This window comes from Sharpea porci (assembly GCF_009695655.1).
Lineage (GTDB): Bacteria > Bacillota_I > Bacilli_A > Erysipelotrichales > Coprobacillaceae > Sharpea > Sharpea porci.
Window position 1 is genome coordinate 57672 of record NZ_VUNM01000003.1, and the last position, 49425, is coordinate 107096.

General features: G+C 36.8%; 53 protein-coding genes, 1 tRNA gene and 2 riboswitches (1 of these 56 cut by a window edge). Of the genes, 30 read left to right on the top strand and 24 right to left on the bottom strand.

What is annotated here, in order from left to right; genetic code table 11:
* Both preA and FYJ79_RS02810 read right to left on the bottom strand, forming a co-directional pair.
* Positions 1–826, bottom strand: partial view of an NAD-dependent dihydropyrimidine dehydrogenase subunit PreA gene (gene preA / locus FYJ79_RS02805; protein ID WP_154514448.1) — the 5' portion only. It extends 434 nt beyond the left edge of the window; only the first 826 of its 1260 coding nucleotides appear in the window; the start codon lies at positions 824–826; the stop codon falls past the left edge of the window.
* A complete protein-coding gene (locus FYJ79_RS02810) occupies positions 819–2048 on the bottom strand; it encodes an FAD-dependent oxidoreductase (protein ID WP_229771294.1) in 1230 nt (409 codons plus the stop codon). The genes preA and FYJ79_RS02810 overlap by 8 nt, the downstream gene beginning before the upstream one ends.
* A 284-nt stretch (positions 2049–2332) precedes the next feature.
* Here FYJ79_RS02810 and FYJ79_RS02815 point away from each other — a divergent pair, with 284 nt between their 5' ends.
* The 3 genes from FYJ79_RS02815 (at position 2333) to mscL (ending at position 4633) form a co-directional block, all read left to right on the top strand.
* Complete coding sequence (locus tag FYJ79_RS02815) at positions 2333–3130, top strand: hypothetical protein (protein ID WP_154514449.1); 798 nt, start codon at positions 2333–2335, stop codon at positions 3128–3130.
* 206 nt (positions 3131–3336) lie between these two features.
* The gene (locus tag FYJ79_RS02820) at positions 3337–4119 is read left to right on the top strand and encodes a ZIP family metal transporter (protein ID WP_154514450.1); all 783 of its coding nucleotides are present in this window, start codon (positions 3337–3339) and stop codon (positions 4117–4119) included.
* A 118-nt stretch (positions 4120–4237) separates the two neighbouring features.
* On the top strand, positions 4238–4633 hold the full coding sequence (mscL, locus tag FYJ79_RS02825) for a large conductance mechanosensitive channel protein MscL (RefSeq protein WP_154514451.1): 396 nt from the start codon (positions 4238–4240) through the stop codon (positions 4631–4633).
* 31 nt (positions 4634–4664) lie between these two features.
* On the opposite strand, the gene FYJ79_RS02830 is transcribed toward mscL, so the two are convergent.
* The gene (locus FYJ79_RS02830; protein ID WP_154514452.1) at positions 4665–4868 is read right to left on the bottom strand and encodes a hypothetical protein; all 204 of its coding nucleotides are present in this window, start codon (positions 4866–4868) and stop codon (positions 4665–4667) included.
* A 100-nt stretch (positions 4869–4968) separates the two neighbouring features.
* Between FYJ79_RS02830 and FYJ79_RS02835 the strand changes: the two genes are divergently transcribed.
* Both FYJ79_RS02835 and FYJ79_RS02840 read left to right on the top strand, forming a co-directional pair.
* A tRNA-Thr gene (locus FYJ79_RS02835) sits at positions 4969–5045 on the top strand.
* 75 nt (positions 5046–5120) lie between these two features.
* On the top strand, positions 5121–5366 hold the full coding sequence (locus FYJ79_RS02840; protein ID WP_154514453.1) for a hypothetical protein: 246 nt from the start codon (positions 5121–5123) through the stop codon (positions 5364–5366).
* On the opposite strand, the gene FYJ79_RS02845 is transcribed toward FYJ79_RS02840, so the two are convergent.
* Positions 5367–5735, bottom strand: coding sequence for a helix-turn-helix domain-containing protein (locus FYJ79_RS02845; protein ID WP_154514454.1), 369 nt, complete (start codon positions 5733–5735; stop codon positions 5367–5369). It lies immediately after the preceding gene.
* Between the two features lie 103 nt (positions 5736–5838).
* Complete coding sequence (locus FYJ79_RS02850) at positions 5839–6966, bottom strand: O-antigen ligase family protein (RefSeq protein ID WP_229771295.1); 1128 nt, start codon at positions 6964–6966, stop codon at positions 5839–5841.
* 158 nt (positions 6967–7124) lie between these two features.
* Between FYJ79_RS02850 and FYJ79_RS02855 the strand changes: the two genes are divergently transcribed.
* Together FYJ79_RS02855 and FYJ79_RS02860 are read left to right on the top strand one after the other, a co-directional pair.
* Positions 7125–8060 (top strand): TRM11 family SAM-dependent methyltransferase, encoded by a 936-nt coding sequence (locus tag FYJ79_RS02855; protein WP_154514456.1) that lies wholly within the window; start codon positions 7125–7127, stop codon positions 8058–8060.
* Positions 8057–8923, top strand: coding sequence for a diacylglycerol/lipid kinase family protein (locus FYJ79_RS02860; RefSeq protein ID WP_195836996.1), 867 nt, complete (start codon positions 8057–8059; stop codon positions 8921–8923). Before FYJ79_RS02855 ends, FYJ79_RS02860 begins: the two co-directional genes overlap by 4 nt.
* On the opposite strand, the gene FYJ79_RS02865 is transcribed toward FYJ79_RS02860, so the two are convergent.
* Entirely contained in the window at positions 8880–9752 is an 873-nt protein-coding gene (locus FYJ79_RS02865; protein ID WP_154514458.1) for a LysR family transcriptional regulator, read from the bottom strand. The two genes, FYJ79_RS02860 and FYJ79_RS02865, sit on opposite strands and share 44 nt — an antisense overlap.
* Positions 9753–9843: 91 nt before the next feature.
* Here FYJ79_RS02865 and FYJ79_RS02870 point away from each other — a divergent pair, with 91 nt between their 5' ends.
* Together FYJ79_RS02870 and FYJ79_RS02875 are read left to right on the top strand one after the other, a co-directional pair.
* Positions 9844–11556, top strand: a complete 1713-nt coding sequence (locus FYJ79_RS02870) for an ABC transporter ATP-binding protein (RefSeq protein ID WP_154514459.1) — start codon at positions 9844–9846, stop codon at positions 11554–11556.
* A complete protein-coding gene (locus FYJ79_RS02875; RefSeq protein ID WP_154514460.1) occupies positions 11546–13291 on the top strand; it encodes an ABC transporter ATP-binding protein in 1746 nt (581 codons plus the stop codon). Before FYJ79_RS02870 ends, FYJ79_RS02875 begins: the two co-directional genes overlap by 11 nt.
* 50 nt (positions 13292–13341) lie before the next feature.
* Here FYJ79_RS02875 and FYJ79_RS02880 read toward each other — a convergent pair whose 3' ends face one another.
* The 3 genes from FYJ79_RS02880 to FYJ79_RS02890 all read right to left on the bottom strand — a co-directional run bounded on the left by FYJ79_RS02880 (position 13342) and on the right by FYJ79_RS02890 (position 20339).
* On the bottom strand, positions 13342–14076 hold the full coding sequence (locus FYJ79_RS02880; protein WP_154514461.1) for an alpha/beta fold hydrolase: 735 nt from the start codon (positions 14074–14076) through the stop codon (positions 13342–13344).
* 73 nt (positions 14077–14149) lie between these two features.
* Positions 14150–17719, bottom strand: coding sequence for a UvrD-helicase domain-containing protein (locus tag FYJ79_RS02885; protein ID WP_154514462.1), 3570 nt, complete (start codon positions 17717–17719; stop codon positions 14150–14152).
* The gene (locus FYJ79_RS02890) at positions 17712–20339 is read right to left on the bottom strand and encodes a PD-(D/E)XK nuclease family protein (RefSeq protein ID WP_154514463.1); all 2628 of its coding nucleotides are present in this window, start codon (positions 20337–20339) and stop codon (positions 17712–17714) included. The genes FYJ79_RS02885 and FYJ79_RS02890 overlap by 8 nt, the downstream gene beginning before the upstream one ends.
* Positions 20340–20560: 221 nt before the next feature.
* Between FYJ79_RS02890 and FYJ79_RS02895 the strand changes: the two genes are divergently transcribed.
* Positions 20561–20989 carry a flavodoxin gene (locus tag FYJ79_RS02895; protein WP_154514464.1) on the top strand — a complete coding sequence of 143 codons (429 nt, stop codon included), beginning with the start codon at positions 20561–20563 and terminating at the stop codon, positions 20987–20989.
* 26 nt (positions 20990–21015) lie between these two features.
* On the opposite strand, the gene asnA is transcribed toward FYJ79_RS02895, so the two are convergent.
* Entirely contained in the window at positions 21016–22029 is a 1014-nt protein-coding gene (asnA, locus tag FYJ79_RS02900; RefSeq protein WP_154514465.1) for an aspartate--ammonia ligase, read from the bottom strand.
* A 188-nt stretch (positions 22030–22217) separates the two neighbouring features.
* Between asnA and thrC the strand changes: the two genes are divergently transcribed.
* From thrC to FYJ79_RS02940, 8 genes are all read left to right on the top strand, one after another.
* Positions 22218–23702 (top strand): threonine synthase, encoded by a 1485-nt coding sequence (gene thrC, locus FYJ79_RS02905; RefSeq protein ID WP_154514466.1) that lies wholly within the window; start codon positions 22218–22220, stop codon positions 23700–23702.
* Position 23703: 1 nt separating this feature from the next.
* Positions 23704–24597: a homoserine kinase gene (thrB, locus tag FYJ79_RS02910; RefSeq protein ID WP_154514467.1), complete on the top strand. Its 894-nt coding sequence runs from the start codon at positions 23704–23706 to the stop codon at positions 24595–24597.
* A gap of 55 nt (positions 24598–24652) precedes the next feature.
* Positions 24653–25069 carry an aminoacyl-tRNA hydrolase gene (gene pth2 / locus FYJ79_RS02915; protein ID WP_195836997.1) on the top strand — a complete coding sequence of 139 codons (417 nt, stop codon included), beginning with the start codon at positions 24653–24655 and terminating at the stop codon, positions 25067–25069.
* A 1-nt stretch (position 25070) separates the two neighbouring features.
* Entirely contained in the window at positions 25071–25829 is a 759-nt protein-coding gene (locus FYJ79_RS02920) for a histidinol-phosphatase (RefSeq protein ID WP_154514469.1), read from the top strand.
* A gap of 46 nt (positions 25830–25875) precedes the next feature.
* On the top strand, positions 25876–26121 hold the full coding sequence (locus FYJ79_RS02925) for a hypothetical protein (protein ID WP_154514470.1): 246 nt from the start codon (positions 25876–25878) through the stop codon (positions 26119–26121).
* Positions 26122–26133: 12 nt separating this feature from the next.
* A complete protein-coding gene (locus FYJ79_RS02930; RefSeq protein WP_154514471.1) occupies positions 26134–27363 on the top strand; it encodes a hypothetical protein in 1230 nt (409 codons plus the stop codon).
* Positions 27360–28229, top strand: coding sequence for an alpha/beta hydrolase (locus FYJ79_RS02935; protein WP_154514472.1), 870 nt, complete (start codon positions 27360–27362; stop codon positions 28227–28229). Before FYJ79_RS02930 ends, FYJ79_RS02935 begins: the two co-directional genes overlap by 4 nt.
* A 24-nt stretch (positions 28230–28253) precedes the next feature.
* Positions 28254–28300: riboswitch (PreQ1 riboswitch) on the top strand.
* 90 nt (positions 28301–28390) lie between these two features.
* Positions 28391–28882, top strand: a complete 492-nt coding sequence (locus FYJ79_RS02940) for a QueT transporter family protein (RefSeq protein WP_154514473.1) — start codon at positions 28391–28393, stop codon at positions 28880–28882.
* 107 nt (positions 28883–28989) lie between these two features.
* On the opposite strand, the gene FYJ79_RS02945 is transcribed toward FYJ79_RS02940, so the two are convergent.
* From FYJ79_RS02945 to FYJ79_RS02955, 3 genes are all read right to left on the bottom strand, one after another.
* On the bottom strand, positions 28990–29418 hold the full coding sequence (locus tag FYJ79_RS02945; protein WP_154514474.1) for a DUF5684 domain-containing protein: 429 nt from the start codon (positions 29416–29418) through the stop codon (positions 28990–28992).
* Between the two features lies 1 nt (position 29419).
* Complete coding sequence (locus tag FYJ79_RS02950; RefSeq protein WP_229771296.1) at positions 29420–31168, bottom strand: aminopeptidase P family protein; 1749 nt, start codon at positions 31166–31168, stop codon at positions 29420–29422.
* Positions 31169–31236: 68 nt separating this feature from the next.
* Entirely contained in the window at positions 31237–32568 is a 1332-nt protein-coding gene (locus tag FYJ79_RS02955) for an MATE family efflux transporter (RefSeq protein ID WP_154514475.1), read from the bottom strand.
* A gap of 129 nt (positions 32569–32697) precedes the next feature.
* Here FYJ79_RS02955 and FYJ79_RS02960 point away from each other — a divergent pair, with 129 nt between their 5' ends.
* The 4 genes from FYJ79_RS02960 (at position 32698) to FYJ79_RS02975 (ending at position 35034) form a co-directional block, all read left to right on the top strand.
* Complete coding sequence (locus FYJ79_RS02960) at positions 32698–33156, top strand: Lrp/AsnC family transcriptional regulator (protein WP_154514476.1); 459 nt, start codon at positions 32698–32700, stop codon at positions 33154–33156.
* 75 nt (positions 33157–33231) lie between these two features.
* The gene (locus FYJ79_RS02965; RefSeq protein ID WP_154514477.1) at positions 33232–33831 is read left to right on the top strand and encodes a PTS sugar transporter subunit IIB; all 600 of its coding nucleotides are present in this window, start codon (positions 33232–33234) and stop codon (positions 33829–33831) included.
* A gap of 1 nt (position 33832) precedes the next feature.
* Positions 33833–34411, top strand: a complete 579-nt coding sequence (locus tag FYJ79_RS02970; protein WP_154514478.1) for a maltose acetyltransferase domain-containing protein — start codon at positions 33833–33835, stop codon at positions 34409–34411.
* A complete protein-coding gene (locus FYJ79_RS02975) occupies positions 34408–35034 on the top strand; it encodes a phosphatase PAP2 family protein (protein WP_154514479.1) in 627 nt (208 codons plus the stop codon). Before FYJ79_RS02970 ends, FYJ79_RS02975 begins: the two co-directional genes overlap by 4 nt.
* 19 nt (positions 35035–35053) lie before the next feature.
* On the opposite strand, the gene FYJ79_RS02980 is transcribed toward FYJ79_RS02975, so the two are convergent.
* Complete coding sequence (locus tag FYJ79_RS02980) at positions 35054–35785, bottom strand: carbohydrate deacetylase (protein ID WP_154514480.1); 732 nt, start codon at positions 35783–35785, stop codon at positions 35054–35056.
* A 96-nt stretch (positions 35786–35881) separates the two neighbouring features.
* Here FYJ79_RS02980 and FYJ79_RS02985 point away from each other — a divergent pair, with 96 nt between their 5' ends.
* From FYJ79_RS02985 to FYJ79_RS03005, 5 genes are read left to right on the top strand one after another with little or no spacing between them, the layout of a single operon-like run.
* Entirely contained in the window at positions 35882–36478 is a 597-nt protein-coding gene (locus FYJ79_RS02985) for an XTP/dITP diphosphatase (RefSeq protein ID WP_154514481.1), read from the top strand.
* A complete protein-coding gene (locus tag FYJ79_RS02990) occupies positions 36478–37002 on the top strand; it encodes a tRNA (cytidine(34)-2'-O)-methyltransferase (RefSeq protein WP_154514482.1) in 525 nt (174 codons plus the stop codon). Before FYJ79_RS02985 ends, FYJ79_RS02990 begins: the two co-directional genes overlap by 1 nt.
* A 34-nt stretch (positions 37003–37036) precedes the next feature.
* Positions 37037–37708, top strand: coding sequence for a TIGR01906 family membrane protein (locus tag FYJ79_RS02995; RefSeq protein WP_154514483.1), 672 nt, complete (start codon positions 37037–37039; stop codon positions 37706–37708).
* Between the two features lie 18 nt (positions 37709–37726).
* Positions 37727–38596: a shikimate dehydrogenase gene (gene aroE / locus FYJ79_RS03000; protein WP_154514484.1), complete on the top strand. Its 870-nt coding sequence runs from the start codon at positions 37727–37729 to the stop codon at positions 38594–38596.
* Between the two features lie 9 nt (positions 38597–38605).
* Complete coding sequence (locus tag FYJ79_RS03005) at positions 38606–39307, top strand: TIGR00266 family protein (RefSeq protein WP_154514485.1); 702 nt, start codon at positions 38606–38608, stop codon at positions 39305–39307.
* 355 nt (positions 39308–39662) lie between these two features.
* Here the strand turns inward: FYJ79_RS03005 and FYJ79_RS12810 are convergent, their stop codons facing one another.
* The 6 genes from FYJ79_RS12810 to FYJ79_RS03035 all read right to left on the bottom strand — a co-directional run bounded on the left by FYJ79_RS12810 (position 39663) and on the right by FYJ79_RS03035 (position 42896).
* The gene (locus FYJ79_RS12810) at positions 39663–39860 is read right to left on the bottom strand and encodes a DUF3169 family protein (RefSeq protein ID WP_154514486.1); all 198 of its coding nucleotides are present in this window, start codon (positions 39858–39860) and stop codon (positions 39663–39665) included.
* Positions 39861–39900: 40 nt separating this feature from the next.
* A complete protein-coding gene (locus tag FYJ79_RS03015) occupies positions 39901–40503 on the bottom strand; it encodes an HAD family hydrolase (RefSeq protein ID WP_195836998.1) in 603 nt (200 codons plus the stop codon).
* A 38-nt stretch (positions 40504–40541) separates the two neighbouring features.
* Positions 40542–41141 carry an HAD family hydrolase gene (locus FYJ79_RS03020; protein ID WP_154514488.1) on the bottom strand — a complete coding sequence of 200 codons (600 nt, stop codon included), beginning with the start codon at positions 41139–41141 and terminating at the stop codon, positions 40542–40544.
* Position 41142: 1 nt separating this feature from the next.
* Positions 41143–41661 carry a folate family ECF transporter S component gene (locus tag FYJ79_RS03025; protein WP_154514489.1) on the bottom strand — a complete coding sequence of 173 codons (519 nt, stop codon included), beginning with the start codon at positions 41659–41661 and terminating at the stop codon, positions 41143–41145.
* Between the two features lie 60 nt (positions 41662–41721).
* A riboswitch (THF riboswitch) is annotated at positions 41722–41819 on the bottom strand.
* A gap of 75 nt (positions 41820–41894) precedes the next feature.
* Complete coding sequence (gene rbr / locus FYJ79_RS03030; RefSeq protein WP_154514490.1) at positions 41895–42479, bottom strand: rubrerythrin; 585 nt, start codon at positions 42477–42479, stop codon at positions 41895–41897.
* Between the two features lie 15 nt (positions 42480–42494).
* Positions 42495–42896 carry a Fur family transcriptional regulator gene (locus FYJ79_RS03035; protein WP_154514491.1) on the bottom strand — a complete coding sequence of 134 codons (402 nt, stop codon included), beginning with the start codon at positions 42894–42896 and terminating at the stop codon, positions 42495–42497.
* Between the two features lie 157 nt (positions 42897–43053).
* On the opposite strand from FYJ79_RS03035, the gene hflX reads away from it, so the two are divergent.
* Positions 43054–44277 (top strand): GTPase HflX, encoded by a 1224-nt coding sequence (gene hflX, locus FYJ79_RS03040; RefSeq protein WP_154514492.1) that lies wholly within the window; start codon positions 43054–43056, stop codon positions 44275–44277.
* On the opposite strand, the gene FYJ79_RS03045 is transcribed toward hflX, so the two are convergent.
* On the bottom strand, positions 44274–44876 hold the full coding sequence (locus tag FYJ79_RS03045) for a hypothetical protein (protein ID WP_154514493.1): 603 nt from the start codon (positions 44874–44876) through the stop codon (positions 44274–44276). The two genes, hflX and FYJ79_RS03045, sit on opposite strands and share 4 nt — an antisense overlap.
* Positions 44877–45025: 149 nt before the next feature.
* Here FYJ79_RS03045 and FYJ79_RS03050 point away from each other — a divergent pair, with 149 nt between their 5' ends.
* The gene (locus FYJ79_RS03050; RefSeq protein ID WP_154514494.1) at positions 45026–45841 is read left to right on the top strand and encodes a metallophosphoesterase; all 816 of its coding nucleotides are present in this window, start codon (positions 45026–45028) and stop codon (positions 45839–45841) included.
* A gap of 45 nt (positions 45842–45886) precedes the next feature.
* On the opposite strand, the gene groL is transcribed toward FYJ79_RS03050, so the two are convergent.
* A complete protein-coding gene (gene groL / locus FYJ79_RS03055; protein WP_154514495.1) occupies positions 45887–47506 on the bottom strand; it encodes a chaperonin GroEL in 1620 nt (539 codons plus the stop codon).
* Positions 47507–47517: 11 nt separating this feature from the next.
* Complete coding sequence (locus FYJ79_RS03060) at positions 47518–47778, bottom strand: co-chaperone GroES (protein ID WP_154514496.1); 261 nt, start codon at positions 47776–47778, stop codon at positions 47518–47520.
* A 154-nt stretch (positions 47779–47932) separates the two neighbouring features.
* On the opposite strand from FYJ79_RS03060, the gene FYJ79_RS03065 reads away from it, so the two are divergent.
* Positions 47933–48853 carry a 3-hydroxyacyl-CoA dehydrogenase family protein gene (locus FYJ79_RS03065; protein WP_195836999.1) on the top strand — a complete coding sequence of 307 codons (921 nt, stop codon included), beginning with the start codon at positions 47933–47935 and terminating at the stop codon, positions 48851–48853.
* Between the two features lie 140 nt (positions 48854–48993).
* Here the strand turns inward: FYJ79_RS03065 and FYJ79_RS03070 are convergent, their stop codons facing one another.
* Positions 48994–49206 (bottom strand): HipA N-terminal domain-containing protein, encoded by a 213-nt coding sequence (locus tag FYJ79_RS03070; RefSeq protein WP_326803177.1) that lies wholly within the window; start codon positions 49204–49206, stop codon positions 48994–48996.
* Positions 49207–49425 lie beyond the last annotated feature (219 nt).

Consider the following 49425-nt stretch of genomic DNA (forward strand, 5'->3'; position numbering starts at 1 on the left):
CTCCACATAGAATAAATTCAGCTGCATCTTCCCATGTTTCAATACCACCAATACCTGAAATTGGTAAATCAGGAATACCATCTCTTAGTTGTTGGATAAAGCGTAAGGCAACAGGCTTGACGGCTTTACCAGAATAACCAGAGATAGAAGATTTGCCATTGATGATAGGCATGGCTGTTTTTCTTTCTAAGTCAATATCGGTAATAGATTTAATGGTATTAATGGCACTAATGGCATCCGCACCGGCTTCCTTGCATGCCTTTGCGCAAGGAACCATATCAGTAATGTTAGGTGTCATTTTAGCAATTAATGGCAATGAAGAACCACGCTTACATGCACGTACATATTTTGCACATAGTTCAGGATTTGTCCCAACATCACTGCCCATGGCATGACTTGTCATTTGAGGACAGGAGAAGTTTGTTTCAATCATATCTGCCCCAGCTTCAGTGACCAATCTAGCGAGCTCTTCCCAGTCCTGTTCATTTGTCCCCATGATGGATGCAATCAGAACTTGATCAGGAAATTCTTCTTTCAGTCTCTTGATATCAGCCAGATTCTCTTCTAATGGATGTTCAGCAATCTGTTCCATGTTTTTAAAGCCTACAAAATCCGTACTCTCTTTATTTAAGATATCAAAGCGAGGTGATACCTCATCAACGACAAAGCTCTTAGGACCAATAGTCTTAAAAACAATACCACCCCATCCTGTTTCATAAGCTTTCTTACACATTTCATAACAGTTACCTACTGGTGAAGAAGAAAGGCAGAATGGATTTTCAAAATGTACACCACAAAAATCAATCGATAAATCTTTCTTAATCATGATTCTTACCTCCAAGATAATGATCAATAGCACATGCCGCTTCTTTACCCTTCTTAACTGCCCAGACTACAGTCTTATCACCTTTGGTGATATCTCCAGCGACAAAGACATTCTCATCGACATGATAATCATTTTCTTTGACTTCATTATTTTCCATTGGTAAACCCAATGTCATCTCTGGCTTCTGACCAACAGCTAAGATAATCTGATCAGCAGTCAATGTATAGGTTGCATCAATATGTCTAGCCTTGAATGTCACAACATTCCCATTTACAGCATCAGGGACATAGCCATCAATAATTGTAACACCAGCTTCTCTTGCCCCCGCAAGTTCCTTTTCACTAGCGAGGAATTCAGATAACTCTTCATAGACAACATCTGTTACATGTTCACAACCAAGTTTTTTCAATGTCGTTACAACATCCATGGCAACATCACCACCACCAATAACGAGAATATTATTCTTAACATCATGTGATCCCTGATCAGCCTTCACATTATGTAAGAAGTCAATGGCACTTATGACATAAGGATTCTTTTCAAACATAGGCAGGCTCTTCGCTTTAGAATAACCAATAGCTACAAGAACTGCATCAAATTTATGTTTCAGGTCTTCAAGAGCTAAATCCTTTCCAATTTCTGTATTATAGTGGAATATAGCACCTAAGTTTTCTAGACGATGAATATTATCATCAACAATCGCATTAGGAAGACGATATTCAGGAATACCTGTTCGTAAATAGCCTCCTGCTAAACCTTCTTTTTCATAGAAATCAACTTGATAGCCCATAGTGAGAAGTCTTAAGCCAGCTTCTAGAGCAGCTGGTCCACTTCCAACAATACCGACTTTCTTGCCATTAGGTGTTCCTTTTTCAAGAATATGCATATGACTTGCTTTTTCAAAATCCGTCACAAACTTCTGAATACCAGCAATATCAATAGGGCGATCAATACCACTGCGTGAACAACCTAACTGGCAATATTTCTCAGTTGGGCAGACACGTGCGCATATATCTCCTAGACCATTATTCTCCCTGATGATTTCAGCCGCTCCTTTATAATTCTTAAAGCGCACAGAACGAATAAAGCGTGCTGGATCTGTGTTTGCGGGACAAGCCTTGGAACAAGGTGCATCAAAACAAAGCAAACAACGTGATGCTTCTTCGTTCACTGTTAAAGCGTTGAAAGATGTACCGCATTCTTTCATATAGCTCTCTTTCATAATATACCTCCTCGAATATGTAAACGATTTCATATATATTATTATAGGCCTGAATTGTGTTTTTGAAAAGACTATATTTAGGATATTAAGAACGCAATATCTTTATATAAACCAATATTTCTATAAAACACAAAATAAGTATTTCACAAGTTGAATAAATACAAATATTCAACTTGTTTATATCAAACTTTTTTCATTGCTTAAGTCTACATAAACCATTCCAACAATCTTTATTTCTTTTATGACTACAAATATGTTAAACTGTGGCAAAGGAGCTAACTTATATGAGAATTCGTCAATATATTAAAAGACAAAAAGAATTAATTAAAGAACATAAGGGAACATATAAACTCTATAAAATACTAAGATTTCTAGTCATTGTAACAGCAGTACTTGCCTTTATTAGAGGAAGCTATGAAAGTGTTGCTTTATGTATATTGTCTTTATTGTTGTTTTTATTACCATCCATTTTTGAAGAAACATTAAGAGTTGATATACCAGGATTATTTCAGGGCATTATTTATCTTTTTATCTTTGCGGCAGAGATATTAGGAGAAGTGAATCACTACTATACAGCTATTCCAGGTTGGGACACGATGCTGCATACCATCAATGGTTTCTTGTGTGCCGCAATTGGCTTTTCTCTTGTCTATATTCTTAATCGTAATTCAAAAAATATAAACTTGTCTCCTTTCTATCTTATTCTTGTCTCTTTCTGTTTCTCGATGACTATTGGGGTTTTATGGGAATTTATTGAATTTACGGCTGATCAGTTATTTTATCTGGATATGCAGAAAGACTTTATTATCAAAAACATTGGTTCAGTAACATTGGATCCAACCCATTCCCAAATACCTTATCAAGTCAAAGATATCATCAAGACAGTAATTTATACAAAGAGTGGTACACAGGTTGTTATTCCTCATGGTTATCTTGATATTGGTCTTCTTGATACAATGAAGGATTTACTAGTGAATTTTCTTGGTGCTATTGTCTTTAGTATTATTGGCTATTTGTATCTTAAGGGAGAGGGCAAACATCATCATTTCCTCAAAGGTCTTATCGTCAAACCAAAACCATAATCTCACATAATAAGATGATAATTCTAACAACTTCTTTGTTTATTCTATAAGTGTAGTCAAGAAAACTTCATAAACTTTCCTTACAATTCCCAAAGACTACTTAAGCTCTAGATCACTTCCCAATCTAGGGCATTTTTTTATTTCTCTATCATCTTCGTTGACTATTGCAAGAAGGCATGATAACGTGTGGAAAAGGAAGGAAAATTATGAATAAGAATATATTAATTGGGTTGCTTATTCCTTTTGTAGGAACGACTTTAGGGAGTGCTATGGTCTTCCTTATGAAGAAGGAAATGAATCAGCTCTTACAAAAAATACTATTGGGATTTGCCGGGGGTGTCATGATGGCAGCTTCAGTCTGGAGTCTCTTGATTCCATCTATGGATATGTCAAGTAAGATGGGAAAACTTGCCTTTATACCTGCTTTAATTGGTTTAATGCTAGGAATCTTCTTCTTACTAGCTATTGATGCCTTGACACCACATCTCCATATTAATGAAACAGAACCTGAAGGCTTACATGCCCATCTCAAGAAAACAACAATGATGGTATTGGCTGTTACCATCCACAATATTCCAGAAGGAATGGCTGTTGGTGTTGTTTTAGCAGGTAGTGCTGCTAATAATGCGACAATTACTCTTGCGGGAGCGTTGGCATTATCGATTGGTATTGCCATTCAGAACTTCCCCGAAGGCGCAATTATCTCCATGCCATTAGCTGCTGAAGGTAGCAGTAAGAAAAAGGCTTTTCTCATGGGGACACTTTCTGGTATTGTTGAACCTATTGCGGGGCTGATTACAATTTTATTATCAAGTATTATGATTCCTATTCTCCCATATTTATTATCATTTGCGGCAGGAGCTATGATTTATGTCATTGTTGAAGAAATGATTCCTGAAGCAAGCGTGGGAAAACACTCAAATATCGCAACAATTGGTTTTGCAGTTGGTTTTGCAGTCATGATGGTACTTGATGTTGCCCTTAGTTAAAGCAATCTATATTTTATAGGTTGTTTTTTCTTTCTCAGGAAGTAAAGAAAAACGAATTTGAAGTATTGTATAGTCCTGATATCAACATGTATAATGATGACATTGGGGGAAAGATAATATGAAGAATTTATGGAATGAATTTAAAGAATTCGCATTTACTGGTAATGTCATTGATATGGCAGTCGGTGTTATTCTAGGTGGTGCCTTAAAGGATGTTGTTACAGCATTAGTAAATATGTTTATGGGCGTTGTTTCAGCTATCATCAAGATTCCTGCATCACTCGATAAAGCAACAGCACAGGTAGGTCCTGTTCATATTGCTTATGGAGCATTTGTTTCATCATTCATTAACTTCTTGCTTTTAGCTTTATGTGTCTTTGTGATTGTAAAGGCGCTTAATACAGCTAAGAGTCGTTTCAAGAAGGAAGAAGCTGCTGAAGAAGTAGCACCGGCAAAGAGCGATGAAGTTGTATTGCTTGAAGAAATTAGAGATTTACTGAAAAAGAATGCCTAAAAAAGCCTCATCATATAGATGAGGTTTTGTATTATAGATCAGAATTCTTGAGTTCTTCATTCTCGTATGTTGAACGTTTACTGTGGTCATCCGCAAGTTCATCAGATTCTACTTTGACAACCTTCTCTTTCTCATCGCTTGTTTCAACAGTCTGGAAAAGGTTCATATTCATTGACCATTCTTCTAATTCTTTTTCTAAATCATCAGTATCTTTTGCCTTATATTTAATAGCCATAATATTCCACTCCTTGTATTTCCATTATAATAATCGTAATACTGACTTGTCAATTTACACTATACTTTCACACATTTCATGATATAATAACAAAGGACTTGCCGGAGTAGCTCCAATTGGTAGAGCAACTGACTCGTAACCAGTAGGTCGTGGGTTCGAATCCCATCTCCGGCACCATTCCTTTTAATACCTAAGATGTATAATGGCATAACCTATACATCTTTTTTTATTCTGAATTTTGATATAAAAGATATGAATCCTGATGTCTATCAAGCCTATACAGGTGTGACAATAGAACATATGAAAGATAATTTACTTAAGCTATCTCGTCTCGTTCCAAAAGAAAGATTACATATTCGTATTCCCCATATCACTCACTATAATGATAAATATTATATGGCTTATTCCAAGATGTGGGTTGAGGATCATTTGGGCGTAAAACCTGAATTGTTTGAGTATTTGGAATTACCGTACAATGAAGATGAAAAAAGAGTCTGATTATTCAGGCTCATTTTTGTTAGGAGTTGGTTGTAGGCTTTTGATAAGAAGAATTATTTTTAGAATAGATTTTTTATCTACTGGATCAGTAAATGTGGAAAGCTCTTGTATGATTTCTCTGTCTATAAATTCTAGATCATCAGCTGTTGGAAGAACCTGTTCATCAAAGAATTCCGCTAATGACATACAAAAAGCTTGGGCAATGTGTGTAATGACATGAAATGTTGGATTCTTTGTATTGCGTTCTATATCACCTAAATAAGCTGTCGTAACACCCACCTTTGTCGCTAATTTCTCTTGACTCCAGCCTCTGTTTTCACGTAGTGTCTTAACACGACTACCCAAATTATAGTTTACATTTTTAGACATGACTATAGTTTACTTCACATCTATTTATTCTTCAATTCACTATAGTTTGTATAAAAAGACAAACTATAGTATGTATTGTTATAATAAAAAATAGCTATTAAAGCTATTTTTTATACATATCAATATCTTCTCGATAAATATCAAAGCTACTAATGACCATAAAGAGTGTGAAGCTTGTTTGGATAAAGAAAATGGTATAATCGAGTAAACCATGAATATATGTCATAACGATTAAGCCAATAATCAAGGCTACAAGAGTATCATTTTTATGGAGTTTATAGGTAATATAGGTTCTCTTAATACAGCTGATGAAATAAGGCAATATTGTAAGAATACCAACAATCCCAAAGGAGAGAGGTGGGTCGAGGAAGATATTATGGGCATGCTGGGTATTGTGCCCGTTATATTGCTTCCAGACATGCATATAGGTTAATGGGCCTTCTCCAAAGAGGGGATGATCTTTAATAGAAGCAATCGCAGCACGCCATATTTTCTGTCTTACGCCTAGATATTTTGTGATATTGCTTGCTCGTGGAATATAGTTCTTATGGGTGAAGAGAAAGCCTGCTGAAGCAACACCGCCAGCTACAATAAGGCCAAAAAGCTTATAGAAATGCGCAAACAACAACATAATCGCAAGCCCTGCCAACATTGCTGGCCAAGATGTACGACAGCCTGAAAGTACTAAGGTGAAGAGGTTAATGAGAATAATAATACAGTAACCACCCATCTTCTTGTAGTTGAGATGTTCTTCTTGAAATAATCTTAATATCTTATAGAAAGCAATACCTACCCAGAATTCAATCATCATAGCATAATAATTCGCATTAAAATAGAATGAATCCACTCTATTCTTTGGGGTATTAAAGATAATAAGTTCAAAACCATCAATATTAAAGCGATGAAGAATAATGAAGTATTGAATAATAGCGACCAGGGCAGCGACAACAGACAATACAAGTACTGTATCCATAAAGAATTCAAAACTCTCAGCACTAATATGTTGGCGGTAATAAACCGTGAAGCTGCCAAGCATTAAAATCCCAAGAGTGACAAGAATCCCGAGATAGTTCTGATAAAAGAGTGAAACAATAGCTAGTAGAGCGCAAAAGATTAAAATAAAGCGACTTGCTTTTGTCTTTTTGTATGCTTCTACAAGTTCACCTCTTTTTAATAATATAATGAGTTCAATAGCGTGAATAATAAGCGTTATATAAAAAGGTAAAAACAAAGCGACAAAGGCTACAAAGAGGAAGAGCTGTGGTGTATCCAGTTTCTCTTTGAGCCTGTTTATATAGTGGTTAATAATAACACCTCCTAGGTTTCGAGAATATTTTACTATTTATCAATATTCATGACAATGACTTCTAAAAAAGATATACTGAGTACATGAACTATTTATATGTAATAAATTATTTTGAACCTGATGAAGAGAATATCTGTCAGGAAGAATTTCAAGTCTTTTTTCAACAACCTTTCACATCTCGTTATCACTTCTCACAACTTGATATTCCTTTTACGCGTTCGGTCTTTATTAAAGATCGTCTTACTATCCTTGCATCTAATTCTTCTTTAACCATGCTTTTAAAAGAAGTAGAGAAGTTAGAGCTGTATTCTGATTGTTTTAAGGTTATCTATTATAAAAATGCTTTGACACATTTAGACTATCGTACTTCCTTAAGCTATTGTTCTAGGCTCTCTGAGGTTATTGGTGGGGATACTGATCTCGTTCATCCTCAGGATATCTTTGCTTTGACTTATATTGAAGGTGTTTACTATTTTGGGAAACTTGAAAAGAATAATAGCTGGCATAAGTATGAACATAAGCCCTATTCCTATTCCCATTCTTTATCGATTAAAGCTGCACGCTGTGCTATTAATCTTGGCAATGGAACACATGATGACTTAAAGATCATTGATCCATGTTGTGGTGTTGGGACGGTTGTCTTAGAAGGTTTAGCCATGGGGCTAGATATAAGGGGTAGTGATATTAACCGTGATGTAAGCTATAAGGGACGGTTAAATATAGAACATTTTGGCTATGATCCATTGCTTATTACAAGACGTGATATTCATGATATTACTGAATATTATGATCTTGCGATTATTGATGTACCCTATGGTGTTTATTCCCACATCTCTCAAGAACAACAGCTTGATTTAATCAATGAAGCTTGTCATATTGCATCTAATTGTGTGGCGATTACACATGTTGAATATGATGAAGCGTTTAAGGCCATGCATTTAAGCTACCAACATAAATGTTATTTGAGAAAAGGGAACTTTTATCGCTATTTCTATGTACTAGAAAGGGAAGATATATGAAACATGTATTTTTATTAAAATCAGAAGGCACAACCCATTCCTTTTTGCCTACGATTCATCAAATCATGAAAGGCTATGATTATGATATTCATATTTCTCAATATCCCAATCATGTCTTGAAGATTATGAAGAATTATCCGACACCTGTACGTGTCTATGTTGTAGGTGGGGATGGGTTTATGAATCAGGTTGTTCAGGCACTTGTGCATACTAAACATGAAATGGTTGTTATTCCCTATGGTACTGGTAATGACTTTTCGCGTTATATCAATAATGGGGTGAGAAAGCCAGAAGACGTATTAAGAGACTCTTTACAATGGAAGGCCCAAAGAATTGATACTGTGAAAATGAATGATATCTATTATGTGAATTCTGGCTGTTTTGGCATTGATGCTGCCATTGCGAATCATGTCCATGATGTTGTCAATGTGCCATTCGTCCCAGAATCTAAGAGCTATATTCTTTCAATCATAAGAAATATTAAGACCTATGATTTCAACTATGTCACAATTAAAAGCGAAAATCATATTTTATATGAAGGTAGAGTGACATTATGTGCAATCAATAACGGGCATTATTATGGTGGTGGTTTTGAAATCACCCCACAAGCCTCACTGACTGATGGTTATCTTGATATGGTGATTTTAGAGAAAATTCATAAATTCAATGCCCCCTATTATATTCGCCATATACTGACAAGAACACTTTCTCAAATCAAAAAGACCCACACCTATAAGGTGCAGGCCTGTGATGTCTATTGTCATTGTTCAGGCAATTTTGATGGTGAAGAGATCTTGAGTGACCATTATCACTTTGAAATTAATGCGGGCTCTTTAAGCCTTGTGTGCCAAAGAGTTTTATAAATTCTTTAGCTCGTTGAGATATTTCATCATCTTTACGCATAGCGATGGAGACAGCTGTATAAAGGGCTTCATCTTTAAGCTCTACAGCTTTTAAATTCATATTTTCAATGAGTGGTAGAGCTGTCTTAGGAATAATCGCAACCTGGGAAAGAACATGACTCCAGAAGATGGATGTACGGCAATCATCAGCCTGTATATGAATATTGGGATTAAAAGAAAGAGTGTTGATGGCATATTCAGTGATGACGGGGTGGTATCTGCGATGGACGATTAAAGGATAATCTTTATAGTCAATGAGATGATTTTTATTTTCATCAATGATTTCTCGAGGACCAATGGCTACCATTGGTTCTTTTTCAAAGAAATAGGCTTTGATATTTAATCCATCGAAAGGTGTTCTAATAAAACCAATATCAATGTCATGGGCAATAAGATTATCGATGATTTCTCTTGTCGTACCTTCTTTAATACGAAGATGGAGAGTGGGATTCGCTTTGATATAATTGACAACAGCGTTTTCATGAAGCAAAGGACTGTTGGAAGACGTTACACCAATACGCAATGTCTCCTTAGAAACATTCTTCATTTCATGGATTGTCAGTTCTTCAAGCGCAAGCATCTGACAAGCACGACGATAGAATAAACGCCCCGCACTGGTAAGTGTGATATGACGACGTCCACGGATCAATAAGCCCGTACCAAGTTCTTCTTCCAGGCTTTTTAGCTGCATGGAAAGAGGTGGCTGAGCCATATGTAATTTAATAGCGGCTTTAGAGATTGTTCCTTCATCTACAATGGTTTTAAAGTAGAGCATCTGTTTAATATCCATAAGCATATCTCCTACATATAATATAAATATCTAACATATATTTGTAATATAATACTAAAAAAATTATAATTTGACAAGAAGGAGAAGGAAAATGTTTTGGAAAAAGTATTTTAAGCCCTATAAATGGCAAGGCATTCTCGGCTTTTTCTTTAAGCTTGTTGAAGCCTTTTTTGAGTTAATGGTGCCAGTTGTAGTCGCTAAGATTATTGATCAAGGTATTGCGAAAGGCAATACGACATATATTATTCATATGGGAATTGTGATGTTTGTTTTAGCTTTAGCTGGTTATGGATCAGCTATCATCTGTCAATATTATGCCTCGTTGACATCCCAAGGCATGGGGACGTTAATGCGTAGAGATATGTTTGAAGCTATTAATAACTATGATTATGAAGATTTGGATACTTTAGGTACACCTACACTCATTACAAGAATCACTAATGATGTCAATCAGCTTCAATTAGCGATTGCGATGACGATTCGCTTACTGTCACGTTCACCATTTATCATTATTGGTTCACTTGTGATGGCCTTTATTCTCAACTGGCAGGTAGGCTTAGTTTTCTTAGTCATCTCACCACTGATTGCCTTCGCTATTTATTTTGTCATGAGTCACACACAGCCTATCTATCATCGTATTAATAAGTTAATGGATAAGATCAGCTTAATCACAAGAGAAAACTTATCCGGTGTACGTGTTATTCGTGCATTCAATAAACAAGATAATGAAAAGAAGCGTTTTTTCGAAACGACAAAAGCGCAAAAAGATGAACAAGTGCATGCGGGCTATTTATCATCACTGATGAATCCAGCCACAACAATCATCGTTAATACAGGTATTATTCTTATTCTCTATGTCAGTGCAATTAAAGTCAACTTAGGAACATTGACACAGGGAGAAGTTATCGCCTTAATTAACTATATGAACGCAATCATGCTTTCAATGTATGCCTTTGCGAATGTCATTCTTATTTATGTCAAGGCAACAGCAGCTTCGCAGCGTGTTCAAGAAGTTTTAAATCTTAAGCCAAGTATGGTTGAAGGAAGTCAAGATATGCCTGATAGCTATAACCACTTCATTACATTTGACGATGTAAGCTTCAGCTATAAAGAAGGTCATGCTCTTGAACATCTATCATTTACGATCAATGAAGGAGAAACAGTGGGGATTATTGGCGGTACTGGTTCAGGCAAGAGTACGCTCGTTAACTTAATTCCTCGTTTCTATGATGCCACAGAAGGTCGTATTCTCATTAAGGATCAGTCTATCAAAGATTACCAATATGATACATTGCGACATATGATTGGTATTGTTCCCCAGTCAGCAACACTCTTTAGTGGGACAATTAAAGAGAACTTGCTTTGGGGCAATAGCAGTGCAAGTGATGAAGATCTAAATCTTGCCATTAACATCTCCCAGTCAAAGGAATTTATCGACAAGTTACCTGATGACTTAAAAACAAAGATAGAAGCAGGTGGAAAGAATGTCTCTGGTGGACAGCGTCAGCGTCTTACAATTGCAAGAGCTCTTGTCAGAAAGCCAGAAATTCTCATTCTTGATGACTCAGCAAGTGCTCTTGATTTTGCGACAGATGCTAAACTTCGTCGTGATATCAAGAAAATGCATACGACTTCAATCATCGTTTCTCAACGTGTCTCTGCCATCATGAATTCGGACAAGATTCTTGTCCTAGATCATGGTAAGCTTGCAGCAATGGGTACACATGATGAACTCTTAAAGACATGTACGCTCTATCAAGAAATTGTGAAATCACAGATGGAAGGAGAGAACAATGAAAAATAAAAATACGCTTGCACGCTTAATGCGCTTTATCTCTCCCTATAAATCCTATCTTATTTTTGCCTTAATCTTCTCCGCTGTTAATATTGTTTTTACTTTGATGACTCCAGTACTTATTGGTCGTGCAATTGATACTATGATTGGTAAAGGGAAAGTTCATTTCTCTTATCTCTCTATTCGTATTGTACAGATCATTATTACTGTTATTCTAGCTGCTATCACTAACTATCTTGTTGGTCGTTTCTCTTCTAAGATGACATTTGAAATCACAAAGGATTTACGTGATCAGTTATTTGCGAAATACCATGCCTTACCACTTAAATATATTGATTCTCATCCTCATGGTGATCTCATGAGTCGTATGATTGCGGATATAGATTTAATTTCTGATGGCTTGCTGCAGGGCTTTACAAATCTCTTTGCCGGGGTAGCGACAATTATTGGGACAATTGGTTTCATGTTGGCCATTAATGTCAAGATTGCCTTAATCGTCATTGTATTAACACCTATTTCTTTAATCGTATCAAGTCAGATTGCGACAAGAGTCTACAAATACTTTCAGGAACAGCTCGCTATTCGTGGAGAGCTTTCCGGTTATGTTGAAGAAATGATTGGTAATCAGAAGGTCGTTAAAGCTTTTTCACATGAGGAAGTCAATAAAGCAGACTTTGATGAAATCAATCAGCGCTTATTTGTCAGTGGTGTCAAGAGTCAGTTCTTAGGCGCACTCGTCAATCCTTCAACACGTTTTGTGAATGCCATTGTCTATGGGGCTGTGACCATCTTTGGAGCTTTTACAGTGTTAAATGGTGGTATTACAGTTGGGGCACTTTCTTCGTTCTTAACTTATGCTTCTCAGTATACAAAGCCATTCAATGATATCTCCAATGTCTTTACTGAACTTGAGACAGCCTTAGCTTGTGCTGATCGTGTCTTTAAGATCATTGATGAAGAGGAGATTGTTGAACCTAGAAATGCTAAGACAATTGAACATCCCCAAGGTGATATTAAGATTGATTCAGTTCAATTCTCCTATGTACCTGAAAAACCACTTATTGATGACTTTAATCTAGATGTCAAGGCGGGCCAGACAATCGCAATTGTTGGTCCAACAGGATGTGGTAAAACAACATTGATTAATTTATTGATGAGGTTTTATGATCCATTAAAGGGAACAATTACTATTGATGGCGTCAATATCCAACATATGAATCGTCATTATATGCGTTCACTCTATGGCATGGTTTTACAGGATACATGGTTATTCAAGGGGACAATTAAGGACAATATTGCATATGGATCATCAAATCCAACAGATGATCAAATCATTCAGGCAGCGAAGAATGCCCATGCGCATAAATTCATTATGCAGCTTAAAGATGGCTATAATGCTTTGCTTCAGGAAGAAGGCAGCAACCTCTCCCAAGGCCAGCGTCAGTTATTATGTATTGCCCGTATTATGTTAGCTGATCCACCAATGTTGATATTGGATGAAGCAACATCCTCAATCGATACAAGAACTGAACGTCAGATTCAGTCAGCCTTTGATGAAATGATGAAAGGTAGAACAACCTTTATTGTTGCCCATCGTCTTTCAACCATTGAAAAAGCAGATAAGATTATAGTCATGAATGATGGTCATATTCTTGAGCAGGGTACACATAAGGAATTACTAGCTAAGCAAGGCTTCTACCACAAGCTCTACTATTCTCAATTTGATACTTCTACAAACAGTTAGCCTCATGCTAGCTGTTTTTTTGGTGAAAAGAAAAGACTGGATGACCAGTCTTAGTTTCTAAATAAGCGTTTTAATAGACGAACATAGTGATGAGGATGCTGCAAGGAGAACTGCCCATGCGTCATACCTAGAATCTGATACATTTGGCTATAAGGAATGGTCTCATTAATATAACGTGCTGACATGCGTGTATTATGAGGCTCTTTTTCACCAAAGATAATTAATGTTCGAGCTGAAGTGTTCTTTAAAGTAGGAGGTAAAGTGAATTTGTATTCTTCTTCAATAAAATGTTCAAAAGAAATACTAGAAATACTCTTAAGTGTTTCATGATAACGTGTATTGAGTTCTTTAGGAAGACCTGTGGCAGCGGCCTGGCGAGAAGAAAACCAACGATATTTAGTGAGATTGGATATCGACAAGGCCACCTTAGGAGCTAGGGAGGAAAGACCCTTTGTAGGATAGAGATCGACACTCTCAATAATCGCATAATCAGCAATATTGGAATTCTTGCTGAGGACTTCAAGGACGATCTTGGACCCAAAAGCTAACCCACCTAGGGCGTAGACATGCCCATCACATTTGTTATGAATGAACATCATAATCTTATTGGCTTCATCTTCAATTGACTGAAATTCTTCATCAATACCATCAAGTATCGGTAAGACAACATGGTATTCTTTTGCTAGTTCGTCCTTAATATCCGTATATGCCCAATAAGATAATCCAATATCATGCACCAACATAATCGTTGGTAACTTTGGGTTGCCATACTCTACAAATCTCATATTCTCACATCTTCCTTTTCAACTATCCTATTTACAATTTTACAAAAAGTAAGGGAAATAAGCAATGATTTCCCTATACTTCAATCATTTGATTTGTTTCTAAATAGTATACATAGCCTTTTACTGGCTTATGGAATTGTTTTGTCAGTATTTCTTTGTAGGTTTCTAGCTGAATACGATGTTTATCTTGTAATTTCTTGTAGGAATTGGTAGATGTGATGTGGTCTGTCTTGTAGTCAAGCACATAGACATCATCGTCATGGATGAAGACAATATCAAAGATACCATTGATGACTTGTTCGCCATTGAAGTAGCGAAAAGGCTTTTCCTTGAAGAATGTACTTTCGGCAATAAGCTGATAGACTGCACTGTTTCTAAAGTCATCAAGATGGGGCTGATATTGACATATAAGCTGATATTCTTCATCTGTAAACATTCCTTCATCTTGTAGACGATTAATAAGAGAAGTAAAGTCTGTTTGATCGAATGGACAATAATAAAGGACATTATGAACAAGTGTACCAAGACTTAAGGCTTCTTCACGTTTTGATGATTGATTTTCAAGATGTTCAAAGCCTTCTTCATCAGCTAATGCTTGTAATGTTGTTACGGCAATGGAACGTTCTTTGTCCTGATAAGGATAGACATAGTTGTAATAATCTTGAACTTTATGATATTGGTCTATGGCATCAAGGGCGTGCTTTTGAGGCATTGTGCTTGTGATATCGGCTAAGCTTTGTATTTCAAGATGGAAACGTGCTAGGGCTGTTTCTTCATTATTGAGCTTTGAGAAGCCTGTACGTCTTAAATCAAGATTTGGTGTAATAGAAGGAATGAAGTGCTTGAGATCATTCTCGACATCAGGATGACGCATTAAAGCCATCATGATCCAGTCAAAGAAACAATTCACTTTTCTAAGATGGTTGTTGAAGATGACGGTGTTGTTGGAAGGACGATTCGGGTCGCTCTCGTTAGCTTGTACTTTGGCGGCAAGATCAATGAGGCGCTTTTCATCATCAATAATACCAGTCATAATCAATTTCTTTTCAGCACGCGTTAAGGCGACATAGAGAATACGCATCTCTTCATCAACAGCTTCTTTATGAATGGCTTTTCCAATGAGATTACGATAGGGATTTTCATATTCCACAAGAACATTCCCAAATTCATCTGTCTCTCTGAATTGACGATATTTAGAAGCAATACCATTAGCCTGATCCATCAAGATATAAGATGTTTCATCAGTAGTATTAAATTTATGCTGCATATTAGAAAGGAAAACCACTTTAAACTGCAAACCTTTTGATTTATGAATTGTCATAAATTCAACGGCATTGCTTTCATCACTAGCAATTTTACCTGGTGACTTCTGGACACCTGAATCGACAAAGTCCACAAAGTCCTCAAGATAGCGATATTCATTGCTTGAACGAGCGAGTTCTACCAATGTATCAATATTACTAGAGCGTTGTTCACCATTAATAAGTGAAGAAACAAAGTCCTGATAACGACTTGCTTCTAGAATCGCAATGAGGGTTTCGTAAGGTGATGAAGTAAGGGCAATTTTCCGCAAATTTTCAAAAGTATCGATAAAGAGAACACTCTTATAAGTTCCTGCTTTCTTCACATCTTCATAGAGACTTTCAGGCTGTTCACTTTGATCACGTAAGGCAAGAAGCTCATTTTCATCAAAGTGGGAAAAGACAAAGTTATTATGGAGTACACTTGTCATGGCAATATCATCATAGGGATTAATAAGTGCTTTCAGGAGGGCAATAAGAGAAAGAGCTTCATTTGAATCAAAGAGACCTTTGGAAAGTGTAATGTTGGCAGGAATGCCATAATTTTCAAAGATTTTTTTGTAGGTAATGAAGTCAGTTGTATTACGCATTAAGATGGCAAAGTCTTTGAATGCATAACCATCTTCTTCATGCATCTTGATAATCTTAGAAGCAATCATGTGGGCTTCTAGCTCAGATTTAGTATAGTCCTTTGTTTTCTCGCTAAAGCCAATCATGACTTCGCTATCATAATCATGAATAAGGCTTAATTCTTCTAAGCTTCTCTTTTTAACGACATAATCATATCTTAATAAGGCATTAGGGTCATTGAAGTACTCAAGACCACCAATTTCATTATCCATAATACAATCAAAAATATAATTAATACTATCAAGAACAGCCTTCTCACTACGATAATTATGTTTTAAATCAATACGGATAAACTGATCTTGATCAGTAGCTAATTCATAAGGAACATAACTATCAAACTTTTCTTTAAAGATTCTTGGATCGGCCTGACGGAAACGATAGATGGATTGTTTCATATCACCTACCATGAACATTGGTACAACCTGTAAGCCTTTATGATCATGAGCTTGTCCCGCAAGCTTTAAGACAAGATTTTCTTGTATCTGGTTTGTATCCTGATATTCATCAAGCATGATTTCCTTAAGGGAGGCATTGATGGTTTGAAGGACAGGAAGATCGTCTGAGAGCAGTTTTGTGGCATATTCTTCTAAGTCGTGGAAGTCAAGCTGATTGAGGCGTTTCTTTTCTTCACGGTAAGCGAACTGGAAGGATTCGAGCAGGCCACCATTTCCAAGCAAGAATTGAATATCTTGGAAGCTTAAATTTAAGAGCTCTTCAAATTCATGCAAGTCTTCAATCCAGATAAGTTCCTTCAATCCATTAATAGGAGCCATAACAGCTTTCTTTAAATTTTCAAAACGTTTACGTCTTTGATCATCCTTCTCTATTCCCATCTCCTTCCATGCCATATTGACAGAAGAAGCAGGTTTGTCTTTAAGCAGGGAACAGAATGTATCATAAGTCAATGGATGTTTAAAGGCATCTACATGACTCATAAGATATGTACTGAGTGACTCAGCAATCGATACTTTCTTTTCGTTGCCAGTAAAGAAGGATTCAAAGTTCTCTTTTGAACAATAGTTTTCTAGCGTATTGTAGTTAGATAAAGCATCTTCAAAGGCATCCTTGTAGCTTCTTACTAGTAAGCTAAAGATGGGGGAAGATGAGAAATCATCAATGTGATAGTATGTCTGATAGAATTCTTGTAAAGTTTCTTGGAAATTGACATAGGAGCCAGTAGATGAATTGTAGTTGATGAGTGTCTTTTTGAGGTCATCAAAGTTATTTTTTAAGTTATGACGACGACAATAATCCTGGAATTGAGGATTGACAACCCACTTATGGAAACATTGATCAAGCACCGTACTTTGAATAAGTTCAGGTGAAGCATTGACTTCAAATCCTGGCATCACACCAACAAGATAGCCATATTTCTCTAAGAGTACTTTACAGAATGAGTCAAAGGTTGTCATATAGGACTGAGGAAGCTTGAGGAGCTGGCGTTCGATATGGGCTTTTGTCTCTTGGTCAATAGATGGATCAGCTAAGTCTTCATGAAGCTGCAAGCTTAAACGCTGTTTCATTTCTTTACCAGCTGCATCTGTAAAAGTGAGGACAAGAAAGTTATCTATTTCATAACGATCACCCTCAATCAAACGACGCATTCTCTCAACCAGAATCCTTGTCTTACCTGAGCCAGCTGGCGCACTGACAAGAATGGTCTTGCCCCTTGTCATAATGGCTTGTTCTTGTTCTTTATTGAAGCTACTCATTGTCGTTGCCCTCCTTTAAAGTGTTGAGATATTTACTTTTGATGAGCTTGTTTTCATTATAGAAGACATCAAAGAGACAAACACTCTTATAATCACAGAATGTACATGGGTAGATGGCTGCATTTTTATTGTCGGATTGGGTTGGGAAAATAGGAATATTACCTGCTCTCAGCTTTTCATAGAGGTCGGTAATATAGTCAGTAATACAGGCCATAAGAAAATCTAATTTCTCCTTTGAAATGATATGACTATGGGAATCAGGCTCACCATTCGTCTTGAGCTTGACAGGAATGGATGTGATATCACAAGCATTTGTGACTGTATACTTCTCATCATCAATGACATAGCCTTTCATTGTAAACTGGGCATGATATTTATCGAGGTCGAATTTTGAATGAAGGGTATATTTTTTATCAATCGCATGTGTCAGAATACGGCGTTTCATCGAATAATAAAGTATTGCGCCAGGATCTAAGTTTGTCTCTTTCTTCAACAAATCAAGATAGACAAGCATCTGGATATTAAAGCCCTGTGCTGCAAAGTCCAAATTAAGATCCTTATCCCCACTCTTATAATCAATAATACGCATATAATGATCAAAACAATCCACACGATCAATAATCCCTCCCACAGGAATATCTCCAAACATCCCTTGTACTGGCTGCTCATATCCAGTCACAGTAAAAGAATCATGATCCAACTGATTTCTTACAACCCGCACATTCACTTTCATATCTTCAACCAAGTGATCAATAAAGAATTTATTGATCATATTCGCCTGATATTTCTTTTCAAGATGATCATGAATATAATCAAAAGCATGTTCATGAACATGTTCAGGATCATCCAGACATTTCTCCATAATATAATGAGCTAATGAACCTAATTCCGTAGGCTTAAGACTATCATCAATCGTAGGATAAATACGTAAACCATATTTTAAGTAATACTGGAAGGGACACTTGTTGTAGGTTTCAATACGACTCACACTCATCCCTTTACCAAGACGATCACGATAGACTTCATCAATGATCACCGCATTATTCTTAGAAGCAATATAGTTATCAATGGCTTCGTTAATAGGATGATCAGGCAGTCTTGAACCTCTTAAATAGAGCTGTTCATGATGAATCATCATAGAAATTGATGGTTCAGTCAGTTCATAAAGATCTTCAAAACGACTCATCAGGGTTGACTTCATAACTTCCTTACCATCCATATCGGCATTACTGTAGGAAAGGGTGAGAGAAGACAAAGGATTATGAAGAGTGCGAATAATCTGCATATAAATCAGTCCCTGGCGTTCAATTAGAGAAAGGGGATGAACGGTCATATGGCTGAAGTCTTCTTCAAGAAGAATACCTTCATCACTAATAACCTCTGGTACACTGCCTTCATTTAAGCCAAGAATATAGAGATGCTTAGGAGTTGCACTTAGGGCATGATGAAAATCGGTGACGATAATGGCATCATGTGTTGGTTCACTCACCTGATGACTGCTTAAAATATGGACAAGGAAGTAGAAGTATTCATAGGGCGTGATGGAATCATCGCTATTGAATTGTTCTAGTAAAGCTTTGTAGTCATTATTGAGATCAAGCTTGTTAAGGGCTTGACTGATATCATGGAATGTCTGTAGCTGCATAGTAGGGAGGGCATTTTTGATTTTGATGAACGAAGGATCATAGTAGAAGAGTGTTGTATCTTCGATTGTATGACTATAGTGCCATTGATCAAAGATTGTCTTTAAATAATCCTGATACAAATCATCTTTGGTAATGATCATAAAATCAGAAAAATGGGCTTTCTCCTTCACAATCTTTTCTTTGATATCAGCTGTGACTTTGAGAATTTCCTGGCGATAATTTCCACCCCTGATGACATGAGCTTCACCAATCTTGTCAACAGGAACAATATCAAAAAGATGCTTGGCAATTCCATCTTGATCAGTATGATGATTGATATGAGGTCCTTCATAGAAGTGATGAAGAACGCATTCTAGACGCTCTTCGCCATCACAGCTTAAAAGCATTGTGACATTTGTATAAGCATCAAGCTTTGTAAAAAGAGCACGTTGACTGAGGCTGACATAGTCATCACCAATGACATAGATATCCTCATTGATACTTTCATCGATATAATCAAGAACAACCTCATCTAAAGAAAAATAAGTATTATCAATATGTAGTAAATGATCAATCGTCTTAAGCTCAGCAAGCTTTTCACGAGTAAGATCATTATCAACATCTTCATAAGGGATTTTGTTTTCATGCAAGAGCTTTAAAGCTTTTATGATTTCATCAATTAAGCTATAGGGATTGGTTGAAAGTTTGAAAAATTGAAAGGTGTTTGTGAGTAGGATATGTCTAATGTTGTAGACTAGTGTTGGGGTATTGTATATCTTTGTATTAAAGATATGTTTTTTGACTAGTAAGTCTCTTTCAAAGTTAATGAGTGACTTGATTTCAATATTAAAGAGAACATCAGTATGTTGGAAAAAGATGTCTTCGACATATTCAGGATGTTCTGTAATGATGATAGTGGGTGTTGATGTAGTGGCAATCTCTTTGGCAAGTGTATCAAGCTTGTGATAGAGATCAAAGCCTTCAATAATCTGCATAGCTATTCCTCCTAGACCCTATTCTAGCAGTTTTTAAAAGTGCTTGCATAAAAAAGGGGCGATATAATCCCTATATAGGGATTATATTTAAAAAGTTAAAAAAGTTTATAAAAACCATATTAGTCTAAAATGAACTGAGTCATCAACAAGGTAGAACTCATTGTCAGATATTGGTAGAATGTGCTTAGAAATCTATGAAACTATAAAAGAAGGTGAAGAAGATGAATGAGAAGATTGCGATTGCGTATTTTTCCCATACTGGAAATACAAAACAGGCTGCTAAGAAATTACAGAGAGAAGTAGGCGGAGACTTGATAGAAATAAGGAAGCGTCGACCTTATCGATCAAGTGAAAAAGTGATGATTGTAAGAGCTATCTTGGATCGACTTTCAGGTAGCTTGCCAGCCCTAAGTGAAATACCGCATATTAAAGATTATGACAAAGTCTATCTTGGTTTTCCTATCTGGTGTGGGCGTTGTCCTCAGATTATCATTAGCTTTGCGAAGCTAAGTGATCTTTATACCGGGACAATTATTCCCTTCTATACAAGTGGTGGATCTTTGGCTGGTAATAGTCAAGCTAAGCTTCAGCGTATCTATAAATATGCGAAAGTAGAAGAACCAATCAATATGAATAAAAAGACCCAATAGAATTTCTATCGGGTTTTTTTCTGAGATTATAAAAGTGGAATGTTATGTTCTTCGCAAGCTTTATAAGTATCATCATCCCATAATGAAGCCTGAACTTCACCAATATGACACTTTCTTAAGAAGTACATGCAGATACGGCTTTGGCCAATACCACCACCAATGGATAATGGAAGTACATGGTTGACAATATTCTGATGATAAGGTAAGTCAAGTCTTGCTTCTTCATGTGTCTTGGCAAGCTGTTCTTTAAGGGCTTTTTCGTCAACACGAATACCCATTGATGAGAGTTCTAATGCTTCATCAAGAACAGGATTGTAGACAAGAATATCACCGTTAAGTGACCAGTCATCATAGTCAGGCGCACGGCCATCATGTTTTTGACCAGATTTCAGGACATCACCAATCTGTTCAAGACAAACAGCTTTCTTTTCTTTGACAATCGCATTTTCTCTTTCCTTTGGTGTTAAATCTGGATAGAGGTCTTCGAGTTCCTGCGTTGTGATAAAAGTGATTTCTTCAGGAAGAAGAGGTTCTCCTAACTGTGGATAATGTTGGACCATAGTGAATTCGACATCAAGTAAAGCATAGTAAATGCGTTTAACAGTACGCTCAAAGAATTTTCTTGTACGATCTTCGGGATTGATCACAGCTTCCCAGTCCCACTGGTCAACATACATAGAATGCAGATTATCCAATTCCTCGTCTTTTCTAATCGCATTCATATCTGTATATAAACCTGTATGTGGTTTAAAGCCATAACGATGTAATGCATCTCTTTTCCATTTTGCCAGGGAATGGATGATTTCAATATCTTCATCATGAAGTTCAATACTCTTGAAGTGGACTGGCTGTTCGACGCCATTTAAGTTATCGTTGAGACCTGTATTCTTTAAAAGGAATAATGGGGCAGAGACACGTGTTAATCTTAACTGCTCCGCAAGTCTTCTTTCAAACGTATCTTTAATCATCTTAACAGCAACTTCTGTCTCGATGAGGTTTAACTGAGGCTTATAATCCTCAGGAATTCTAATCTTACTCATAAATATTCTCCTGTCTTTTAATGCATCCATAATATAATGATTAAAAGAAATATGCAATAAAATAATGCTGTTGTATCAATAATCAAAATATATAGGTATAGATTTATAAAAAATAGAAATATTGGAGTTGGAATTGACTTGAGATAGACAATTATATACAATGTTTTAAACGTTACAGGAGGATGGTTATGGATAAACTCTACAAAAGCACACGTGGTGGGCAGACACCAATAGATTTCTATAATGCAATCTTGCAGGGGATTGCTAGCGACGGGGGACTATTAGTGCCTGATTTTGCGTTTGAAAAGAAAGATTTACATGCATTATTAAAGCTTGATTATGTTGATTTGGCGACAGAAGTAATTTCTGCTTTTACACCGGATGGGACTAAGGAAGAAATTCGAGCTTTAGCAAATGAAGCCTATGCAACAGGTTTATTTGATGAAGGTGTTGTACCTCTCAAGAAGGCCGGCAGCCTCTATGTGGCAGAGCTCTTCCATGGTCAGACAGCAGCATTTAAAGATATGGCTTTATCACTCTTACCACATTTCATGACATATTCATTAAAGAAGAAAGGTGAAAACCGTGAAGTCATGATTTTAGCAGCAACTTCTGGCGATACTGGTAAAGCAGCTCTTGAAGGCTTTAAAGATGTCCCAGGTACAACAATTAAAGTCTTCTATCCTATTGATGGTGTTTCCAACATTCAGAAACAGCAAATGGTTACAACAACAGGCAACAATGTTGAAGTTGTTGGTATTCATGGTAATTTTGATGATGCCCAGAGAGCAGTTAAGGAAGCTTTTGCATCGGCAAAACTTAAAGCTTTATGTGAAGAACATAATGTCTTCCTGTCTTCCGCCAACTCTATTAATATTGGCCGTCTTATTCCACAGATTGTTTATTATTTCCATAGCTATTTGACATTAGTAAGAGAGGGAACAATTGAATTAGGTCATCAAGTCAATTTCACTGTTCCTTCAGGTAACTTTGGAAACTGTTTAGCAGGCTGGATTGCGAAACAAATGGGGTTACCAGTTCATCGCTTCATCGTCGCTTCCAACAAAAATAATATCTTAACAGACTTCTTTAAAACAGGCGAATATGATGCTCGTAGAGAGTTCTATAAGACAAATGCTCCAGCGATGGACATCCTTGTCTCAAGTAACTTGGAAAGACTTGTTTATTTCATGGTGAATGGTGATAGTGCTAAGGTTAAGAGTTTTATGGACGAACTCAACAAAGATGGTATTTATCGCATTGATGCAGAAACACTTAAGACAATCCAGGATCAGTTCAGCGCTGGTTTCCTATCTGAAGAAGAAGTTCTTGAAACAATCAAGACAGTCTATGTGGATCATGGTTATCTTCTTGATACACATACAGCAGTGGGCTATGGTGTCTATGAAGAATACTTTAGAAATACAGGTGATACAACACCTACAATCCTTCTTTCTACAGCTTCACCATATAAATTCCCTGAATCTGTCTATGAAGCATTAACAGGTAAGAAGGAAGATGTTTATCAAGCTATTGATGACTTACATAACTTAACAGCTGTTGAAATCCCTTATCCACTAAAAGGAATCAAGGATCGCAAAGTGCTTCATAAAGGTGTTATTGATAAAGAAGAAATCTTAGAGTTTGTCGCTAAGAGAATCGAGGAAATCTAAGATGTATGTACGTGTAAGAGTGCCTGCGACAAGTGCTAACTTGGGCCCAGGTTTTGATGTTGCTGGTCTGGCGGTTACGCTCTACAATACTTTCACCTTTGAATTGTTGGATGAAGGATTGGAAATTCTTGGCTGTCCTGAACAGTTTGCGAATAAGGACAACATGACTTATCAGGCTTTTGATGAAGCTGCTAAGGAAGTAGGACTTGATTATAAAGGTGTGCGTATTGTCACAAGTGGGGATGTGCCTTATACAAGAGGACTTGGCTCTTCTTCAACATGTATTGTTGCTGGAATTGTCGCTGCTTATGCCTTTAAAGATCGCTATGAAGACCGTCAGGATATTCTCGAACTGGCGACAAAGATTGAAGGACATCCTGATAATGTGGCGCCTGCTATCTTTGGTGGTATGACTGTTTCTGTTATGGAAGACCACAAAGTCACGACGCTCTCTTTACCAATTAAGAACGACTATCGCTTTGTCGCTCTCATTCCGCCTTTTACACTTTCTACGGCCAAAGCACGTGCTGTTTTACCTAATACATTAGAACGTGCTGATGCGATTAAAAATGTTTCCCATCTTGCATTGATGGTGGCATCGCTTATTAATGGTTATGATCAGGGGTTGAAGCTTGGCTTTAAAGACCGTCTTCATCAGCCATATCGTGGAAAACTGATTAAGAATTATTTCCCAATTATGGATGTCTTAGAAAAAGATGAAAAGATTCTTGGGGCTTATTTATCAGGTGCTGGACCAACAATCATGGCCATGATTAAAGCTGAAGATGATAAGGGCGTTGTAAGGATTAAGGAAGAACTTGGTGATCTGATTGAGGGCTGGAAAGTTGAAAAACTTGAATTAGATACTCGTGGTTATGTTTGCGATTTCTTATAATCAACGTATAATAAGTAGGACTGAAGAAGTTCTACTTTTTTTATTGGGAGGCTTTATGTATACATCAAAACAAATGATTGTGATGCGTCGTGACTTAAAAATGCGAAAAGGCAAAATAGCGGCTCAGGCTGGGCATGCATGTGTTGAGGCTGTATTGTTGGCATTGAAGAAAGAACAACGCTTTAATGAAATTAAAGAAGACAATGACTATGTTTATTTAGATACGGATGTTCATACACCCTTAACAGATTGGTTCAATAATGGAGTAGCTAAGATATGTGTCTATGTCGATAGTGAAGAAGAACTCTTAGCACTTGATCAAAAGGCTAAAGAAAAGGGCATTATATCTTGCCTGATTAAGGATGCGGGTCATACCGAATTCCACAACCAGCCAACCTATACTTGTCTTGCCTTTGAACCTCTTGAAAAAGAGGTTGCTGATGAATTAACAGGAGGATTACCATTATATTAATATGAAGAATTATCATACACATACCTATCGATGCCATCATGCCATTGGCTTTGAAAAAGACTATATTGAACAAGCTATTGATCAAGGCTTTACAACACTTGGTTTTTCTGATCATGCCCCATGGCACTATGATTCCTCTTTTAAGCCATTTATGCGCATGGATGAGACGGATATTGACGATTATATTTTTACGCTAAGAGAACTACGTGAAACATATAAAGATCGCATTGATATTAAAATTGGCTTTGAAGCAGAATATTTTGAAGAGAAGATGGACTGGATGAAAGAAGTTATCAACCGTTATCATATTGATTATTTGATTCTAGGAAATCATTATGATGGTAGTGATGAAGATGGACGTTATTATGGCATGCCACCACAGGACCTAAGTTCCGTTACACGCTATTGTGATCAGGTAATAAAAGGCATGGAAACAGGGCTTTTTAGCTATGTTGCCCATCCTGATGTCATCTATTATAACCAACATGATCAAAGACAATTAGCCCAGCTAGAAAGACTGTGTCATAAAGCTAAAGAACTCGACATCCCTCTTGAATTCAACATGCTTGGATACTTACATCATCGTCATTATCCAAGTACGCCTTATCTTAAGATGGTGAGGGAAATAGGTAATAAAATGATTGTCGGTTGTGATGCGCATGAAGCAAGTGCGATTGATGGTAAAAAGATGAAGACTGTTATTGATCGTTTAAAGCAGGAAGGGTTTCTACTTACGGATGAAATATTTTTCTTGCAGTAGGGATTTTTTGGTAAACATGATATAATGAACGCGTGAGGTTATGACTATGGACTTTTTAACAAATGCTTTGATTGAAGAACATTTAGAAGAATGCATGGAAATCGTGAAAGAAGAAATGCAGGATTATTATCTAGATGAAGACGAATATCCTATTCTGACAAGAGAAATCATGTTGACGGCCCAAAGTGCTGGCGGTGACTTCTCTGAAGGTAATATTCGTTTCTATTGTGATGAATATAAAAAACATAATTTCTTATCACGTTTTAAACGTATGCATGATGCAAATTACTAATCGGGGGTAACTATGGCGAAGAGTGTAACAGAAGTACTCAAAGAATATCTTAAAGCCCATGAGAGTAAGCATGTCGGCAAATATCGCTTTCGTGCAGCCTATCGCAGTGGCGACTTTGTCATCAAGGGCATTTACTATATCATGGATAACTCTTTTCGTACGGTTGAGATATTTGTTGAACTGAGTGTTATTGATGAAGAAGTCAGTGTAACTTTTTCAGAAAAACTGAATGAACGGGAAAAACAATATATTACTAATCACCTGATTGAAAAAATCATAGACCGACTCCAATATCCAAACTATCTTCACTATAGTCTTTATGATCGCTTCATCGATGACAAACAGCCAACAGAAATCCCAACAGTATCATCAAGAGACTGGATTGATGTCCTGAATTATATGAAATATCATTATGGCGTCAATCAGGAAACAAGCGATCGTTTTATTCGTCTCTTTAGACCAGCAATGATTAATCTAAGAGAAAGAAAGCATTATGAAGAATATTTGGATGCTTTTTATGCGTTCTTTGAGAATGTTGATTATCAGTATGAATGGGGGAGTGGGAATTCTATCTATCTTGATACCGAATATCAATTCCATCTCTTCTATTTAAGAGAGCTACTTAAATCACTATATACCAATTTTGATATGTTTTATAATGCCCAACCTAATAAGACTTATCGTGTTATTAAGTTATTATGTGATCATGTACGTTTTGCGATGATGATTATGGTGGATTATATGAAGCGTATTATCTCACCAACAAGTGCCCAAAATCATCTATTTGAACGTCTAGAACAGGACTATATTCTTTTTAGTGAAGAATCAAAGCATTATAATGATTATAATATTGTTTATTCTTATCTTTATTATCTTTATCATGATGATCATGAGAATTATCATAAAGTTGTTGAAGATGTGATTAGAGCGGTTGTTAATAACTATTTGACATATGTTAATCATGATTTAGATATTGCACTTGGAAATGCTTTTATTAAGAGTGAGGGTTATGAAACTATTATTGAAATCTTCCATACAGACTATAATACAATGATCTTTACAGTCTTCCCGATTGAAAGCTTTCCTGATGAGCTCAAGAATACCATCCGTGATGAATTAGCACGTGCAATACGATTCTTTGCGGGCAGGATGGACAATGATCAATATCGTCTGTCTTCATTAGAACAAGTATTAAATATTAATCGATTATTATTAGATAATTTTAGGGAGTGGTACGAATGAAAAAACTATTAACAGCAACTTCAATTAGCCTTCTATCTACAGCATCAGCTTATAAACTGACAGCTGACTTCACCCACAAAATGCTTTATCGTAATGTGGTTGTGAGAGATGATTTAAGTGATTTGGGTGCAAAGACAATTCGCTTAAAGAATCATAAGGGCTTAGAATTATGTGGACATTTCATTGAAAAAGAGAATACAAAAGCAACTCTTGTCATGTTACATGGCTTTGAAGAAGATGCCAGTGATCTTATTGAAGCGATGCATTATTTTGAGAATATGTTGAATTGTAATATGTTATTGTTGGATGCGAGTGCTCATGGGATGAGTGATGGCTATATTCGTCAGTTTGGTTATGATGATGTCTTTGATTTAATGCTTTGGAATAAGTATTTGTTGAAGAAGTATGGTGATAAGCATCATATTATCATGTATGGCAAGGGTATGGGTGCTAATACAATTCTCAATACGGCAGGTCTTGGCAAGCTGAAGAATGTGGACTGCATTATCAGTGATGGCGCCTATAGCGATGTCTTAAGCTACCTTGCTTCTAAAGCCCAAAAAGTAATCAAACTACCACCATTTATCACAAAACCTATCATGCGTACAATTGTCATGAATGAAACAGGACGTGATCTTAAGGACATGGATACAATCAAGTATGTCACTAAGAATACCATTCCAACAATCTTCATCCATTCACGTCATAATCAGGATGTTGATGTTAAGAATGTTTATGCCCTTTACAACAATAATGCTTCAGCTAAGGAACTTTTCGTTGTCAGAGAAGATCATTTCTATGAAATGAATCAGGATGATTCCTATGCGAAAGTCTTACCTGAATTCTTAAGGGAACATATTGCATAGTTTACATCACTATGTTATAGTGTACAGGAACTGGTTCGAGAGCCAAACCCAGTATAAAAAACTAAGAACATGAAAAAAGTTTTTTTACGCGACAAGGCTCATGCTTTGCCGCTTTTTTCTTGTTTGGCTTCTAACTGTTATTTAGAAGAAGGAGAGATTTTATGAAAATTGACACAAAAACGATTGCCTTCAATGCAATCATTGCCGCAGTCTATGGCGCACTCACAATCTTACTAGCCCCTATTTCTTATGGTAGTATTCAGATGAGAATTTCTGAAATAATGGTTTTTCTAGCATTCTACAATAAGAAATATATTCCTGGTCTTGTATTAGGTTGTTTCATTGCGAATATTCCTAGTCCATTAGGTTTATGGGATATTTGTTTTGGTACTTTGGCGACACTGATTGCTGTTATCGCAATCAATAAATTACCTAATCGTTATTTAGGTGCATTAGCTGGTGCACTTGCCAACGGACTTATTGTCGGATTGGAACTTGCGATTAACTTCCCATTAGGGAAAAACATGTTTGTGAACTATGGCTTAAATGCAGGTTATGTCTTTATTGGCGAACTTGCTATTTTAGTGATTGGGGCATTCGTATTTGGGCTATTAGAGAAGAATAAACAAGTTGAACATTTATTAGAAGCTTAAAAATCTAACATAATGAACATAGCGACATCTCATGTAGGATGCCGCTATTTTTGTATTATGTAGAAAATGTATCTATATCAAAAGAGGTCTGCTAAGAGACCTCACTATTAACCTTGGTACTTAGAAGAACCAAAGCCAAGTATCAACAAGAATATTGTATTAAATAAGCATAGACCTAGGCCAAAGAGAAAACCATGACCGAAGGCACTTGAAAGGCGGAAATTGTAGATCAGGCAAGCAACCAAGAATATCAGAAGAAGCGCCAATCCTACAAACATCATGAGAGCCCCAAGAGCAGGGATGGCTCCTAAGCCAATACACAATAAACCAATCCAACCAAATAAGGAAACAATACCAGGGAAACCGGCAATTTCAAAGAGTACCCATGTATTGACAATAGGAATGAGTGACAAAATACCTGAACGACCGGCTTTATTGAAAATCTTCCACATGGCAATAACTGTTAGGATGAGGACAAATAATCCTAGGGTAGGATGTTGTTCAAGATTGGGATAACGATCATATAATGTATTCATATTAGATCTCTCTTGTATAAATGCTTAACCATTCTCTTTCTTCATCATTGAGTAATGGAGCAATCTTTTCATAGACAAATTGATGGTAATCATTCAACATAGCTTTCTCTTCATCTGTCAACATATTTGTATCAATACCATCTAAGTCTAATGGGACATAAGTAAGAGGTTCAAATCTTAAGAATGTACCATATTCTGTTTCCCCGTCTTCTACACAGAGCAGCTCATTTTCATGACGAATGCCATAATGACCTTCACGATAGTAACCAGGTTCATCACTTGTAATCATGCCAGCTTCAAAGACGGCATTTTCACCAGTACGCTGCTTTGGACGAATGCCTTGTGGACCTTCATGGACATTCAGTAAATGACCAATACCATGACCAGTACCATGTTTGAAATCTTTGCCTTCAGCCCACATTGGTGCACGGGCATAGGTATCAAGGTTAATACCTGTCATACCATGAGGGAAGCGTGCATACATAAGATGGAGCCAGCTCTTTGCGACAAGTGTAAAGTCATGGCGTTCTTCGTTAGAAAGATCACCCAAGACAAATGTACGAGTAATATCAGTTGTTCCATCTAAGTACTGTCCGCCACTATCAATCATCAACATGCCTTTATTGTTGATTGTGGCATTGCTTTCTTTAGTAGCCTGATAGTGAATGATGGCCCCATTTGTACCATAGGCACAGATGGTCGCAAAGGATGGTTCTAAGAAGAGTTCCTGTTCACGACGATATTCTTCAAGCTTATCGGCAACACTCATTTCAGTCATTGGGATATGACCAACATTGTGTTTAAGCCAGTACATAAAACGTGTAACGGCAACACCATCTTTGAGATGGGCATTCTTTGTATTAGCGATTTCCACTTCGTTCTTTGTGCTCTTGAAGTATTGTGATGGGTTGATACCATCCGCAATCTCACAATTAATTGATTCATAAAGCGCATAATTAATCGCATTCAAGTCGACAAGCAATGTGCCTTCAAGCTTGCTGACATCTTCATAAATCGCATCATAATCCTTAATAGAAACACCAATAGAAGCATAATAATCCTTCATATCATCATCATAGACACCTTCTTGTAGATAAAGTGTCGCTTGATCTTTTTCAATAAGGGCAAAGGCTAATACTGTTGGAGAATATTCAATATCATTACCACGAATATTGAAGATCCAAGCAATATCATCCAATGAAGAGACAAGATGAGCATCACAGTCATTCATATCCATATAGCTACGAATATCTTCAAGTTTAATAGAAGCATCCACACCATGATACTTTGTATCATAGATAAAAGCTTTTTCATGAGATTTTTCTGGGCGATCATGCCATACTTGATCAGTAAAATCAACAGGATCAAGCTCTAAGTTATCATCCATGGCATTTTCAAGATCAATCACAAAACGAGCAGTCATGACCTTTGGATCAAAAGCTAGAACACTATTTTCATTTAAGTGTTGGACGAGGAATTCTTCAATAGTAGGAACACCAGGTTCAGCCATTTTCATGAGCTGAATGCCGTCTTTAAGCTGTTTTGCAGCCTGTATGAAATAACGCCCATCTGTCCATAAATAGGCATCATCCTGACCGACAACTAAAGTCCCAGCTGAACCAGTAAAGCCAGAAAGGAATTCTCTTACACGATAATAATCACCTACATATTCTGATTGATGATCATCATCAGTAGGAACAATGTAATAATCAATGTTATTTTCTTTTAATAATTTCTGTAATTCTTTCATATTCATCACCTAGCGCCAAGTATAGCACAAATGACATAAGGTATCTTTAAAAACGCTAAAAAAGCAGACTATTCTTTCATGAGAACTGAGCGATGTTTAAAGTAATAGAAGAATCCAAATGCATCAGCGATAAACCAGCCAATGGGAATAGAAATCCAGATGCCCGTTTCATGAAAGAAAGGCGCAAGGCTGTAGGCCAGGACAACCCGTATGCCTAGGGAAATAATAGTGAGCACGAGGGACATAAGGGGCTGATTCATGGAACGATATAATCCATAAAGCAAGAAAAGAATCCCAATCCCAACATAAAAAGCACCTTCAATACGTAAATAATGGACACCTGAGAGGATGACTTCTATCTCCTCACGCTTGACAAATACCATCATCAGATGCTTCGCAAAAAGGGAAACAAAAAGAGAAGCCACAAGAGAAAAGACAGTACTTAAAAGACAAGCTATTTTTATGCCGTCTCTTAAGCGCTCTTTCTTTCCTGCTCCATAGTTTTGGGCAACGAATGTTGAAAAGGCATTGCCAAAGTCCTGGACGGGTAAATAGGCAAAAGTATCAATCTTAACACCGGCCCCAAATCCAGCCATCGTCACAGCCCCAAAGCTATTGACAAGACGTTGAATGAGAAGAATGCCAAAATTCATGCAAGATTGTTGGAGGCAGGTGAGAAGAGAGAATTTGGTGATGTTTTTGAGGATGGCTTTGTCATAATGAAAATGCTCTCTTGTCGGCAAGAGTGACTTGCATCTTGTCATGACATAAAATGTAATGCCAATGGCACTGAGATATTGGGCAATGACTGTCGCAATCGCTGCTCCTGCAATGCCGTATTGAAAGACAATCACAAATAAGCTATCAAGAAGAATGTTGGTGATGGCGGAAAAAGCTAAGAAGTAGAGTGGGATGGTAGAATTGCCAACAGCACGCAAAAGAGAGGCAAAGAAATTATAAAAAGCTACAGCAATCATTCCACTTAAAATCCACATTAAGTATGTTTTTAAATCTGCCATGATGACTTCAGGTACATTGAGGAAGATGAGAATGGGATCGATTATTAGATATGAGATGACTGTCAAAATCAAAGCCACACCAATCACTAAGAAGAAGGCATGCACAATTGCTGTTTTTAGAGCATGATCATTTTTGGCCCCATAATAGATCGAAAACAAAGATCCAATGCCCATTGATAAACCAATGAAAATAGAAGTCAAGAAGACCATCAGGGCATAAGCTGAACCCACTGCACCAAGGGCATGAACACCAATAAACTGTCCGACAATAAGTGTATCGGTGATGTTATAGATTTGTTGGAGGAGGTTGCCGGCAATCATCGGCAGGGCAAATAAAATGAGATTCTTTGTGATGGATCCTTCAGTTAATTTATAATACATAACCTTTCACCTTGTTATATAATGATTAATATATGAAATATAATACTAAATAATATTACAATTTATAATCTAGTAGTTTCATATTGTCATGTCAAGCGAGTGATGATACATTATATGGGGTGATGCAGGATGTTTTTAGAAAGCTTAAATGATATTGATCAAAAGATTATCGCATTATTAATTGAGAATGCGCGTTATACTTATTCACAAATTGCAGAAAAGCTAGGTCTTTCAAGAGTCGCAATTAAGAATCATATTGATGAATTGGAGAGAAAAGGGATTATTGAAGGCTTTACGACGATACTTAATCCACAAAAGATGAGTGATTCGATTTCGCTCTATTTTGATATTGAGACAACTCCAGAGTCTTATGGGAAGGTTGTTGAGATATTGAATAGTCAGGATCATATCACACAAATTTATCGTACAACGGGAGACTATCATCTTCATGTACATGCCTTATTAAGCAGTCAGGATGAAATGGATAGCTTCTTACATGATGTCATGGATCAGCTTCCTGGCATTAAACATATGACGACAAATGTCATTCTAACACGCATTAAGGATATAAAAGGATTAAGGCTTTAAAGCATTTTCCTCTTATGATCTGGATGTTGAAAAAATATGAAAATCATCTTAAGATAGATATAAGAGGGTAAGGATATGGATTTATTTAAGGAAAATAGGGCGGTATTTTGCTTGTGGGCAAAGATGCATGCAGGTGATTATGAAGGTGTAACAGTTAAACAAAAGAATCAGGAAACACTGATTTTTATGTATGAAGATCGCTCAGCGACACTTATTATGCATGAAAATGGTATGCATGAAGAATGGGTAAATGATCGTTATGGGGATATGCATTTCTATCTCCATTATGAATTTAAACACTACCCCCTCGCTGTTTCTTTTTACCGTGCAATGATGAAAGAGCTGACCAAAAAGAATGCAAAACATAAAGAAAGAGTCCTGCTTTGTTGCAGTGGGGGAATGACTACAAGTTATTTCAAGATGCAGATGAATAACTATCTTGCTTTGTCCCATGCTCCTTATACAATTGATGCTGCAGCCTTGTGTGATGTACCAGCTATTGCTCATCGTTATGATCTTATTCTTGTTGCCCCACAAATACGCTATGCCACAGACAAGCTCAAAGAAACAATCAAGGATGTACCTATTGATATCATCCCGACGGACATCTTTGCGACATATGACTGTGCTAAGCTCTATGAGCGTATTCAAGATCTCTATAATAAGGATAAATAGTATGACGGAAAAAGAAAAAATGTTGAAGGGTGAAGTCTATCAACCTTGGAGTGAAGAACTCATTGATGAAAGAGATGATTGCACAACAACCCTTATTGCGTATAATAGTACAAGTCCCCGTGATCGTGGTTATCTTGATGAAAAGATCAAGAGTCTTATTCATGCAGCAGGGGAATTGATGATCGAGCAGCCTTTTTACTGTGTTTATGGTTATAATATTGAAGTGGGCTATAATTTCTATGCAAAGAAGAATCTTTCAATTGAAGATACAAATAAAGTCATCATTGGTAACCAGGTGACTATGGGTTCCAATGTCACAATACTTACAAGCATCACACCTTATAATGAACAAGAACGCAGTCTTGGTTATGAAAGAAGTATGCCTGTCTTTATTCATGATCATGTTTATATCGGTGGTGGCAGTGTTATTTGTCCCAATGTCAGAATTAACCAAGGGGCTTATATTATTCCAGGATCAGTTGTCACGAATGATATTCCTCCCTATGTCATTGCCGGCGGAAATCCTTGCAAGATTATCAGAGCTATTGAAGCCAAGGATGTTAGGAGGAAGGAAATATGATGAATTTTATCCATGCATTTGATTATGCTTTGTTAGAGTTTTACCATAATCTTGCGGTTATGACAAATAATGCTTTTACACCATTTATTAGGTCAATCAGTTACTTTTTCGATTTAGAAAAAGGTCTTCCCCTTGTCATTATTGCGATTGCCTTATTGTTTTTTAAGAAAACACGGAAGGTGGGCTTTGTGATGGTTGTATCAATGGTAATTGGCCTTATATTCACAAATCTCTTTATTAAGAATTATGTTGCACGCTTGCGTCCATTTCAATCAGGTCGCTTAGAGATTGTCAACTGGTGGAAGTATGTCGGTAGTGTACATGTGGGAGAATATTCTTTCCCAAGTGGGCATGCGACAGCAACTATGGCTGCAATGACAGCAATCTTCTTGACTTGTAATAAGAAATATAGCTGGCTAGGCTTTTTATTTGTTTTATTAATGGGCTTTTCACGTAACTATCTGATGGTGCATTATCCAAGTGATGTCGTAGCCGGCATGCTTGTAGGACTTGTTTCAGCATTATTGGCCTATGGTCTTTATCGGGCTTTAAAAAGCTATACTTATTCCCATCTTGATTATCACTGGTGTCAAAAATTGTATTATTCTGGTTTATTTGAATAAGATAAAAAAATGGCGAAGTTTAGGACTTCGCTATTTTTGTATAGTTTGTGATAGTTATATGATGGCTATTGAGGAAGTTTATTGTATTTGGGTTCATCCAGAAATCAAGTTCTGTCTTTCTTTCAGTATTGTAGGAAGAAATCTCACAAAGATGTTGATCGCAAAAAGCAGGATGGGTCATGATTTCAACGGTTTCTTCAGGCATCGTAATGATCTTTTCTAATGTCTCTATGTTAGCATTAGAGGCATGGAAGTCAGTAAAACATGGGACAAAGGGCTGATTGGTTATAACCTGTTTCTCCTGTCTTAACGGCAAGTTGTATTCTTGCGAAAGCTTTCTTGTGATACCAAGGAAACGGGGCATGAGATGGATATGATGATGGCTGTCGAAATGATCGGGCATACGTCCGGCTAGTTTAATGAACGTATCAATCTGTGCTTTCCATTCTTGATATACTTCTTCATTGTCACAATCGATGCCATGAAGATAGGTGTTGCGTTTTTTAAAAGAGCCATCTTTGTCTCTAAAGCTTTGACCATCCGTTAATGGCCGACCGGATGTGATACAAAGATGCACACCAACACCTAAATCATCGACATTTCTAAGTAATGCAATTGTTTTTTCGATATCAGGACATGTCATCATGACTGTTGTTGAAGAAATAAGGCCTTCTTGATGCCCTTGCAGGATACCTTGATTACAGCCATCACTTAAACCAAAATCATCTGCATTAATAATTAACTTTTTCATATCATCACCATGACCATTATACTAAAATAATCATGTGAATTCTTTCTTTTCATCAATATTATTGTATAATAGAAACGCAAAGTTGAGGAAAAAGATATGAAAGAGATTATTGTCGCTAGTGGTAATCAAGGAAAAATTAAAGAAATCAAAGCAATGCTTGAACCTTTAGATATTCATGTTTTGAGTATGAAGGATGTCTTAGGAGATGATGTTGATATTGAAGAAAATGGTAAAACATTTGAAGAGAATGCAATCATTAAGGCAGAAAGTATCATGAAACAAGTGCATCGTCCTGTATTAGCTGATGACTCGGGATTAGAAGTGGATTATTTGAATAGAGAACCGGGTATCTATAGTGCAAGATGGATGGGACATGATACAAGCTATGATATTAAGAATCAGGCGATTATTGATAAACTGGCTGGTGTAGAAGGGGAAAAACGTAGCTGTCGTTTCGTTTGTGCTATGGCACTAGCTATACCTGGTCAAGAGACAAAAGTCTTTAAAGAAACTTTTGAAGGTCTTGTCAATGATCATATTGCTGGTGAGAATGGTTTTGGCTATGATCCTATTTTCTATTTCCCACCATTAAAGAAAACAAGTGCTGAAATGACAATGGAAGAGAAGAATCAATATTCTCATCGTGCCAAAGCACTTAAAGACCTCTATCATTATGTGAAGGAGAATATGTAATGAATCATATCGTATTAATCCATCCAGCTATTCCACAGAATACTGGTAATATCATGCGTACATGTGTGGCAACCAACACACATCTACATATTATTAAACCAATGGGATTCTCATTGGATGATAAACATATGAAAAGAGCAGGCTTAGATTATATCAAAGATCTCAAGCTTACGATTTATGAAGATTGGGAAGAGTTTGAAGCGAAGAATCCAGGACATTATCATTTCTATACCCGCTACTCCAATCAGACCTATTCAGAAGCTAACTATACACAAGAGGGCGATCATTATCTCTTGTTTGGGCATGAACATGACGGTATTCCTCATGATATTCTTCGTGCACATTTAGATGAATGTGTACGTATTCCAATGTATGCAGATAGCCGTTCACTCAATCTTTCTAACACTGTCGCTATTGGCATCTATGAATGCTTAAGACAGCAGGATTTCCCTGACTTAGTGCGTCATGAAGTCCAGAAGGGTGAACATTTCTTAACTGAAGAAAGTGATACAAAGCGTTATTAAGCATGGATAGTCCATGCTTTTTTAGGAGATATAAATGTTTTTTCAACTCAGTACAAAAAAAGAAAAATTGATTACTGTACTTTTGTCTTTCTGGGTCATTACTTTCGCTATCATTCTAACAACCTTTCTCTCCCCCCTCCTCTATAACCAACAAGTCAACACATTTCATTTACCAAAACTTGTCCATATGTCATCAACGCAGATTAAAGAAAATTATGGCCATATCATTCATTATCTTTCTATATTCACCAATACATCCATGCAAGTCTCCTCAAAACTGATCACAAGTAAAGCGACATCTATTCATTTTGCGGATGTTAAGAAAGTTCTTGGAGTAATTCAAATCTATTTTCTTCTTTCCACACTGATATTAATACCGCTTATTCATACAAGCCTCAAAGAGAAAAGACATATGTTTTTTAAAACAACACCAATTGTTTTAATTGTGATTATAGGGATTGTCGGGAGTTTTATGGCAATGAATTTTGATAGTGCTTTTACACTTATGCATCAGCTTATATTTCGTAATAATTACTGGCTGATTGATCCAAGTGTTGATCCGATTATCAATATATTTCCAGAAACATTCTTTTTAGAGCTGGGTGTTATTTTATTGGCTATTATTGCTTTGATGATTGTATTGATGATTATTATCGATAAATATTTGAAGAAATGTTATCTTGAAGAAGAAAATAAGCTATACTGATGAAAAGGAGAAAGAACTATGGGTAGAGAACTTGCGATTACTGGTCATACTGAACTTATTGGTTTAGTAGCCACACCAATCAGACATTCCATGTCCCCACAAATGCATAATGCGGCTTTTGATGCTTTGGGATTGGACTATGTCTATTTAGTATTTGAAGTAGGTAAAGAAGAACTTAAAGATACAGTAGCAGGACTTAAAGCAATGAAAGTCAGAGGCTGGAATGTTTCTATGCCTAATAAAGGGGATATCGGGCAATACTTAGACCATGTATCTCTCGTTTCAGAACTTTGTGGAGCTATTAATACAGTTGTCAATGATGATGGTGTATTAACAGGGACATCTACAGATGGGACAGGATTTGTTCGTGCACTCAAAGAAAATGGCTTAGATATTAAAGGAAAGAAACTAGTCTTGCTTGGAGCTGGTGGTGCTGCTGCAGCTATTATGGCACAGTGTGCTATTGATGGGGCAAGAGAGATTGTTGTTTTCAACAAGAAAGATGCTTTCTATGCAAAAGCACAGGAACGTATCAAGCTAATTGAAGAAAAGACAGGGGTAGAAATGCATCTCTATGATATCGATGACAAAGCCCTATTAAAACAAGAAATTGATAGTGCTGATGTACTTGCGAATGCGACAAGTGTAGGGATGGTCCCTCATCAAGATAGCTGTCTTGTTGAAGAATCAGACTTACATGAAGGATTATATGTCTTTGATTGTGTTTATAATCCAAAAGATACATTATTATTACAACGAGCTAAGAAAGTAGGCGCAATACCAGTCAGTGGTGTTTATATGCTTCTATATCAGGGAGCAGAAAGCTTTAAACTCTGGACAGGCAAGGAAATGCCAATTGATATTGCCCGCAAAGCTATTGGCTTATAGGAGGAATATATGAAATATAGAATAAATGGTGATTCAGATTGCCCATTAGCAGAAGTAACTCTCGCAAAAGGGGAAAAGATTAAAATAGAACGTGGTGCAATGGCTTATAAGGCTAATGTCGATATTGTTGGTAAAATGAATTCCAACAGAAAGGGCCTTGGTGGCGTTCTAAGTGCTATTGGTCGTAGCTTGACAAGTGGCGAAAGCATGTTTATCACCCAGGCAGAAGGCTTAAGTGATGGCAGTATTATTGGTATTGCCCCAGCTATTCCAGGTACGATCTGCAAGCTTGAAGTTGGTTCAAAGCAATATCGTTTGAATACCGGTGCTTTCTTAGCGTCCGATGATAGTGTGAACTATGTCATGAAGAGTCAGGATTTAGGAAAAGCTTTCTTTGGTGGAACAGGTGGACTTTATGTCATGGAAACAGCAGGAGAAGGGGATATCTTAGTTAATGCCTTCGGGGCTTTAGTGGAACTGACAGTAACACCTGATACACCTCTTACTGTAGATAATGAACATGTTGTCGCCTGGGATGCCAACCTTGATTACAATATTGAGATTGCATCGGGTACTTTTGGCTTTACAACAGGAGAAGGCTTGGTGAATACATTCCATGGTGATGGTAAAGTATTGATTCAAACACGTAATCTTCATAGTCTTGCGGACGCCTTAAGCCCTTTTCTACCAAATAAATCAAGTGGCAACTAACTAAGGAATATCTGATTTATCAAGTAGTTAGGGAAATATCCAAATAACTAACAAGCAAGGTCAATGATATTTGGCCTTGTTTTTTATTGCACTTTGATCTTTTCCATATCGTATTGAGATGTTGATTTCTTTCCTGACTGATAATTCCATAGAGCTTTCATTTTTTGTTTAAGTGTGCTTTTCGGCCATAATAAAATCTCTTAAGAGCAGGGCAGTACATTTTGTGTATTAGTACTGTCTACAATTAGGAGATCATATCAGAGGACATTCCTTTTTGTATGGCTGATCTTTATTCTAATTTTATCCCAACTTGATTATTTTTTTGCTTAAAGAAAATAGGCACTCAGGTTGACAATCATGATGATGGCAATAAAGCAACTGATGTAAGAAGGTAAAGTAAAGCAGAGATAATTAAGAGAATGACACATGTGAGATTTGTCAAAAGAGAGGCCTTATAGGCACATTTGCCTATGATAATCTTGTCCGCTTCATCACTATCTTCTAGCCATTTTTTCTGGAAATTTAAGACGATTCTTAAGTACCAAGCTTCCACCTCCCGACAACTTTCTATTGCATATTGTCAAAGAAAAAGACTAGAGCTGAATACCTCTAGTCTTAAGTTCAGTGATTAAGTTTTGATCTTGCTTTCTTACAATGCCATCCATGCCAAGTTTTTTGGCTGCTTCGATATTGGCAGGACTGTCATCGATAAAGAGGCAGTTGTGAGGATCGAGATTGAAACGTTGAAAAAGAATATGATAGATAGCTGGATCTGGTTTTAAACAGTGTTCCTCGCCAGAAAGGATAGCACCTTCAAAAAGAGAGAAGATGTCTGGATGGTCATGTGCTCTTTTGTGATAGAGGTCCTGATGGATATTGGAAAGAATATAAAGTGGATAGCCTGCTTTCTTTAGTGCTTTGACAGCTTCGATGCTTTCATCTATTGGCTGCAACATTTCTTCTTCGAAATGATCAAAGATAAAGTTGATGGCCTGTGTGTCGTTAGGATGGTGCTGGCGTATGAGTGTTCTAACTTCGTTGACATTCGCATTGCCTAAGTCAAGCATTTTCCATTCATCGCTTAAAAAGACCATCTTCTTTAATCTTTCTGCATCTCCTTGAAAATACTTGTTTAAAAAAATATCGGGATTCCAGTTCAAGAGAACACCACCAATATCAAAGATAATATCTTTCATCGTTTTCATCTCCTTTTTCCTAAGTATAACACAAAAGGCTATAGGTCAATGCCCATAGTCTTCAATCTTTCTATTAAGTTTTGTTGTGGTTGACTTAGTATTGTCTTCATACCAAGTCTTTGTGCAGTTTCGATATTGGCTAAGCTATCATCAATCAATAGACCATCTAATGGATCTAAGTGAAATTGTTGGAAGAATTTCAGATAGAGGGATGCATCAGGTTTGAGTTCATGTGCTCCTCCTGATAGTGTTGCTCCATCAAAGAGGGAAAAGATTTCGGGTTCTTGTTGATATCTTTGGATGTAACGATCTTGATTGAGATTGGAAAGAAGATAGAGCTTATAGCCTTTCTTCTTTAATGCTTTGACAGCTTGAATGGAATCATTAATCGGTTGCATCATTTCATCTTGAAAGTGATCAAAGATAAAATAGATTGCTTCACGATCACTTGGATAGCGTTCAAGCAGTAATGTTTGAACATCTTGTAAACCTATTTCTCCTAAGTCTAATCGTCGCCATTCTTCACCTAAGAATACCATATCTTTAAATCTCTTAACATCATCAGGGAAATATCGAGCAAGAAAGAAATCAGGATTCCAGGAAAAGAGCACATTGCCAATATCAAATACAAAATACATGTTATGCTCTGACTTTCTTAATCACTGAACGTTCACCAATAGCCTTAAGAACTAAACTTACTAAAGCAGTATTAATTGGTAACATGATGATTTCTTTGAAAAGTCTTGCACTTATGGCGACCATGAAGGCTTTTCCATAAAGCATTGATAACCATAATGAGTTCAACATTAAGTTCACGACAAGCACAATAATCACCTGAGCAATAAAGATACGCTTAATGCTGAATTCATGATGATGTAAGATGAAACCATAAATAGCACCACTTAAGATTGTAGAAATCGTAAAGCCTGGGAAGAAAGGTCCTGTTGGAGCGATGATATAACCACCTACATCAGCCAACAAGCCAACAATCCCACCAATAGCTGGACCAAAGAGGAAACCAGCAATAGCTAATGGTAATGTTGTGAATCTGATTTCAATAAGTGGTGAGAGTGGAATCTTGAAGTAAGATAGAATAATGGATATGGCTGCCAACATTGCTGTAATGGCTAAAATTTTAGTGTTCTTTAATTTTGACATAAATATACCTCCTTTGCAGTATCTTCCTTGTTACTACAGCGGAGGTTTACTCACGTGTGTAGCAGCGGGATGCGACAAAGAAACCGCAAGAACAACTTTTCGTCCCGATGACAACTCCCCGTTCATCGAGCACTTAACGCCTCTTTGTCTACTCTGCATTTGTCATGCCTTGATGATAATGCATACCATAGAAAAATGCAATAAAAAAGAGACGAGAATCTCGTCTCAATGGATTAATCAAAGAACTTGTATTCTTCGAAGTAAGCCTGTGGATGTGCACATGCAGGACATGCCTTTGGAGCTTCTTCAGCTTCAACAACATAACCACAGTTATTACATTTCCATAATACTTTATGATCTTTCTTGAATACAGTACCATCTTCAATTCTTGATAATAACTTTAAGTAACGATCTTCATGCATCTTTTCAGCACGAGCGATAGCACGTAAGATGGCAGCAATTTCAGGGAATCCTTCTTCTTCAGCAATCTTAGCATAGCTTGGATACATATCAGACCATTCTTCATTTTCACCAGCAGCAGCTGACTTTAAGTTTTCAGTTGTTGTACCAAGCATAACAGGGAAGCTTCCTTCAACAGCGATTGTTTCGCCTTTGAAACCACCAGCAACCAATAATTTCATCAATCTCTTAGCATGTTCTTTTTCCTGATTAGCAGTTTCTTCGAAGATCTTCTGTACTTCTACGAAACCATCTTTCTTAGCCTGAGATGCAAAGTAAGTATATCTCATTCTTGCCTGAGATTCACCTGCAAAGGCATGCATTAAATTACCAGCTGTTTTTGTTCCTTTTAAATCCATAATGTTTTCCTCCTCTTACGATTTACACACACACTCATCACAAATACCTCGAAAGACGAGCGCTGCTGAATGAACAATAAGTTTGTTTTTTGTCGCAAGATCATTTTCAAGTTGTTTAAGGTCATTTGTATCTACGTCGATATCAATGATCTTGCCACATTGTTCACAGATAAAGTGGGAATGAGAGCTGATATCAGCATCAAAATGTACTTTATCATCACCTAAATCAAGCTTCTTGATCATGCCATCTTCCGCAAGAAGATTAAGATTACGATAAACAGTTCCAAGTGAAATGTTTGGTAAAACTTTTTGTGTCTTGCCATAGATCACTTCGGCGGTTGGATGTGTATAATCAGCACACAATATGTCATAAATCACACTACGCTGTTTCGTCATACGTCTTCTTACTACGCTCATGCTCTTCCTCCTTATTAGTAATGATTACAAATAAAGTATAGCTTTATATGTAGTAAATGTCAATACTATTAAGAATAATTCTTATTAAATATCAATATCTTTTCAAGACATTCAAAATAAAGTAAAATAGTATCAATGAAAGAGAAATGAGGTTTATATGAAAAAAGCGATATTAGTTGCCTTAGATTATAAAGATGATGATGATTTTGCGATGAGTCTTAGTGAACTGAAGGGTTTATGTAAAGCTTGCGATATTACCTATACAAAAGTGATTATTCAAAGTATTACGCCGACCAAGCCCTATTATATGGGCAAGGGTAAGGTTAATGAAGTTAAGCGAATGATTGATGATGAAGAGATGATCATTGTAGGAGAAGAACTAACGCCACTTCAGGTACGTAATCTTACTGAAGAGCTTGGTATAGAAGTGACTGATCGAACAGATTTAATTCTTCGCATCTTTGCGTCAAGAGCGAAAACGAAAGAAGCTAAATTACAGGTGGAGATTGCCCGACTGAATTATGAACTGCCTAGACTGGCTGGTATGCATGAAGGGATTTATAGCCAGCAGGGTGGTAGTGGCTTTAGAGGCGCAGGGGAAACGCAGCTAGAAATTGATCGACGTCATATTCATCACCAGATAGCGTCAGCTAAAAAAGAACTTGCCCGACTTAAGAAAGAAAGGCAAATTCAAAGACAACGACGTATTCGTAATCAGGAAGAAGTTGTTTGTCTTGTCGGTTATACAAACTCTGGTAAATCATCTTTGATGAATCTTTATACGCAAAAGAAAGTCAGTGCCCAGGATATGCTTTTTGCGACACTTGAAACATCGACAAGAAGAATCCGTTTAGCGAACAAGAAGTATATTCTTTTATCGGATACGGTTGGTTTTATTTCTCATTTGCCTCATCATCTCATAGAAGCCTTTCTTTCAACACTTGAAGAAGTGAAAGAAGCTGATCTTATTGTAATGGTTATTGACTGTAGTGCGAAATATGTCCAAAAACAAATTGATGTCACTCTTGAGACCTTGGATCAACTTGGTGTTGAAAATACGCCCATTCTCTATGTTTATAATAAAGAAGATTTGCCCCATGATGACTTGCTTGTGACTCGTGATCCACATGTCTTTATTTCTGTAAAAAAGGAAACACATATTGAAGATATGGAAAAAGAGATCTTACGCTTACTTGCGCAAGATGAAGAACGTGTGGCGATGGTTATTCCTTATGAAGAAGGAGAAGTCTATAATATGCTTAAACAACATGTTCATATTATTGAAGAAAGCTTTCCTGAAGATGGTATTCATTTGATTGTAGAAGTGACAAGCTATTATAAAAATAAATATAAACAGTATATGAAAACACCAGAAAATTAATTCTGGTGTCTTATTTTTTCCTTTATTTCTGTCAGCATGGAGAGAGAATCATGGGTGGCATAAATAAGGGGAGAAATCATATATGTCGGTGTTGCCATATTGAGAAAGGATGGATAGTCTTCTTTAAGCTGAGGGGCGAGATAGAGAGCTGTATAGCGCTTTGCTTCTTGCAGTGCCTGATTAAGATCAAGAGCTTCAATCACAATCGGACTTTCTTCATATTTTAAGACTTCCTGCAAGATTTGGACAAAAGGTGCAGCTGACAGGCCATCTTGTGAGACAATGCCAATATGGATATTCTTTGATGTAAACATATTCATGAAGGCATAATGAAAATCATGAAAGAGTGAGGTGAATTGAGCGAGGTTATTAAAGCGATAATGGAGATAGAAGAGTGTCTTGTCGCTTCTTGTAATCTGTTCTTCAATAATATGATTATGCCATAATGTTATGCATCCTTTTAAATCATCAATTTCATAAATAACTCTTCGACAATAGGTTTTAGAAGACGTAGAGATCTTGACTTGTTCATCAGTAAACTGCCCTTGAAGATAGATAAAGATAAAATCAAGATAAAGTGTTCGATAAAATGCATCCATACTCTCACCTGCCTTATGCTCATTGTATCATAATTTCTATATTTTATGTGAAAGAGCTTACATTTAATGAATTTTAGGAAAAATGTTATTTCATTTTCGATAGAGAGAAGGAATATGGTAGAATAAAAAAGAATGGAGGCGAAGAAAGCATGAACAAGAAATATGTTATTTCGGATTTACATGGTCAGTTTGTGCTATTGCAGCTTCTTTTAGAGAAAATCGCCTTTGATGATAGTGATGAATTGTATGTATTAGGGGATATCATGGATCGTGGTCCCAATAGTATTGACATCTATTATTTTATTAAGAGTATGAATAATATTCATATGATTAAAGGAAATCATGAAATCATGATGCGTACATCCCTCATACAATCACTCAAATATAATGACTTAGATGATGAACGCAATAATGCCTACCGTCTCTGGAAACAGAATGGGGGCTATCGTACTGTCGATAGTATTCGTGAATATCTGCAAAAAGACTGCATTACCTACTCTGAATACTATGATCATCGTAAGCAGTTTATGAAAGAACTTATAGAATTTATTGATAGCTTACCAGATTATATTGAGATGGACTATCAAGGTAAACACTATGTCCTGGTACATGCTGGTGTTGATCCAGATAAACCATTAGTCAAAGATACTGACCCAGAATTATTAGCCTGGATTAGAGAATATTTTTATATGTCTCCATGTAATCTTGATTATACTTATATTTTTGGTCATACACCATTATGTTTTATAAATATGGATGGTTCCTTTAATATCTGGCATGATCCAGATTATGGCAATAAGATTGGTATTGATGGAGGACTAGCTGTTGGGGATAAAGGACAGCTTAATTGCCTTTGTCTGACTACCGGGGAGGAAATTGTCATTCCTTATCGTGAAGGACAACAGGAAGCTATTGAAAAACGTGTTGAAGAGGAAGAAAAGCAACTACATATTGTTAGAAAATGAAAAAGAGAATCTGCTGAGATTCTCTTTTTGCTTTATTGATTGTTTTTAATACATGCCACCTGGTGCAGGCATTGCAGGTACTGGTTCATCCTTCTTAGGAAGTTCAGCTACGCCAGCTTCAGTTGTGATGAAGAGGGCAGAGATAGATGAAGCGTTCAATAAGGCACTTCTTGTAACCTTAGTTGGATCAATGATACCAGCTTCAAACATGTTAACCCAAGTACCATGTTTAGCATCAAAGCCAACATTCTTATCAGCTTTCTTCTGTTCATCAATGATATCTTCTTCATTGTAACCAGCATTTTCTGCAATCTGTGCCAATGGGGCAAATAATGCATCTAAGACAATGTTGATACCTTTCTGTACATCAACATTCTCATCCTTTAATTCACCCTTCAACTGCTTATAGGCTTCTACTAAGGCAGCACCACCACCGATGACGATACCTTCTTCTACGGCAGCCTTTGTGGCATTCAATGCATCTTCAATTCTTAATTTCTTTTCTTTCAATTCACTTTCAGTCATTGCGCCAACCTTGATTGTAGCAACACCGTTAGATAATTTACCAATTCTTTCAGATAATTTCTTCTTATCATAATCACTCTTAGCTGAAGCAAGCTGATTCTTAATTTCTGCAATTCTTGCCTTAACAGCATCACTTGTAGAATGACCAACTAATGTTGTATTATCCTTCTTAACAATGACTTTCTTGATTGTACCAAGGTCTTCAAGAGTTAAGTCAGATAATTTCATATTTAAGTCCTTATTGTAGAACTTAGCACCAGTTAAGACAGCGATATCTTCAAGGTTATCCTTCTGGCTATCACCAAAGCCTGGAGCCTTAGTTGCAACAACATTGAAAGTACCTCTTAATTTATTCAATACTAATGTTGAAATAACTTCATTTTCATAGTCTTCAGCAATCAATAATAATGGTTTGTTGGCCTGTACAACCTGTTCCAAGACAGGAAGGATTTCCTGAAGGTTAGAGATTTTCTGGTTTGTGACTAAGATGAGTGGGTTATCCATTTCGACTTCCATCTTGTCTGTATCACTGACCATGTATGGTGATACATAACCTTTGTCATACTGCATACCTTCATTGACTTCTAATTCATCATCAAATGAGTTAGAGTTATCAACATTAATTACACCATCTCTACCTACTTTTTCCATCGCATTACTGATGAGCTGACCAATATGTTCATCACCACTAGAAATAGATGCAACAGCAGCAATATCATCACTTGTTTCAACCTTATGACTATTATCAACTAAGACTTTCGCAACAGCCTTACCTGCTTTTTCAATACCTTCTCTAAGTAATACAGGATTGCTGCCTTTATCAACAGCCTTTAAGCCATTATTAATCATATCTCTTGTAAGAATAGTAGCTGTTGTTGTACCATCACCAGCTACATCATTTGTCTTATTAGCTGCTTCATAGACAAGCTTAGCACCCATATTTTCAAACTTATCTTCAAGTTCAATTTCTTTCGCAATGGAAACACCATCATTAGTGATCAATGGAGAACCATATGATTTTTCCAATACAACATTACGTCCTTTAGGACCCAAAGTGACACTGACTGCATCAGCCAATGTATTTACACCTTTCAACATTGCTTTTCTAGCATCATTGCCATAACGTACTTCTTTTGCCATAATTATGCCTCCTACTGAATTGATGCAAGAATATCTTCTTCATCAATTACAATGAAATCTTCATCATTGATTGTTACTTTAGTGCCTGAATAGTTCTTATAAACGACTTTGTCGCCTTCTTTAAGACCACTTTCACATTTAGGACCAACGGCTACAACAGTTGCCTGACTTGGAACTTCTTTTGATTCAGTTGTTAGAATAATACCGCTTGCAGTTTTCTTCTCAGCTTCCTCTTTCTTGAGTACTATATTTTTTGATAATGGTTTAAGCATATTCTCACTCCTTCTTAGCACTCTCTTATTTCAAATGCCAAGTAACATTATAACAATCTTTGGCACAATGTCAATAAGAGTGCTAAAAATATTAACGATAATTACTTAACAACTTTTCCTATCAATCTATAATAGAGATATGGAGGTGGATATCATGTACCATTTATTATTTGCCGGCAGTGGTCTTATTGGCTGTGGGTTAGCAGCTAATGCCTTATGTCATCATCAGGATGTGACACTCTATGATATAAGAGATGCGGACCAGGTAAAAGATAACCTGAAAAATGTTCTTGAGAAGCTTGTTGTGGCAGGTGTGATTAAACGTGAAGAAAGCGGTGTTCTGTTGGAGAAAGCCCATATTACACATGATCTAGAAGAAGCGCTAGAGGGTAAAGATGCCATTTTGGAATGCTTGCCAGAAAGACTGGATATTAAGCAAGAATTCTATAAACGTGCCCAAAGCATTCAACCAGATATTCTTATTTTCTCTTCAACAACAGCCATGTTTCCTTCAAAGCTTCAAAAAGATATGCCCCATCCAGAACATATCTTAGTTGGTCATCCATTTAACCCATCCTACATGATTCCTTTGATTGAAATAGTAGGGGGAGAAGCTGTAAGTGAGGAAACAATTAATAAAGCGAAAGCAATTTATACAGCGATGGGTAAAAAGCCCATTGTCTGTCAGAAAGAAGTCAATGGCTATATTGTTCAGCGTGCTAACTGGGCGATGTTTAAAAGCTTGCTTTCGGCTGTTGAAGATGGTGTTGCTTCGGTTGAAGACATTGACACAGCCTTTACATATGGTCCAGGCATGCGTGCAGCTATTCTTGGCCAGCTTCTTGCACTTGATTTAGGTGCTAAAGGCGGTTATGGGGCAATGGCTCAAAAATATGGTGATTCACTCAAGAGTGCAATGGGCATTGATCCAGCTCTTTTTGATGATCTTGTTGAAGGGATTACTTTAGAAAAAGCCCATCGTCCTTGTGAGCTTGGTCAGACGAATGAAGAAATTGAAGCTTTTCGCGATAAAGCAATGGCCATATTCTTAAAAGAGATTCTTCACTTTGAATAATGAAAATGCCTCATAAGTTGTTTATGAGGCGTTTGTTTTATTTTGGGGTGGCATTAATTTAACACAGTAATTGTGGCATGAACTCAATATTTCTTGTTTGCTTGGATTCTTAATGACTATTCCAAAACATAATTAACGTATTATATCCTCTGGCTTTCAATTCTGACATTGCCGATACAGTCTCGATAAGATACAAGTAATAAACCAAAACGATCTTTTCTGTCTATTTTCCAGTTCTTAACTACAGTATCAAGTAACCATCCTTCAGGTATTAGACCATCAAAAAACGCAAATAATGTTTTAGATAAATAATGTTCATGTGAAAGGGGTAGAGTTAGGCTAACTGTTGACACTCCCCATGCCTAAAGGCAGGGGATTCTTGCTACCTGCCACTACATAGTGGCTGACCATTACATTTCTGTTAGGTCGTAGTGCAAGGTATGGGTGTGCCATCACCCATCATAGGGCAGAACATATAGTTCCCTACGCAGTATGTCTGATATTACTATCGCCAACATACTCAGTTGAGTTGCAGATGTTCATGGCTCCAAGAATATCTCGGTGAATGTGGA

Coding starts and splice junctions, on each gene's coding strand:
- FYJ79_RS02810 (WP_229771294.1), bottom strand. CDS start 2,048: ATGAAAGAGAGCTATATGAAAGAATGCGGTACATCTTTCAACGCTTTA.
- FYJ79_RS02815 (WP_154514449.1), top strand. CDS start 2,333: ATGAGAATTCGTCAATATATTAAAAGACAAAAAGAATTAATTAAAGAA.
- FYJ79_RS02820 (WP_154514450.1), top strand. CDS start 3,337: ATGAATAAGAATATATTAATTGGGTTGCTTATTCCTTTTGTAGGAACG.
- mscL (WP_154514451.1), top strand. CDS start 4,238: ATGAAGAATTTATGGAATGAATTTAAAGAATTCGCATTTACTGGTAAT.
- FYJ79_RS02830 (WP_154514452.1), bottom strand. CDS start 4,868: ATGGCTATTAAATATAAGGCAAAAGATACTGATGATTTAGAAAAAGAA.
- FYJ79_RS02840 (WP_154514453.1), top strand. CDS start 5,121: ATGAATCCTGATGTCTATCAAGCCTATACAGGTGTGACAATAGAACAT.
- FYJ79_RS02845 (WP_154514454.1), bottom strand. CDS start 5,735: ATGTCTAAAAATGTAAACTATAATTTGGGTAGTCGTGTTAAGACACTA.
- FYJ79_RS02855 (WP_154514456.1), top strand. CDS start 7,125: ATGAACTATTTATATGTAATAAATTATTTTGAACCTGATGAAGAGAAT.
- FYJ79_RS02860 (WP_195836996.1), top strand. CDS start 8,057: ATGAAACATGTATTTTTATTAAAATCAGAAGGCACAACCCATTCCTTT.
- FYJ79_RS02865 (WP_154514458.1), bottom strand. CDS start 9,752: ATGGATATTAAACAGATGCTCTACTTTAAAACCATTGTAGATGAAGGA.
- FYJ79_RS02870 (WP_154514459.1), top strand. CDS start 9,844: ATGTTTTGGAAAAAGTATTTTAAGCCCTATAAATGGCAAGGCATTCTC.
- FYJ79_RS02875 (WP_154514460.1), top strand. CDS start 11,546: ATGAAAAATAAAAATACGCTTGCACGCTTAATGCGCTTTATCTCTCCC.
- FYJ79_RS02880 (WP_154514461.1), bottom strand. CDS start 14,076: ATGAGATTTGTAGAGTATGGCAACCCAAAGTTACCAACGATTATGTTG.
- FYJ79_RS02885 (WP_154514462.1), bottom strand. CDS start 17,719: ATGAGTAGCTTCAATAAAGAACAAGAACAAGCCATTATGACAAGGGGC.
- FYJ79_RS02890 (WP_154514463.1), bottom strand. CDS start 20,339: ATGCAGATTATTGAAGGCTTTGATCTCTATCACAAGCTTGATACACTT.
- FYJ79_RS02895 (WP_154514464.1), top strand. CDS start 20,561: ATGAATGAGAAGATTGCGATTGCGTATTTTTCCCATACTGGAAATACA.
- asnA (WP_154514465.1), bottom strand. CDS start 22,029: ATGAGTAAGATTAGAATTCCTGAGGATTATAAGCCTCAGTTAAACCTC.
- thrC (WP_154514466.1), top strand. CDS start 22,218: ATGGATAAACTCTACAAAAGCACACGTGGTGGGCAGACACCAATAGAT.
- thrB (WP_154514467.1), top strand. CDS start 23,704: ATGTATGTACGTGTAAGAGTGCCTGCGACAAGTGCTAACTTGGGCCCA.
- pth2 (WP_195836997.1), top strand. CDS start 24,653: ATGTATACATCAAAACAAATGATTGTGATGCGTCGTGACTTAAAAATG.
- FYJ79_RS02920 (WP_154514469.1), top strand. CDS start 25,071: ATGAAGAATTATCATACACATACCTATCGATGCCATCATGCCATTGGC.
- FYJ79_RS02925 (WP_154514470.1), top strand. CDS start 25,876: ATGGACTTTTTAACAAATGCTTTGATTGAAGAACATTTAGAAGAATGC.
- FYJ79_RS02930 (WP_154514471.1), top strand. CDS start 26,134: ATGGCGAAGAGTGTAACAGAAGTACTCAAAGAATATCTTAAAGCCCAT.
- FYJ79_RS02935 (WP_154514472.1), top strand. CDS start 27,360: ATGAAAAAACTATTAACAGCAACTTCAATTAGCCTTCTATCTACAGCA.
- FYJ79_RS02940 (WP_154514473.1), top strand. CDS start 28,391: ATGAAAATTGACACAAAAACGATTGCCTTCAATGCAATCATTGCCGCA.
- FYJ79_RS02945 (WP_154514474.1), bottom strand. CDS start 29,418: ATGAATACATTATATGATCGTTATCCCAATCTTGAACAACATCCTACC.
- FYJ79_RS02950 (WP_229771296.1), bottom strand. CDS start 31,168: ATGAAAGAATTACAGAAATTATTAAAAGAAAATAACATTGATTATTAC.
- FYJ79_RS02955 (WP_154514475.1), bottom strand. CDS start 32,568: ATGTATTATAAATTAACTGAAGGATCCATCACAAAGAATCTCATTTTA.
- FYJ79_RS02960 (WP_154514476.1), top strand. CDS start 32,698: ATGTTTTTAGAAAGCTTAAATGATATTGATCAAAAGATTATCGCATTA.
- FYJ79_RS02965 (WP_154514477.1), top strand. CDS start 33,232: ATGGATTTATTTAAGGAAAATAGGGCGGTATTTTGCTTGTGGGCAAAG.
- FYJ79_RS02970 (WP_154514478.1), top strand. CDS start 33,833: ATGACGGAAAAAGAAAAAATGTTGAAGGGTGAAGTCTATCAACCTTGG.
- FYJ79_RS02975 (WP_154514479.1), top strand. CDS start 34,408: ATGATGAATTTTATCCATGCATTTGATTATGCTTTGTTAGAGTTTTAC.
- FYJ79_RS02980 (WP_154514480.1), bottom strand. CDS start 35,785: ATGAAAAAGTTAATTATTAATGCAGATGATTTTGGTTTAAGTGATGGC.
- FYJ79_RS02985 (WP_154514481.1), top strand. CDS start 35,882: ATGAAAGAGATTATTGTCGCTAGTGGTAATCAAGGAAAAATTAAAGAA.
- FYJ79_RS02990 (WP_154514482.1), top strand. CDS start 36,478: ATGAATCATATCGTATTAATCCATCCAGCTATTCCACAGAATACTGGT.
- FYJ79_RS02995 (WP_154514483.1), top strand. CDS start 37,037: ATGTTTTTTCAACTCAGTACAAAAAAAGAAAAATTGATTACTGTACTT.
- aroE (WP_154514484.1), top strand. CDS start 37,727: ATGGGTAGAGAACTTGCGATTACTGGTCATACTGAACTTATTGGTTTA.
- FYJ79_RS03005 (WP_154514485.1), top strand. CDS start 38,606: ATGAAATATAGAATAAATGGTGATTCAGATTGCCCATTAGCAGAAGTA.
- FYJ79_RS03015 (WP_195836998.1), bottom strand. CDS start 40,503: ATGAAAGATATTATCTTTGATATTGGTGGTGTTCTCTTGAACTGGAAT.
- FYJ79_RS03020 (WP_154514488.1), bottom strand. CDS start 41,141: ATGTATTTTGTATTTGATATTGGCAATGTGCTCTTTTCCTGGAATCCT.
- FYJ79_RS03025 (WP_154514489.1), bottom strand. CDS start 41,661: ATGTCAAAATTAAAGAACACTAAAATTTTAGCCATTACAGCAATGTTG.
- rbr (WP_154514490.1), bottom strand. CDS start 42,479: ATGGATTTAAAAGGAACAAAAACAGCTGGTAATTTAATGCATGCCTTT.
- FYJ79_RS03035 (WP_154514491.1), bottom strand. CDS start 42,896: ATGAGCGTAGTAAGAAGACGTATGACGAAACAGCGTAGTGTGATTTAT.
- hflX (WP_154514492.1), top strand. CDS start 43,054: ATGAAAAAAGCGATATTAGTTGCCTTAGATTATAAAGATGATGATGAT.
- FYJ79_RS03045 (WP_154514493.1), bottom strand. CDS start 44,876: ATGGATGCATTTTATCGAACACTTTATCTTGATTTTATCTTTATCTAT.
- FYJ79_RS03050 (WP_154514494.1), top strand. CDS start 45,026: ATGAACAAGAAATATGTTATTTCGGATTTACATGGTCAGTTTGTGCTA.
- groL (WP_154514495.1), bottom strand. CDS start 47,506: ATGGCAAAAGAAGTACGTTATGGCAATGATGCTAGAAAAGCAATGTTG.
- FYJ79_RS03060 (WP_154514496.1), bottom strand. CDS start 47,778: ATGCTTAAACCATTATCAAAAAATATAGTACTCAAGAAAGAGGAAGCT.
- FYJ79_RS03065 (WP_195836999.1), top strand. CDS start 47,933: ATGTACCATTTATTATTTGCCGGCAGTGGTCTTATTGGCTGTGGGTTA.